Annotated in this window: 41 protein-coding genes and 3 pseudogenes (1 of these 44 running past the window's edge); 11 read left to right on the top strand and 33 right to left on the bottom strand. The window is 39.7% G+C overall.

Annotated features, from left to right (window positions below):
• Positions 1 to 992: the 5' portion of a pectate lyase family protein gene (locus I6F10_RS10300; protein WP_331461828.1), read on the bottom strand. The gene continues 373 nt to the left of window position 1, outside the view; the window shows 992 of its 1,365 coding nt (coding positions 1-992); the start codon lies at positions 990 to 992; its stop codon lies beyond the left edge, outside the window.
• A 253-nt stretch (positions 993 to 1,245) separates the two neighbouring features.
• Here I6F10_RS10300 and I6F10_RS10295 point away from each other — a divergent pair, with 253 nt between their 5' ends.
• On the top strand, positions 1,246 to 4,209 hold the full coding sequence (locus tag I6F10_RS10295; RefSeq protein WP_165742669.1) for a TonB-dependent receptor: 2,964 nt from the start codon (positions 1,246 to 1,248) through the stop codon (positions 4,207 to 4,209).
• A gap of 78 nt (positions 4,210 to 4,287) precedes the next feature.
• Positions 4,288 to 10,458 carry a pectinesterase family protein gene (locus tag I6F10_RS10290; protein ID WP_165742668.1) on the top strand — a complete coding sequence of 2,057 codons (6,171 nt, stop codon included), beginning with the start codon at positions 4,288 to 4,290 and terminating at the stop codon, positions 10,456 to 10,458.
• Positions 10,459 to 11,067: 609 nt separating this feature from the next.
• Here I6F10_RS10290 and I6F10_RS10285 read toward each other — a convergent pair.
• The 6 genes from I6F10_RS10285 to I6F10_RS10260 all read right to left on the bottom strand — a co-directional run bounded on the left by I6F10_RS10285 (position 11,068) and on the right by I6F10_RS10260 (position 16,726).
• Complete coding sequence (locus I6F10_RS10285) at positions 11,068 to 12,087, bottom strand: LacI family DNA-binding transcriptional regulator (RefSeq protein WP_165742667.1); 1,020 nt, start codon at positions 12,085 to 12,087, stop codon at positions 11,068 to 11,070.
• A 190-nt stretch (positions 12,088 to 12,277) separates the two neighbouring features.
• Complete coding sequence (locus tag I6F10_RS10280) at positions 12,278 to 13,579, bottom strand: TRAP transporter large permease (protein ID WP_165742666.1); 1,302 nt, start codon at positions 13,577 to 13,579, stop codon at positions 12,278 to 12,280.
• A complete protein-coding gene (locus I6F10_RS10275) occupies positions 13,579 to 14,067 on the bottom strand; it encodes a TRAP transporter small permease (RefSeq protein ID WP_165742665.1) in 489 nt (162 codons plus the stop codon). The genes I6F10_RS10280 and I6F10_RS10275 overlap by 1 nt, the downstream gene beginning before the upstream one ends.
• A 9-nt stretch (positions 14,068 to 14,076) precedes the next feature.
• A complete protein-coding gene (locus I6F10_RS10270) occupies positions 14,077 to 15,054 on the bottom strand; it encodes a TRAP transporter substrate-binding protein (RefSeq protein ID WP_231619922.1) in 978 nt (325 codons plus the stop codon).
• Between the two features lie 41 nt (positions 15,055 to 15,095).
• Positions 15,096 to 15,938, bottom strand: a complete 843-nt coding sequence (gene kduI / locus I6F10_RS10265; protein WP_165742664.1) for a 5-dehydro-4-deoxy-D-glucuronate isomerase — start codon at positions 15,936 to 15,938, stop codon at positions 15,096 to 15,098.
• A gap of 23 nt (positions 15,939 to 15,961) precedes the next feature.
• On the bottom strand, positions 15,962 to 16,726 hold the full coding sequence (locus tag I6F10_RS10260) for an SDR family oxidoreductase (RefSeq protein WP_165742663.1): 765 nt from the start codon (positions 16,724 to 16,726) through the stop codon (positions 15,962 to 15,964).
• A 186-nt stretch (positions 16,727 to 16,912) separates the two neighbouring features.
• Between I6F10_RS10260 and I6F10_RS10255 the strand changes: the two genes are divergently transcribed.
• The 3 genes from I6F10_RS10255 to I6F10_RS10245 are packed head-to-tail and all read left to right on the top strand — an operon-like array spanning position 16,913 to position 20,807.
• A complete protein-coding gene (locus I6F10_RS10255) occupies positions 16,913 to 18,370 on the top strand; it encodes a tagaturonate reductase (RefSeq protein WP_165742662.1) in 1,458 nt (485 codons plus the stop codon).
• Position 18,371: 1 nt separating this feature from the next.
• The gene (locus I6F10_RS10250) at positions 18,372 to 19,859 is read left to right on the top strand and encodes a UxaA family hydrolase (protein WP_145239125.1); all 1,488 of its coding nucleotides are present in this window, start codon (positions 18,372 to 18,374) and stop codon (positions 19,857 to 19,859) included.
• Positions 19,860 to 20,807, top strand: a complete 948-nt coding sequence (locus I6F10_RS10245; protein ID WP_165742661.1) for a sugar kinase — start codon at positions 19,860 to 19,862, stop codon at positions 20,805 to 20,807. It abuts the gene before it with no gap.
• 206 nt (positions 20,808 to 21,013) lie between these two features.
• Here the strand turns inward: I6F10_RS10245 and I6F10_RS10240 are convergent, their stop codons facing one another.
• Entirely contained in the window at positions 21,014 to 21,766 is a 753-nt protein-coding gene (locus I6F10_RS10240) for a siderophore-interacting protein (RefSeq protein ID WP_004334813.1), read from the bottom strand.
• 109 nt (positions 21,767 to 21,875) lie between these two features.
• Here I6F10_RS10240 and I6F10_RS10235 point away from each other — a divergent pair, with 109 nt between their 5' ends.
• The 3 genes from I6F10_RS10235 to I6F10_RS10225 all read left to right on the top strand — a co-directional run bounded on the left by I6F10_RS10235 (position 21,876) and on the right by I6F10_RS10225 (position 24,037).
• Entirely contained in the window at positions 21,876 to 22,295 is a 420-nt protein-coding gene (locus tag I6F10_RS10235; protein WP_004334811.1) for a MarR family winged helix-turn-helix transcriptional regulator, read from the top strand.
• An 81-nt stretch (positions 22,296 to 22,376) separates the two neighbouring features.
• The gene (locus I6F10_RS10230) at positions 22,377 to 22,790 is read left to right on the top strand and encodes a S24 family peptidase (protein WP_004334808.1); all 414 of its coding nucleotides are present in this window, start codon (positions 22,377 to 22,379) and stop codon (positions 22,788 to 22,790) included.
• Complete coding sequence (locus tag I6F10_RS10225) at positions 22,778 to 24,037, top strand: Y-family DNA polymerase (RefSeq protein WP_165742660.1); 1,260 nt, start codon at positions 22,778 to 22,780, stop codon at positions 24,035 to 24,037. Before I6F10_RS10230 ends, I6F10_RS10225 begins: the two co-directional genes overlap by 13 nt.
• Positions 24,038 to 24,064: 27 nt before the next feature.
• On the opposite strand, the gene I6F10_RS10220 is transcribed toward I6F10_RS10225, so the two are convergent.
• From I6F10_RS10220 to I6F10_RS10200, 5 genes are all read right to left on the bottom strand, one after another.
• Complete coding sequence (locus I6F10_RS10220; RefSeq protein ID WP_004334802.1) at positions 24,065 to 24,526, bottom strand: hypothetical protein; 462 nt, start codon at positions 24,524 to 24,526, stop codon at positions 24,065 to 24,067.
• Positions 24,527 to 24,964: 438 nt separating this feature from the next.
• Entirely contained in the window at positions 24,965 to 25,483 is a 519-nt protein-coding gene (locus tag I6F10_RS10215) for a DUF4240 domain-containing protein (RefSeq protein WP_004334799.1), read from the bottom strand.
• Entirely contained in the window at positions 25,483 to 25,674 is a 192-nt protein-coding gene (locus I6F10_RS10210) for a YwbE family protein (protein WP_004334795.1), read from the bottom strand. Before I6F10_RS10210 ends, I6F10_RS10215 begins: the two co-directional genes overlap by 1 nt.
• Before the next feature lie 68 nt (positions 25,675 to 25,742).
• The gene (locus tag I6F10_RS10205; RefSeq protein WP_004334792.1) at positions 25,743 to 26,024 is read right to left on the bottom strand and encodes a hypothetical protein; all 282 of its coding nucleotides are present in this window, start codon (positions 26,022 to 26,024) and stop codon (positions 25,743 to 25,745) included.
• Positions 26,025 to 26,039: 15 nt separating this feature from the next.
• Complete coding sequence (locus I6F10_RS10200; RefSeq protein WP_004334789.1) at positions 26,040 to 26,252, bottom strand: hypothetical protein; 213 nt, start codon at positions 26,250 to 26,252, stop codon at positions 26,040 to 26,042.
• 100 nt (positions 26,253 to 26,352) lie between these two features.
• Between I6F10_RS10200 and I6F10_RS10195 the strand changes: the two are divergent.
• Positions 26,353 to 27,163, top strand: a pseudogene (locus I6F10_RS10195) (ion transporter).
• Positions 27,164 to 27,251: 88 nt separating this feature from the next.
• Here the strand turns inward: I6F10_RS10195 and I6F10_RS10190 are convergent.
• From I6F10_RS10190 to I6F10_RS10100, 20 genes and pseudogenes are all read right to left on the bottom strand, one after another.
• A complete protein-coding gene (locus I6F10_RS10190; RefSeq protein ID WP_165742659.1) occupies positions 27,252 to 28,376 on the bottom strand; it encodes a DUF748 domain-containing protein in 1,125 nt (374 codons plus the stop codon).
• 229 nt (positions 28,377 to 28,605) lie between these two features.
• A pseudogene (locus tag I6F10_RS10185) lies at positions 28,606 to 29,697 on the bottom strand (putative bifunctional diguanylate cyclase/phosphodiesterase).
• A gap of 25 nt (positions 29,698 to 29,722) precedes the next feature.
• A complete protein-coding gene (locus tag I6F10_RS20215) occupies positions 29,723 to 30,136 on the bottom strand; it encodes a hypothetical protein (protein WP_231619921.1) in 414 nt (137 codons plus the stop codon).
• Between the two features lie 559 nt (positions 30,137 to 30,695).
• Positions 30,696 to 31,835, bottom strand: coding sequence for an aspartate-semialdehyde dehydrogenase (gene asd, locus I6F10_RS10180; RefSeq protein WP_165742658.1), 1,140 nt, complete (start codon positions 31,833 to 31,835; stop codon positions 30,696 to 30,698).
• Positions 31,836 to 32,038: 203 nt separating this feature from the next.
• Positions 32,039 to 34,735: a TonB-dependent receptor domain-containing protein gene (locus tag I6F10_RS10175; RefSeq protein WP_138490090.1), complete on the bottom strand. Its 2,697-nt coding sequence runs from the start codon at positions 34,733 to 34,735 to the stop codon at positions 32,039 to 32,041.
• A 64-nt stretch (positions 34,736 to 34,799) separates the two neighbouring features.
• Entirely contained in the window at positions 34,800 to 38,888 is a 4,089-nt protein-coding gene (locus I6F10_RS10170) for a hypothetical protein (protein WP_165742657.1), read from the bottom strand.
• 296 nt (positions 38,889 to 39,184) lie between these two features.
• On the bottom strand, positions 39,185 to 40,513 hold the full coding sequence (locus tag I6F10_RS10165; RefSeq protein ID WP_165742656.1) for a tetratricopeptide repeat protein: 1,329 nt from the start codon (positions 40,511 to 40,513) through the stop codon (positions 39,185 to 39,187).
• Positions 40,514 to 40,557: 44 nt separating this feature from the next.
• Positions 40,558 to 41,163, bottom strand: a complete 606-nt coding sequence (locus tag I6F10_RS10160) for an energy transducer TonB (protein ID WP_197098794.1) — start codon at positions 41,161 to 41,163, stop codon at positions 40,558 to 40,560.
• 12 nt (positions 41,164 to 41,175) lie between these two features.
• Complete coding sequence (locus I6F10_RS10155; protein WP_004334764.1) at positions 41,176 to 41,589, bottom strand: ExbD/TolR family protein; 414 nt, start codon at positions 41,587 to 41,589, stop codon at positions 41,176 to 41,178.
• Positions 41,590 to 41,642: 53 nt separating this feature from the next.
• Positions 41,643 to 42,170: a MotA/TolQ/ExbB proton channel family protein gene (locus I6F10_RS10150; protein WP_165742654.1), complete on the bottom strand. Its 528-nt coding sequence runs from the start codon at positions 42,168 to 42,170 to the stop codon at positions 41,643 to 41,645.
• A gap of 3 nt (positions 42,171 to 42,173) precedes the next feature.
• Positions 42,174 to 43,541: a MotA/TolQ/ExbB proton channel family protein gene (locus I6F10_RS10145; protein WP_004334754.1), complete on the bottom strand. Its 1,368-nt coding sequence runs from the start codon at positions 43,539 to 43,541 to the stop codon at positions 42,174 to 42,176.
• A gap of 10 nt (positions 43,542 to 43,551) precedes the next feature.
• Positions 43,552 to 44,304, bottom strand: coding sequence for a DUF3450 domain-containing protein (locus tag I6F10_RS10140; protein ID WP_004334751.1), 753 nt, complete (start codon positions 44,302 to 44,304; stop codon positions 43,552 to 43,554).
• Positions 44,305 to 44,556: 252 nt separating this feature from the next.
• Positions 44,557 to 45,171, bottom strand: a complete 615-nt coding sequence (locus I6F10_RS10135) for a DsbA family protein (protein ID WP_165742653.1) — start codon at positions 45,169 to 45,171, stop codon at positions 44,557 to 44,559.
• Between the two features lie 13 nt (positions 45,172 to 45,184).
• Entirely contained in the window at positions 45,185 to 46,267 is a 1,083-nt protein-coding gene (locus tag I6F10_RS10130; RefSeq protein WP_165742652.1) for a GGDEF domain-containing protein, read from the bottom strand.
• 5 nt (positions 46,268 to 46,272) lie between these two features.
• Positions 46,273 to 48,162 carry a methyl-accepting chemotaxis protein gene (locus tag I6F10_RS10125; RefSeq protein ID WP_165742651.1) on the bottom strand — a complete coding sequence of 630 codons (1,890 nt, stop codon included), beginning with the start codon at positions 48,160 to 48,162 and terminating at the stop codon, positions 46,273 to 46,275.
• A 256-nt stretch (positions 48,163 to 48,418) separates the two neighbouring features.
• Positions 48,419 to 49,675 carry a sugar MFS transporter gene (locus I6F10_RS10120; protein WP_165742650.1) on the bottom strand — a complete coding sequence of 419 codons (1,257 nt, stop codon included), beginning with the start codon at positions 49,673 to 49,675 and terminating at the stop codon, positions 48,419 to 48,421.
• 88 nt (positions 49,676 to 49,763) lie between these two features.
• Complete coding sequence (locus I6F10_RS10115) at positions 49,764 to 50,654, bottom strand: substrate-binding periplasmic protein (RefSeq protein ID WP_165742649.1); 891 nt, start codon at positions 50,652 to 50,654, stop codon at positions 49,764 to 49,766.
• Between the two features lie 78 nt (positions 50,655 to 50,732).
• Positions 50,733 to 51,245 carry an RNA methyltransferase gene (locus tag I6F10_RS10110; protein ID WP_165742648.1) on the bottom strand — a complete coding sequence of 171 codons (513 nt, stop codon included), beginning with the start codon at positions 51,243 to 51,245 and terminating at the stop codon, positions 50,733 to 50,735.
• Entirely contained in the window at positions 51,245 to 51,757 is a 513-nt protein-coding gene (locus tag I6F10_RS10105; RefSeq protein WP_004334734.1) for a YcgN family cysteine cluster protein, read from the bottom strand. Before I6F10_RS10105 ends, I6F10_RS10110 begins: the two co-directional genes overlap by 1 nt.
• A 97-nt stretch (positions 51,758 to 51,854) precedes the next feature.
• Positions 51,855 to 53,696 carry a DUF885 domain-containing protein gene (locus tag I6F10_RS10100; protein WP_165742647.1) on the bottom strand — a complete coding sequence of 614 codons (1,842 nt, stop codon included), beginning with the start codon at positions 53,694 to 53,696 and terminating at the stop codon, positions 51,855 to 51,857.
• Between the two features lie 154 nt (positions 53,697 to 53,850).
• Between I6F10_RS10100 and I6F10_RS10095 the strand changes: the two genes are divergently transcribed.
• A complete protein-coding gene (locus I6F10_RS10095) occupies positions 53,851 to 55,128 on the top strand; it encodes a Xaa-Pro dipeptidase (RefSeq protein ID WP_165742646.1) in 1,278 nt (425 codons plus the stop codon).
• 218 nt (positions 55,129 to 55,346) lie between these two features.
• Positions 55,347 to 57,569 (top strand): annotated as a pseudogene (locus I6F10_RS10090) (TonB-dependent receptor); the annotation flags it as partial.
• Between the last annotated feature and the right edge of the window lie 102 nt (positions 57,570 to 57,671).

Genomic DNA, 57,671 nt, shown 5'->3' with positions numbered 1-57,671 from the left:
GCTTTATCACTTAACCTCTGACTATTTTCATCACTAATAGTGCGTTTTGCTTTAACCGCTTTGCGATAATTTACACCTAAATAATTATGCTCAGTCAGTTGTGGGTTATTCTCAAGTACATTACCCATAATATATGCCTGATTTTCTTTGATCTCTGGGGAATACCAAATATCAGCAAACTGCATGATCTTACTTGCTTTACCCGGCTTATAGTAATTATTAATCAAGTTAAAGCGACCATTTTCTGATCCATAAACATTATTATGTCCCCAGTTAAAAATAATATTATTGATAAGCTCAACAAACTCTTCATTTTGTGAATACGGTGATTTTAGCCTATGACCATTAAGCCTAGGAGTTCTACTGGCATGATTGGCAATTATATTATTAATAAAGCTCGCATTTGCCCCGCCCCAAATGCCACCATAGCCATGATCGCCTTTAGGGTGAATTGAATGGCTTAAACTATGTGAAATAATGGAATTTTGTAATGTAAAGTTACGGTTATTATAGAAACTCGCAGTTTCATCCACTGACCAACTCAATGAACAATGATCAATAATGACATTCTCACTGTTACGCACCGTTAATGAATCATCAGCATAGCCAAATGTACCTAAGCGAAAGCGCATATAGCGGATAATCACATTATCTGCGGATGAGACCGTCACAGGAGCACCAACAATGGCAATCCCACCTGGCGAACTTTGCCCCGCGATGGTGATATTACCATGTGATATTTTAAGTTCCCCTGCCAATTTGATCACACCTGATACCGCAAATACGACAGTGCGAGGATGTTTTTGCACAATTGCATAGCGAAGGCTGCCTGGTTGGGGCTTATCTAAATTATCTTCCAATGTAGTCACTCTATAAAGCGTGCCATTAACTCCCCCTGTTGCGTATTTACCAAATCCTTTTGCCGTTGGAAAAGCCAATGTTGTATTGACTTGTGCAGCGTATAAATTAGTCGAAACAAAAACCGTCAACACAGTAATGATGCTTAGTATTACGATATTGAGATAGTTTAAATTATTATTCTTCAGAACTTGCATAATGTTCCTTGGCTATTTCGTTTTTAATGCTGGTTAAAATAAAAAATTGTCAATATGTAAATTGACAGTTTCATTAATACAGTGTTAACTTCATGTTATTCCATTTTGCCACCGGTGGCAAGCTGGGATTTGAATCAACGGGAATCGCATATCTCGCACACACAATTATAAGCCTGAAAAAGGAACAAAGATGAAGAGCATGAGATTAAGCACGATCGCAGCAGCATTAATGGTAGCTATGCCACTTTATGCGCAAACAACTGATCCTGCACAGCCAAAGGTAGAGAATGACAAACCAACAACAAGCGCCGAGAAAACAGCAGCTAAAAAAACCGTAGAAGCTGAAGATGATATTGAAATCATTGCTGTAACAGGCGTTTATCAAGCAGATTTAAAAGCACGTTCCATGGAGCGCGATGCTAAAGCGTTTAGCTCAGTGATTGCCACGGATGACATGGGAAACTTTGTTGATCAAAATGTCGCAGAGTCATTACGCCGTATTCCTGGTGTCACTTTAGAGCGCAGTGAAGGTGAAGGAAAATACATTGCAGTACGGGGGTTAGGTCCTAAATTCGTATCGGTGAGCATGAATGGTGCAGAACTATCTGGTGCGGGTGATGAACGTAAAATTGGCCTTGATGGTATCACTAGTGATTCATTAGGAGCCATTGAAGTATTTAAAACCCTTACCCCTGATATGAATCTAAATTCGATAGGTGGCGCAGTAAACGTCAAAGCTATCTCAGCATATGACCGTGGCAAAAACACCCTAAAAATGAAGCTGCAAGATTCATACAGTGAACTCAGAGAAGAACACTCGCCAAAGTTTAGCCTTGATGGCACACAGCTATTCTTAGACGAAAAAATAGGCGTTGGTTTTGCACTTTCTTATGAAGATAGGAAAACTCAAGTAGATGAGGTACGCCATCATAGCACTCGAGAATTAAACTTTTTACAAGGTGGCATTGGCCTCAGTGAAGAGCAATTAGGTGTTGCACCAGAAATATTGATCCCCGCGCAACTCGAAAACCGCCGTGAAATTGCTGATCGAACACGTACCACCGCAACTTTAAATGTTGAGTTTAAGCCAACCGCAGACAGTTTTTATTACATACGAGGTAACTACTCTAATTACACTGATGATGACGTTGCACAAAGAGAGTTTTATAACTTTTATAATGGCGACCAAGCCGATGAAATTATTTATGTAAATGCTGATACAAAAGAGTTTGCCCTGTCTGATATCGATATTTATAACCAATTTTTCATTCAGGAAGGTGAAACGACTACAACCAATTACAGTATCGGTGGTGAAAACTATATTACCGACACTTTACGCGTAGATTATGAATATGCGTATTCAAAAACAGATGATAAATCAGTGGGGGATCGCCGAGTTCAGTTTCGTGAGCGTGAGAATATCGTTTACGGTCAAGCAACTAAAAACAATATTGTTGCACAGGTGCTAACTCCTGAAGAAGCTGCTGCCTTAGGTGGTTTTGCGTTAGATCCAGATAATGATGTTTTTGCCGGTGAAGCCGATGGTGATATCAGCGATTTATCAAATATGGAATACGACAACTTATTTATGGAAGACAGTGTCCGCACTGATGAAGTCACCAGTATCAAGTTAAACTTACAAAAAGACTTTGATTTTGAGTACCTTAATTTCATTAAAATTGGTGGCACTTATAACGAACGCGAACACTTCCGTGATAAAGATCGCTGGAGCTATGCAATAAACCCTCTCGATTGTGGAACGGATGAAACCTGCATTACAGTCGCCAACTCAAATGTTACTGATTATAACTTTGCGGTTCCTGAGGGTGGCTTATTTACCTATCCTTTTGTTAGCAACGAAGACCTTGAGTACATAGTTGACTCAACTAAAATTACGCGCGACAGTGCCACCGGTGGCGAGGTGTCAATTGACAGCACCAAAGAAGACTATACCTTATACGAAGATACCTACGCAGCTTATATTATGACTGAGCTGCAGCTATCAGAGCAGGTCAGTGTTATTACCGGTGTACGCTATGCACATACCGAATTTTCATCAACCGGTTATATGTCATTATCAAATGATGATTGGAATTTTGGCGGTGATCACACCTTAGATATTTCGGTACCTTTACCTGAGGCATCCATTACCTACAGTGAATTTTTCCCAAGTATTCATATACGCTACGAACCAAATCCTGAAATGTTGGTTCGTACATCACTGTGGACTAGTTATACCCGCCCTTCGTTTAAGCAAGCGCGTGGTTATGCGCGTTTTGATAGTGATATTAGTTTATGTGATCCAACGACTAATGAATGCTACAACTCACCAGATGGACAAAGCGCAATTGATTTACAAGGCTATATTTTAGGGCCAGACAATGCGTTACAAGTAGGTAACCCAAATTTGGTGGCAATGACTTCGGATAACTTTGACGCTTCGTTTGGCTGGTATCCATCAAAAGAGTTATTTATGGAAGCTGCAGTATTTTACAAAAATATTGATAACTTCATCGTCGATGTCACCGGTATTCAAATGAGCATAGATGAGCTCCCGCTTACTTTACCTGTAAACCAAGTATCTGATTTTGCAATTCCTCAAGATCTTGCTCTAAATCAGGTTGATATCACCCTCAATGGTGATAAAGCCACAGTCTACGGGATTGAGCTTAGTTACAATCAGTTCTTCGAAAATGGCTTATTTTGGCAAAGTAATATGACCTTTGTAAAAAGTGAAGCCGAACTCGACGCCACTATTCGTCAAGACAAAATGCAGCTACCAGGCCAAGCAGATATCACCGGTAACATTGCTGTTGGTTGGGAAGATGAGACTTTCTCGTTACGCCTAATTAGTAATTACCGCTCAGATATCCTTGAAGAGGTTGGCTCTTGTCCAGTATCAGCTTCTGTATCAGACCCACATACCTGTAAGTCATGGGCTGATATATACCAAGACGATATCTTAACCTTTGATATGAAAGTGAAATATGATTTTACGAAAAGCCTCAGCGTGTATTTTGACGCGATTAACTTAACCGATGAAGCAGATCTACGTTATTTCAAAGGTAATGATTTATCCGGTGGTGAAATCCTCTATCAACGTGAAGATTATGGTCGTACGTTCCAGTTAGGTATGAATTATAAATTTTATTAACAGCTACTAATAATGAAAAACGTTAATTTCACACACAATTAACGCGTTAATGACGCGCTTTCATCCTTGGAGGGATGCATGAATAATACAATAAAAATACCATCGTGTTTGCTGATCACCGCGATCTTAGCAGGCTGCGGTGAAGATAGTTCTATCAATGTCAAAGAAGCTCCGTTACCACCAGTGCAAGGGATATTTGTTGACAGCCCTGTTGCTGGTTTAACCTACAACAGCCCATCAATAAGCAATGGTGTAACAAACGCAAATGGACAATTCGATTACTTTAGAGGTGAAGCTATCGATTTCTCAATTGGTGCACTTACCTTCCCTACGGTCTCTGCCGCCAATGTATTAACTCCACTTGCTTTATTTTCGACAGATACCGTGTTTCATCCTGCTGTTATTAATAGTTTGCGTTTATTACAGTCACTAGATGTTGATGGTGATCCTAGCAATGGCATCACCATCAGCGAGCAAGCAGCACAAGCAGCCGTTATGACTTTAGCCGAAGGACAAACGATTACGGACTATTTTAGTAGCGATGAGTTTGAGGCAAACGTTAATGCGTGGCTCGCTGATGCAGGCTCAGCTAATAATACCTTAATTCCAGCTGATCAAGCGATTGTGCACTTTGTTGATTTTATTTTTAAGCAATACAACAGCACCCAACCTTTAGCATTTAATACTGCCGATTTTAGCGGAACATTGTATAACCCATTAGTACAAGGCAGTGAGGCAAGTATTGCACAGTTGATATTAACACCCGTTGATGAAGCAAACCTTAGTGGCACATTCAGCCAAGTAGTGGATGGTAGCGAAACAGTAACAGGCAATTATTCGTTTTTATTTGGTAATCGCGTACTTGCACTGACCTCAGGTGAAGGCGAATCAGCTACCACAGAGTATATAATTTCTCGTTCCCATAATACGGTTAATAATACCTATAGTGTTTGTGCCACCAGCGATCCAAGTGCATTGGCAACACTGGTGCTTACTTGTGATAGTAATGATGATGCTAAAAACAATATTTTAGTGTTCTCCGAACAACAAGCTCAAGAAGAGTTAATCAAACTCAACGATTTAGCTCAGCAAGCTGGTTTAGCCTTAATTGAAAAGTTTGATACTGACACTGAAACATTTTTCTCATCGAGCTATAAAAGCTTATCGGATGAGCAAGGCAGCGGCCCGTTATATTTTAAAAGTGGCGGTAGTGCAAAAATTGACGATGTAGCAGGCCAACTAATTCTTGAAGGCGACCGTATTACCATCGGTAATACCCTGCCCGGCAAAGAATCAACAGCGACTGATAGCTCAGGTGTGGGGATTTATAATTTAAGCGAAGGGTTTACCATTAGCTTTGATGTTGTTTCTCATAATAGTGCTGGTGGATTATCGCTTTATGTTGATAATAATACTGCCAGTCAAAGTAATTCAGTGCATGGTGGCGCTTCAAAGTTTTATGGTAAAGACATAAACGAAACCAACACCCCTGCAGGTCAACAGTTTTCATATATCTACATTCCAGGCGAAGATGTAAATACTGGCCCTGATCTGACTCATGTCGATGCCCGCGGTATTTTAAATCCTGAGATTAAAAATTCATATTTCCAAATACGCACTGATTCAGCGGCAATGATTGTCATTGATAACTTAACCATTGAAACAGTGGCAACCGACGTACCAGATGTTGAACCGCCGGTTGAACCACCGATTGATCCTCCTGTGGAAGGTGAGATCCCAACAGTAGAATTACCAATTACCACTGACTTTACCGCACTTACTGCGGATATTTTCTCTGTTGATCATCAAAAAATTATTGATGCAAACGGCGATGAAATCCCCATGTTTAGCAAAACAGGCGGCTCAGTCACTGTGATTGATACTGGATTAGAACTCAATGGAGGTCGTTTCACATTAGGTAACACCACCCCAGGTATTGAAACAGCAGCAACGGATACCACCACCAGTGGAGCGCTGGATTTGTCTCGTCCTTATCAAGTGGTGATGGATATTGTCAGTATAAGTGACCCTGAAGGTGATAATAAATTCCAAATTTATGTGGATAACAACTCATCAAGCAGTTCTAAATCAATCCATGGTAATGACTCACGTTTTTATAATGAATTGATCAACTCGCTTACTGCTGGTCAAACTTTAACAGTACCCGGAAAGCTTGCGACTAAAAATTCATTTTTACAGTTACGTACCGAAACAGGCGGCACTGTGGTTATCAATAACCTCAGAGTTGAGTATGTTAAAGATCCATCTGTATTTAGCTGCACGGATGCACCTGAACTGTATTTTTGTGATGATTTTGCCAATGGTGATTTAAATAATTGGCAAATTTTAGCCAAGCCAGATAACACTGAAGCCCCAATGGGTGAGTTTGATGTACTTGATATCATGGGTAATAACATGATGCGATACACCGCAGGCGGAGCTGGGGGCGAGCTAATTTTAGCCACTGAAGAAGCTATGGCAAACGTGCCGTCGACAGGTAACTACTTTGTTGAAGCGAAAATTCGCCCACGTCAGAACTCTACCACGGCCAATAAGCAGATCTTTTTGATGGCACGCTATTTAAATGCCGGTAATTGGTACGCCGGTGGCTTAAATGTGCAAAACTCATCAAGCAGTACGCAAGTGGAAGTTGCCGTTAGTAGCGAAGGGTCGATTGCGCGTCCAGTGCAAACAAAATCACCAATCTTACTCGGTGAAAAAGGCGCTACAGAAGACGGCGTTTGGTACACCACTCGATTTGAGATGATTGATGATCAACTTACCGTATACTTAGATGGTGAGAAAATGGGCTCTGCGACTGATACCAGCTATACAGCGCGTGGCTTAATTGGTGTGTTTACGAATAATCGTTCGTTTGAAATTGATGATGTAAAAGTGGGCGACCCTAGCATCAAGCCAATTCAGTTAACCCTTGATTACAAAGAGCCTAATTGGGATACAAGTACCAGTATGGATCCATTGTTGATCAACGTTACAGCGATTAAAAACGACGGTATCACAGCCGATACCTACACGGTCACTTCAAGCAATGAAGCAGTGGTGAGCGTTACAATCGATGCAAATACGATCACCCTTACACCGATTGCTGCAGGCGATGCAACGATCACATTTGTATCGGATTCAGACCCAAGTATTACCCGTACTATTAAAGTCTCTGTTGCAGAAGGCTTTGTTATGCCAACTGCTGACTATGGTGATTTAACAGCTAAAGTAATGCCAGCGATTGCTAGCGATAACCAATTTGTTGATACCCAATTATCGCTTACTTTTGATAACGCCCCTACCTTTGGTAGTTTAGGTGAAGTTCGTATTTATAAGCAAAACGACAACACGCTTGTTGATACCCTCAAAGTGGGTAAAAATGTCGATGTGATAGGCTACACCGGCCAGGATAAAGTCCGCTCTGTGTACTACTACCCGCTCACAATTGAAGGCAATACCTTAACCATTAAACCGCATAATAATGTGCTTGAATATGGCCATACTTATCGTGTTGTCATTGGTGATGATGTGGTATTAGGCGCACAACTCAACGGTACTGATTTTATTGGCCTCGGTGATAATAGCCAATGGACGTTCACCACTAAAGTGACAACGCCGGCAAGCAATCAACTATTGGTTGATGATGACGGTGTAGCTGACTTTAGAACCGTGCAAGGTGCACTTAACTTTGCAATGGCAAATCTTGCTAAAGATGAGCAAACCACCATTTCAGTCAAAGATGGTGTATATAATGAACTGCTATTCTTACGTAATAAAAATAACGTAACTATACAAGGGCAAAGCCAAGACAATACTATTATTCAGTACGAAAACTTCGAAACACTCAATGGTGGCTCAGGTGGCAGTGCGCCTGTAGGTTCTGGCACACCGGGTGGCGGTCGTGGTGTATTCTTAGTTGAAGGTGCGGATATGTTAGTGATCAACAACCTAACATTGAAAAACACGCATTTGCGTAACAAGGTTGATTCAAACCAAGCTGAAACAATTTACTTTAATAGTAATGGTCGTTTAGTGGCTAATAATGCCAGCTTTATTAGCGAACAAGATACCCTATTACTGAAAGGTTATAGCTGGTTCTACAACAGCTTAGTTGCTGGTAATGTTGACTTTATTTGGGGCTACCCAGTTACCGCATTATTTGAAAGCAGTGAAATACGCACTATAGGTGACTCTAAAGACAATGACCCAACGAAAGACACCTCTGGAGGCTATGTATTACAAGCACGCGTACCTGTGCAAACAGATCCTGGCTTTATCTTTTTAAACAGTAGTTTTACTCATGGCCCAGGACCAATTGGCAATGATGTGTTAGATAATTCAACCTATATTGCACGCAGTGGTGGCAGTGACACATATTTCGATAACATAACGCTTATCAATAATAAGTTTGATACCCACATTGCAACCTCAGGTTGGGCTGTGCAAGGTGTTAACAGTCAACCTGCACCAAATCCAGAAATTGCAACGGCTACCAGTGGCTGGCGCGAGTATGGCAGCATGGATTTAGCAGGTAATGCCCTTGATTTAAGTGCCCGTGTTGGCGGTTACATTATGCAAGACAGCGACGTGGTTAACTTACTTGAGCGTAATGCTATTTTTGCAAGCTTTAATGATGGCCAAGGTTGGACACCTGAACCTCTAGCAATCCCAATCTTGCCAGATGAGCCAATTGCAATTACACCGGTGAATAATAGTCTGGGTTTTGCTGGTTATAATTTTAACCTAACCGGTGGCGAAGGTGGAACAGTCGTGACCGTTGATAATGGCACAGCGCTTAAATCGGCTTTAGCACAAGCAAAATCATCAGGTGTTCCAGTGACTATTTATGTCGACGGTGTCATTACTGATGCAAACAGTGGCGGCGATAATTCTTCTATCGAAATTAAAGATATGGATAATATCTCAATCATTGGTGTGGCAGATCGTGGTGAGCTAAGTGGTATCGGCATTGCTATTCGTCGTGCTAATAACATCATTATCCAAAACTTAAAAATCCATGAAGTACTTACCGGCGGTAAAGATGGTATTTCGATTGAAGGTGATGAAAATAAACCTACCGCGAATATCTGGATTGATCATAACGAACTCTATTCATCGTTAAATGTTGATCAAGATTATTATGATGGTTTAATCGATTCTAAATCGGGTGCTGAAAACATTACCATTTCATATAACTATATTCACGATAGCTGGAAAACGTCACTCCATGGTCACAGTGATGATGACTCGAGCAGCAACAAGAATCGTCATATTACCTTTCACCATAACCGCTTTGAAAACATCATATCGCGTGTTCCGTTGTTTAGATTTGGTCTAGGCCATATATTCAACAACTATTATAACAATATCACCTCTAGCGCGATTAACTCACGAATGGGCGCAGAGCTACATATTGAGAATAACTACTTTGAGCATACTAAAAATCCTGTGGTCTCTTTTTACTCAAAAGTAATTGGTTATTGGAATACCTCTGGTAACTACCTAGGTGAAGGCGTTACTTGGGGTGATGTGGCTGACGGCGATGTGGCAGCAGAGGTTACTGCTACAGGTATGACACCCACCAGCTCATACCAAGCACCTTACGAGTATAAGTTAACTCCAGTAATGGACGTTAAAGCGCATGTTATTGCCCATGCCGGTATTGGTAAAATAGATCAAAGCGATTTAGACATCCCTGACATTGCAGCGCCAAGTGAGCCACCTGTGCAACAGCCGCTTGGTTTACCATTTACTGAAAATTTTGCCGCAGCAAATGCTGACGAATTTTTTAGTAATAGCTACCGCGACCTATCAGGTTTAGCGGGTACGGGGACCCCGCTGTTTCATCGTGTAACAGGCACAATCGATGTATCCGCTGGGCAACTAACCATGACAGGTGCACGTATTAGCATTGCCAATACCACCCCTGCGGTGAATACCACCTCAGCGGATGCAAGCACAACGGGTCTACTTGATTTAAGTAACAACTATCAAGTGAGCTTTAAAGTCGCGGCTGTAGCAGGTAACACCGCAAAAAGCTTCCAAATATATGTAGATAACAATACCTCAGGTAGCGCTAATTCGATCCATGGCGGCTCTTCAAAGTTTTATTCAGTAAAACTTGAAGAGCTCGTCCCTGGTCAAACGTACACCGTCGATGGGTTGGTAGCCACAGCAACCTCATTCATCACTCTCAGAACGGAAAGTGAAGCAACTATCACATTGGATGAGATAACCATTCAGTAGTTGTAATGAGAGCAGCCAAGCGCTGCTTTAAGACAATTTGATAGTTACCAATACCCTTGCCCCGCACAGCAAGGGTATTTTTTATCCATATCATTCCTTTCTCTTTGCGCAACAAAATCTTCAAGTTAATAATTCACAAAGAGATTAACAGGCGCTGCGGTTAAAGAGCGAGGGCATGAAGTTAACGTTATTAAATTGAGTTAGTAATTTTTCAAGTACGACTGCATAGATGCAGGAGGTAGAGCAATGCAGGAGTAATTGCCAAGAACACCCTATCAAAATTTCTGCCTTGTTATCACTGTATTTATCTGTCGCTATAAATGGTCAGTAACTTAATACAATTGATATCAGCCGGGGCTTACAGCACTTAAAATGTTCCAGGTATTAAAAACGAGCGCTATGCATTTTACGCTTTAAGCAGCATATCGGCCGTTTGGTTTAACAGCGATATTTCATGCTATTTTATCAAAGGTGCTCCTCAAATTTAATTAACTCATTAATTAAATCAAAAAAAGTATATTGGATTACGGATAGAAGTAAGCGCCCTACTGTCAGTTAGGCGCTTTATATGTCTGTAACAAAAAGGTTATTATGGGGGGGCAATCGGTACTATTTAGCGCATCTGTTGGTAGATTCACGCTTCACTAAGTAAGGAGTGACTACGTCATCTAATTTAATTTTTTCACTTTGTGTCGATTGGCTTTTATTGATGAGTTTTTGTACCGCTAAACATGCCATATTTTGTACCGGTCTTCGAATAGTCGTTAGCGATGGAATGATCCGTGAAGCCAAAATATTATCATCAAAACCTGCTACTGATAGCTGTTCTGGTACTTTGATATTTAAATTACTGGCAACCCGTAATACCCCAGCCGCCATTTCGTCGTTGTTAGCAACAATGGCCGTTGGTCTTGGTTCAGTGCTTAACAATGTCATAGCGCACTCAATACCACTTTCGTAACTATTTTTGCCTTCAATAATACGATTTCCTGGCAGTTGCACATTACATTGTTGCAGTTCAGCTAAAAATCCAGCTAAGCGTTCGATTGAAGAACGATAAACTTGCGGTCCAGAAATAAAACCAATGTCTTTATGACCAAGTTCAACCAAGTAGCTGGCCATTTCTTTCATTGCTGCGCGTTCGTCTGAGACCACAATATTATCAGCATCATCTAAATCTACCGATGCTAAGCGCACATAAGGACAACCTGCTTCACGAATTGCTGCAGCCAACTCTTTGTTTTCAGATACTGGCGGTAAAATAATCACGCCATCAAGCTTAGAGCGAGAGATAAATGACAGGCAATCGTCGATAAATTCAGCACTTTTAGAGTAACTAGGATGAACAGCCAATTCATAGCCAAGTTCAGAGCAGACGCTTAATGCACCTCGTTGCACCTGATCAATATACAATGCATCGGGGTTATCATAAATTAAACCTAATAAATAAGAACGACTTGATGCCAGCCCCCGTGCTTGTTTGTCAGGAGAAAAACCAACTTCGCTGATAATTTTAAGCACTCGCTCCCGCGTCGCTTCACCCACAGCGGGAGAACGGTTGATCACACGTGAAACTGTGCGCTTTGAAACACCGCACAGCTTAGCTACATCATTAATCGTTACTGACATAAAAGTTCCTATTTAGGATGATTGCAAAGTTTAACACTAACCGTAGATCCATAGAAGTAGTTAGTCAGCTCTTGTTATACATTGACTACTTTGATTTAAAAGAAAAATGGAGCTGTAGAGCTCCATCACAGATTTGTTTGATTAAGTTAACCTAAACGCTGACAAATAAATTATCCTAAGTTCAGGTTAGTTACTCGATTAAACCAAATAAACGCGGTAACGTTTCACTGATTGCCGGTACATATGTGACCAACATCAAGACTAAAAACATCACAGCATACAGCGGCATCATTGGCTTAATTATTTTATGTAACGATGTTTTCGCCACCGCACAACTGACAAACAGCACACTCCCAACTGGCGGAGACACCAAGCCAATTGATAAGTTTAATACAATCATAATACCAAATTGAATCGGCGACATACCAAATTGCTCAGCTACCGGTAAAAAGATCGGTGTAAAAATCAATACCGCAGGTGTCATATCAATAAACGCGCCAACCAAAATTAAAATCAGATTGATCAACAACAAGATTAAAATCGGATTATCACTGAGTGTTAAAAAGAACTCACTGACCAGCTGTGGAATATGTGTGTATGACAATAACCACGACATGCCCGATGACGCGGCAATGATCAGCATTACAATAGCCGTTGTTTCACAAGCTTTTAGTAATATAGCGGGCATTTCAGCTATATTGATTTCTTTGTAGATAAATACCGACAGTACTAAAGCATAAATAACGGCAATAGCGCCTGCTTCAGTTGCGGTAAATACACCGCCAATAATGCCGCCAATAACAATAAAAATAAGCAATAAGCTTGGCAAAGCTGCGAGTATTTTTTTCATCACAATGTTAAATGGCAGTCTTGCTGTTACAGGGTAATTGTTGCGAATAGAGTAAATAGCGCAAACAATCATCAACGCCAGCCCCACTAAAATTCCCGGTAAGTAGCCGGCAATAAATAATGCCGCAATCGACACCCCACCACTGGCGATGGCATAGATAATTAAAATATTACTCGGTGGTATTAACATGCCCGTAGTCGCTGCACTTGCGGTAACCGCTGCAGCAAAACTGGCACTGTAACCATGTTTTTTCATTTCTGGCACCATAAAACTACCAATCGCCGATGTGGCTGCAACGGCAGATCCTGATATTGCACCAAATAACATGCACGACATTACATTTACTAGTGCCAAGCCGCCGGGTAAAAAGCCTATCATCGCCATAGCACATTCAATCAGCCGTTTAGCAATGCCGCCTTGACCCATTATCAATCCAGACAAGATAAAAAATGGGATTGCCAATAATGCGAAACTATCAATGCCACCGGCCATTTGCTGGGCTATGGTCGTGGTGGCAGGCGTAAAATCAATGTGCATTAATAGCGCTGCTAATGTTGATAGCGCAATACACAAAGAAATAGGTACATTAATAAACAATAAAGCAAAAAAGCAAATAATTAAAACGATGGCTGTTAAGTCCATTACGCTTCCTCCGTGAATGTTTGCTGTGCATAATTGATCAGGTTTTCAATGCAATTAATCACAATCAACACCCCGCTTAGCGGTAAAACGACATACACATAACCCATGTTGATCTCAAGCGCCGCTGAGGTTTGCTTTAATTCAAAGCTCAACATCATCAATTGGCTGCCACCATAAACTAAAATACTTAATGCTGTGATCAGCACGCAGATTTCGATTAAAAATGAACACTTATACCTAAGTGACGGGATCATTTTTTGATAAAACAGATCAAGTCCTAAATGTGCTTTAGTGCGATACGCGTAAGATGCGCCCAATACCCCAATCCAAATCAGGATAAAACGCGCTAACTCTTCGGTGTATGAGCTCGGTGCACGTAAAATAAATCGTGAAAATACTTGCCAACAAACAACGGTTACAATTGCTATCATGGCCAAAATCAGTAATCGCTCGATGATGCGATTTAAGTGTGTGTTGAGTTGTCGCATTGTTTGCTCCTACATGCTTTTTATTTTTTTTATGTGAGCTGCAACCGCTGTATCAGCGAACGAAGCATGAAAATCAGCCACTTTATCTTGAAACGCTTGTTTGTTAGGATAAGTCACTTGTACGCCTTCTGCGATCACGGCTTTAAGCGCCTCATCAGATGCGTTTTGCCACAATGAACGTTGGTACTCAACTGAGTCGGCCATTGCTTGGGTTAACCACTGTTGTTGTTCATTGTTAAGTGAGTTCCAAACTTTTAAGCTTGCTAAAATCACATCAGGAACAAACGTATGTTCGTCCAGCGAATAATATTTAGCGATTTCGTAATGACGAGATAAGTAATAGCTTGGCGGATTATTCTCTGCGCCATCAACTACACCTTGTTGCAGTGCGGCATACAATTCGCCCCATGCAATCGGTGCTGCAGCGCCGCCTAACGCTTGTACCGTCGCCACAGCTGTAGGGCTATTTAACACGCGAATTTTTTTTCCTATTAAATCATCCGGGGTATTAATCGCGCCATTGGTGGTATAAAAGCTGCGGCTGCCTGCATCGTAATATCCCAAACCTTTAAGCCTTGCAGTGCTTACTTTATTAAGTAGCTCGGTGCCTAAGTCACTTTTAAGTACACGCCAAAAATGTTCACTATCGCGAAACAAATACGGAATGCCAAACACTTTCATCTCAGGTACAAAGCCTTCCAGCGGGCTTGCCGATACTTTAGTGATTGATAAGCTACCTATTTGCAATAGTTCAATGAGTTCACGTTCAGACCCCAACTGACCACCTGGATAGATAACAATTTCCATTGTGCCATTTGAATAAAATGCCAAACGTTCAGCCATATATTCCATTGCTTGATGCACCACATGGCGCGTGTCTAATGTATGTGCCAAAGTTAATCGCACTGTTTTTTTGTCATCAGTGCAACTAGTTAGTAAAAATAACGACAAAACTAGCATTATCTTTATGAGAAGATTTCTATTCATTATTATTTCTTCTTATCGCTATATGATCATGAAAGAGCTGATTATCTCAGCTCGCCCGGTTGATATTTATCCATATCATCATAATCGAGGTTTTCGCCTGCCATGCCCCAAATAAAACTGTAGTTTTGTGTGCCAGCACCTGAGTGAATTGACCATGGTGGCGATACCACTGCTTGCTCGTTATGTACCCAAATATGGCGAGTTTCAGTCGGCTCGCCCATAAAGTGACACACCGCTTGCTGCTCTGGCACTTCAAAATAAAAATACACTTCGTTGCGACGATCATGCTGATGAGCTGGCATGGTATTCCAGACGCTGCCTGGTTTTAATTCCGTTAGCCCCATTTGTAGTTGGCATGTTTGTACTACGGTATTGATCAGCATCTGATTAATATCGCGCTCATTGGAGGTTTCAAGCGCACCTAAATGCAATACATTGGCATCATTACGTGTCACTAACTTATTTGGATATTTGTGGTGAGCTGGTGCAGAATTAAGATAAAATTTTGCAGGATTGCCACTGTCATGACTAGTAAACAGCACCTCATTGGTATCTTTACCTAAATACAAGGCATCTTTATAGCCAAGCTGAAAATCTTCTCCATCAGCAGTCACCGTGCCGCTGCCGCCAACATTGATCACACCAAGCTCTCTACCCGTTAAAAAGTTTGCTGCTTTTAAGTTGTCTACCGTTTCTAACCTAAGCGGTGCGCTGGTTGGCACCGCACTGCCCACCATAAAACGCTCGTAGTGGGTGTATAACCAATAAATGGTGTTCTCTTGCATGAGTTTGTCGACCAAAAACTCATCTCTTAACTGTTGGGTGTCATAGCCTTTAACTTCATTTGGACCAACGGCATAACGTGACTCTATTTGTGTGTTCATAATATGCTACCTAAAATTAAAAATTATCGTGCTAACCAGCCACCATCAACCGCGAGAATATGGCCATTGACATAGTCACTGGCTGTTGATGATAAAAATATGGCTGAACCAATTAAGTCTTCTGCTTCACCCCAACGCCCCGCAGGGATACGCTTTTCAATTTCACTATTACGGGCGGCATCATCTTGTAATGCTTGGGTGTTGTCGGTTCTAAAATAACCTGGCGCAATAGCATTAACCTGAATATTGTGTTGCGCCCATTCGTTTGCCAGCGCTTTAGTAAGACCCGCTACCGCATGTTTGCTCGCGGTATATGCTGGTACTGTCATACCGCCGCTGTATGACAGCATTGAGGCAATATTAATTATTTTTCCAAACCCTTGTTTGATCATGTTTGGCGCAACCGCTTGGGCCAATAAAAAACTGGCATCAAGGTTTACTTTCATCACGTTCTGCCACTGCTCATACGGGTAGTCAACCGCTGGGCTGCGAAATATAGTGCCGCCAACATTGACCAAAATATCTATTTCGCCATGTTCCGTTAACGCTTTGTTTGCTAATGCATTAACTGAGTCTGCATTACTCAAATCAGCAGCATAATCAAAAGCCACACCGCCACGTTCTTCGATCATCTGACACGTTGCTTGGCAGCCACGCTCTTTGCTACTACTGCAAATAACCTTTGCGCCAGCAGCGGCTAAACCCATTGCAATTTGTTGACCCAGGCCGCGGCTTGCACCGGTGACGAGTGCTGTTTTTAAAGTTAGATCAAACAAGGTAGCTGTCATTTTAAACTCCTGTATTAAAGTATTTATTACGTAATTACTAATTCAATGTAAATTGAATTAACTAAACTTGTTAACACTCATTCTTCGCTACCGGTGGCAATTTGTCAAATACTATTTGCCACCGGTGGCAAATATGACTAAGATATAAATATCAATCAGCCCATATAACATTTATAGGTTCTTATTATGCAAGCACTGAATAGAAAAAACTTTAATAAAGACAAATACCCAACAAAAATAATGCAATACGGTGAGGGGAATTTCTTGCGTGCATTTATCGATTGGCAAATTGATAAACTCAATGAAACAAGTGTTCTCAACGCCGGCGTTGCAGTTATTCGTCCTATTGATTATGACGCAATTCCTTTACTTAATGTTCAAGACGGTTTGTATACCACTATTATTCGTGGCTTAAACGAGCAAGGTGAAACCGTCGCCGATCATCGTATTATTAGTTCAATCAATGAAGAAATTCCTGTCTATAAAGATTTTCCGCGTTATATGGCATTAGCTGAGAATCCGGATCTGAAAATTATTTTTTCAAATACCACTGAAGCTGGTATTGAATATATTGATACTGATAAACTCGACGACGCTCCCGCTAAGGCATTCCCAGCTAAATTAACGCAGTGGTTGTTCCATCGCTTTAATCACTTTAACGGCTCAGCTGACAGCGGTATGGTGATCATCCCTTGTGAGTTAATTGACTACAATGGCGAGAAACTCAAAGAAATCGTGTTTCAATACTGCCAACTTTGGCAACTACCTGAGGCGTTTTCAAGCTGGTTGAATGAAGCTAACCACTTTTGCTCAAGCTTAGTTGACCGTATTGTCACCGGCTTCCCCCGTGATGAGCATCAACAACTACAAGAATCGTTAGGTTATTTAGATAACTTTATGGTGACCGCTGAGTACTTTCACTTGTTTGTTATTCAAGGACCGCAGCATCTAGCACAATTATTATGCTTGCAAGACAGTGATCTAAATATAAAAATTGTTGATGATATTTCACCTTACAAACAACAAAAAGTCGGTATTTTAAATGGTGCTCATACGGCTTTAGTGCCACTAGCTTACATGGCGAACATTGATTCTGTGGGCGATGCGCTGGCCGATCCTTTGTTTGAAAAATACCTAACGCAATTAATCTTTGCTGAAATTATTCCCACTCTTGATTTACCTGAAGATGAATTAAAGCGCTTTGCCAATGATGTACTGAACCGCTTTAGAAATCCGTATATTTGCCATTTATTACTGTCTATTTCACTCAACAGTATGACTAAATTTAAGACCCGTATTTTGCCGCAGTTGCACACCTATGTGAAAACAAATAACGCCGTACCGAATATGATGGCATTGGCTATTGCAGGGCAAATTTTGATGTATAAAGGCCTACGTAATGAGCAGCAAATTGAATTGAGCGATGCACCACAATGGCTAGAACTATTTAATACCCTGTGGCATGACTTTGATAACAACACCCTATCCTTAAACACGCTTGTTGAACAAGTACTAGGGGCACAATGGCATTGGGAAAGTGATTTAAATGAACTTCCTGAATTAACTGCCACCGTTACAGCTCACCTACGTAATATGCTCACTGAAGGTGTAGCTACTACGCTTACTAACCAGTTAGGCCAATAATATGAAACCATTAATTAAACTACACCCAACTGATGATGTTGCCATTGCAATGCGTAATATCACCGCTGGTGAAATATTGCCCGTTGATGGCGAAGAGATCTTAGTCAATGAGAACATTGATAAAGGCCATAAAGTGGCGCTGCGTGATATTAATAAACAAGAGAATGTTATTAAATACGGTGCCCCCATTGGCTTTGCCCTAGAGAATATTCAAAAAGGCGGTTGGGTGCATACCCATTGCGTTAAAACCACCCTCAATGATGAACTGGATTATCAGTATATTCCTGAGTTTATTGAGCAAAGTGAAGCGACCCCTTCGCCTGAAGTAAATATTTATCGTAGACAAAACGGTGAAATTGGCATTCGTAATGAAATCTGGCTGATCCCTACGGTAGGCTGTGTTAATGGCATGATCAACCAAATGATCAAAGAGTTTAAACTGCGTCATCCACAATTAGAAATTGATGGCATTTATGCGTTTCCTCACCAGTTTGGCTGCTCTCAACTGGGCGATGATTTAGACACAACACGGATACTGCTACAAAACATGGCACTGCATCCAAATGCTGGTGGCGCTTTAGTCGTTGGCTTAGGCTGTGAAAATAATCAATTACCGGCATTTCGTGATGGCTTAGGGGATTACGATGAAGGCCGAATTAAGTTTTTGATCACCCAACAAGCGGATGACGAAATTGAAGAAGGCGTTGCGCTACTTGAACAAATTTATGCCCAAGTAAAACAAGATAAACGTCAACCAGGTACTTTATCTGAAGTAAAGTTTGGCCTTGAATGTGGTGGCAGCGATGGTTTGTCTGGTATCACGGCGAATCCGATGCTGGGTTATTTTTCAGATTATTTAATTGCTCAAGGTGGCACAACGGTATTAACCGAAGTACCTGAAATGTTTGGCGCTGAAACTTTATTAATGTCGCGCTGTAAAGACGAGGAAACCTTTAACAAGCTCGTTAACATGGTTAATAACTTTAAAGGTTATTACAAAGCTCATAATCAACCTATTTATGAAAATCCGTCGCCAGGTAATAAAAAAGGCGGGATCACTACCTTAGAAGATAAATCATTAGGGTGTACGCAAAAAGCCGGCACCAGTAAAGTACAAGCGGTTTTACACTATGGTGAACGCCTGCAAATACCTGGATTAAATCTATTAGATGCACCAGGTAACGACCCTATTGCCACCAGCGCACTTGGTGCTGCAGGTTGTCATATGGTGTTATTTACCACTGGCCGCGGTACGCCTTATGGTGGATTTGTGCCAACGTTAAAAATTGCTACTAATTCAGAACTTGCCAATAAGAAAAAACGCTGGATAGATTTTGACGCTGGCGTTTTAATTAACGATGTCTCAATGGAGCAAGTCCACGGGGAGTTTGTTGAACTGCTAGTCAACATCGTAAACGGCCAACCAACTTGCAATGAAATAAACGACATTCGTGAAGTCGCTATTTGGAAAAAAGGAGTGACGTTATAAATGACACCTAAGTCCATCGCAATTATTGGCGAATGTATGGTTGAGCTTAGCGGCCAACCATTTACTGCTATGCAACAAAATTATGGCGGCGACAGCATGAATACCGCCATTTACTTAAAAAAACTCGCAGGCAATGAAGTAAACGTCAATTACGTCAGTGCCATGGGCACTGATCCACTAAGTCGTGCACTGATTGAAAAATGGCAAGCTCACCATATTAATACTGACAATGTGCTGCTCAGTCATAACAAACAACCAGGTTTGTATATGATTCAAAACGATGTGTCAGGGGAGCGTACTTTTCAGTATTGGCGTAGCGACTCAGCCGCTAAATATTTATTGCAACATACTGATTTTAAAAAAGTACTAACCAACCTTGCCGAAGTTGATGCTATTTATTTATCGGGGATCTCGCTGGCAATCTTAGCAGAGCAAGATTGCCATACTTTACTCAGCCATTTAGCGTTACTAAAACAGCAAGGCATAAAAATTATTTATGATAGCAACTATCGCCCTGCATTATGGTCAAGCAAAATGCACTGCCACCTTGCCAATAATAAAGCATACGCACTAGCCGATTTAGCATTAGTGACCTTTGACGATGAAGCACAATTATGGGGAGATAGTAATGTTGCGCAATGTACCGAGCGTTTGCACCAACAAGGCGCTCATGAGGTCGTTGTAAAACTCGGCGCGGATGGCTGCCAATACAGTAAAAAACACCTTGATAATTCAATTTCAGTCGAGCTGTTTAATACTGTCGCTGTAGAAAAAGTGATCGACACTACCGCCGCAGGTGACTCATTTAACGCCGGCTTTTTAGCCCAGTGGTTAACAGAGCAACCTATAAAACAATGTGCACAAGCGGGTAATTTACTGGCCGCCCAAGTGATCCAAAAGCGTGGAGCAATTGTCGAGATTAACATTGCGACAATCAAAAACTACTAATGCAGTTAGCGCTTTATTTAGCCCGCTAGAAGTTAAATGCTTAAATCGATTAGTTAAGACTCTTTAACGTCTCGACACCGAACCTGAGTGCATACCTAAGTTTACTTATTCTAAAGTAAGTGCTGTGAGACGCTTATTTTGTTTAAGTAAACTTCCTCTCATGGGTATGCACTCTAATTTATCATTACTACAACATTCACTTATGGCTAAGGGGCTGGTTTGCCATCGGCATCGATGCCACGCTTCCAATACGCTGAACACACTATTTTTGCACTGGGGACCGCAAACTGCTCTTTCGCAAGGTTTTGAATTGTGCGCACAAGTGAGCCTTCAAGCCCCATAAAAATTAATGGTGTGCCCGTGTACTTATTTAAACAGTGCGCGACCTGCTCTACTAACTCTATTTGTGGCTCAGTCGTAACTAACCACTTAATACGATGTTTAGTATGCACCTCTATTGTATCTAATTTGATGATATCTTGGGAGTCTGTAACGTGTATGACCACATCAACATCAGCTGTTGCAGGTAGTTGTTGTAAATAGCCGTTAATAGCATTAACTGAGGTTAAATCAGCAATCATCAAATACTGCGACTGACTAAAATCACCCAACTTTTTAGGGCCAGGGCCTGCAATTGCGAGTTTATCACCAGGTTTTGCTTGTTTAGCCCAATCAGTTGCGATACCACGATGCTGATTGACGACAAAATCAAGCGTAATTGTATGGTTAATAGTATCAATCGCTCTGATTGTATATGAGCGCTTAGGTGCAGGTTCAGCTGCTTTGAGGTCAATTTCAACCTCATCTTGTCCAGCATGTGGTAATAGTACTTTTACGTACGCACCTTGTTGATCCGCAGGAAAATCATGAAACTCATCTGAACCAACAACCAAACGCTTTAAATGCGGAGCTATCGCTGTTGTGCTTATTACGGTTGCACGACGTACTTTTCTACTCATTTTGATCTCCTCAGAAGGTTTATTACATGTTTAATTGCACAACGCCCCATTGGTTGATAAAATCAACTATAACAAATTAATTGACTTTGTCAACTACATTGAGGGTTTTATGAATACACCTTTATCAAATACGCTGTTTGAATTGATGCAAAATTACCGCGTCACAATTCGTGAAGCAATTAACGCAGGCGAACTTGGTATAAATGCTATGCACGTACGCTGCATACATATTATTGCGAACGTAAATAACTGTACGGCTAACGATATTGTTACTAAAACGCAGCGCGACAAAGCGCAAATAGCACGTTTAATTAAAGATCTTATTGGCTTAAATTTAATAAATAAGCAGGCAAGTGAGCACGATAAGCGCTGCTTTATTTTGTCGCTCACAGAGCAAGGTAAAGTTCTTTTTGATAAGTTATTAGCCTCAGAGCAGAAAATAAATAATCAAATGTGTAAAAACTTAAACCCTCAGCAAATCAAAGACTTTTTAGATATCGCACAGCAAATGATCAAAAATATGGATTGATCGGTTATACATTTCTTGGCATAACTTACACAAAACGCATATACTGTACATTTATACAGTATATGCGTTTTAGGTTGTGTTATGTTTGTCATTCCCATTTATATAGAAGCAGGCGTGTGTGGTTTTGAATCGCCCGCAGCGCAGTACACCGAGCTAGGTGTAACCCTTGATGAGCTTTTAATAAAGCACCCAAATGCTACCTTTATTGGCCTAGCATCGGGTAACTCTATGCAAGAAGTCGGAATTTTTGAAGGGGACTTATTAGTTATCGACCGTGCAGAGCCTGCAGAAAATGGTGACGTTATTGTTGCTAACTTAAATGGTCTTTTTGTATGCAAACTGCTTGATAAAACCAATGCGCGGCTGCTTTCAGCGTCTTCTTTACATAAGCCTGTACAACTCACCTCTGCAGACGAGTTTCAGCTCGAAGGCGTAGTAACGCTATCAATAAGAATGCACAGGCAAAGCCCAGAGTTACTAAAATGTATGCCTTAGTTGATGCTGTGTCGTTTTATGCCAGTGCCGAAAAAGTATTTGACCCTGCTATTCGATCAAAACCCGTGGTTGTACTTACCAATAACGATGGCTGTGTATGCGCTATTTGCCCTATTGCTCGGCGCTTAAATATTCCTAAATTTGGCCCGTACTTTAAAGTTAAGCATTTACTTGAGCAAAACAACGTTGTTATTCGCTCTAGTAATTACGAGCTTTATGCTGATTTAAGCGACAAAATGATGAATATTATTGGCCGCTTTTGCGATACACAGCACATATACAGTATTGATGAATCGTTTTTGCACTTTGATGGCTACACATCATTAATTAAAGACTGGCATGAATACGGTCATACAATAAGGCGCACAGTATGGCGCGAAACAAAGCTTCCTGTAGGTGTTGGTTTTGGCCCGACCCCTACTTTAGCAAAAGCCGCTAACCATGCCGCTAAAAAGCTCAGTGGTTTTAATGGTGTTGCAGTAATAAATAGCGAACAAACTCGCCAAGCTATTTTACAAAGAATGAGCTGCGAAGATGTGTGGGGAATAGGCCGGCGGCTAGCTAAAAAACTTAAAATAATGAATATACACACCGCCTGGGATCTTGCTCAGCAAAACCCTAGAGCAATGCGCCGTGCATTTAGTGTGGTTGTTGAACGCACAGTAAGCGAGCTTAACGGGATAACATGTTTAAACTGGGATGATGTACGACAAAATAAGCGGGAGATTTATTCGACCCGTAGTTTTGGAGAGCGCATATGTGAGCCAACAGCACTTAAAACAGCGCTAATTAACCATGTAACCACAGTGGCTAATAAATTAAGAGCGCAACACTCGCTCACTCACCAGCTTTATATTTTTGCAGCCAGTGGCGCGCACAAAAATAGATATTATAAAAAGTCTTTTGTGTATAAGTTCCCCTCACCCACTAACGACACCTGCGTGATGGCTAATGCTGTATCTGAGGTATTTAATAAGATTTACCAACCCGGTATACGGTTTTATAAGTGTGGTGTGGGTGCGGTAGAGCTAATATCAGAACAGTTTCAGCAAAATGACTTATTTAATAAAAGCCCTGATAATCCAAAACTTATGCAATGCTTAGACACAATTAACAATCGATACGGAAAAGGAATGCTAAGCCTTGCAAGTAGTAAATTAAATGACCGGTGGCACATGAACCGTGATTTTTTGTCGCCGCAGTACACTACGCGTTGGCGCGATATCCCTAAAATATACTGCGAATGATTTGCTACTTACTACTTACTAGATGCTTTATTTACTCTCATCTGCTTTTTTAAATGTGCACTCTACATTGGGTTCGCTCAATGTATATTTGAGTGTGTTATCAGCTAAAAATTTGATACTTTGACTGATTGTTTTTTCGTTTGCAGGGCTTTCACAACGGCTCATTCTTAAGCCGTTTTCAAGGCCATCACTTTTATATTTAAGCGTGCTGGTTATAAAGCAAAAGTTTGGTTTTTTAATGGTTCGGGTACCATTGTGGAGCGATCCAAATACAATTTGCTCACCAAGTTTAAAACCAGCACTTAAATCACTTTCATCTGTCAAACTCAAATTGCTGTTAACGCATAACCCTGAGTTGCTCGACACAACTTCGTAGGCCCCCAATTTTGACTTTAAAAGCGGTATAAATCGTGTTTTATTACTCGGCTCAGAAAAAGCATTTGCACTTGTAAAAGCGACAGTTAATAAAGCGAGTGTTAAATATTTCATTTCGTGGGTGTATCCTCGTGAGTCAGCGTGTTAAATAATAGCAAAATGCCTAATCACTTAGCTTTTATAACTTTTAACAACTATAACAGAGATTTACTATAAAAGGAGAGAAGTCGTATTCAGGAACTAAGACACGAGCAGCTAAGGGAGCTTTGCTCGACTATACTGATTCTTACATGTGTGTAAGCCAGTAAGATAAAGCAAGAGCAATTACCGAGCCCATTAGGTTACAAACCTCGTGCCGCAAATAAATCCCTTAAATTGAACACATTTAAATCCACAAAGATTCATCCTAGATACTGCATTACAAACCATTTTGCTGTTAAGTACTTTAGTTAATACGTGCTTAAACAGCAAAACGATTTATATCAATGCGCTTACTTGAAGGGAAATTGAACTCATAAAATTGTTTGAATAGCGCTCAAATTACTGTTTGTTTTATTGCCAGTACTTTGCAAATAATAAAGGGTAGCTTTGCTTTAAGAACTTAGGTTTGTCTTTAAAACGTTTACCTTTAGGTTCATCACTGCCTGATGGAATAAACGGTAATTCGTCTTCGCTGCGTTCTTCAAATAATAAACCGGCTATTAAATCATACTCATCAATATACGGGTAAGGCTGCTCGTTTAAGTAATAAACAGGTGTACACTGCGCTAACGAATCAGCATTTTCTAAAGCGTTTTCGAATACTGTTTTACCGCGCGAAATTAACCAACATCTAAACTCGCTAAAACCGTAATCGTCGTTACATCCAGCCATCACAAAAGCGGCACCAAACAAATCCCAGGTAAAACATTTACGCATATGTATGCCAAAGTGTTTATCAAAATCAATAAGGTGCTGATCGCTTAAATCATTAAGTTTAGTTTTTAGGTTATCGCTCACACTTTGCGGATCGAGCCCTAAATCAGGCGTTGTTACTAAATCCCAAAAAGCCTGCTCTGTTAACGTTGCCATTATAAAATCTCTTTTACTCGGCCAACTTGACCATCTTCTAAACGTACTTTAATACCGTGTGGGTGATTTGGTGATTTTGTTAAAAGGCGCTCAACAACACCTTCTGTTAATGTGCCGCTGCGTTGATCTTCTTTTAATACAATATTTACTGTGGTACCTGGTGAAATTTGCGAACGCGAAGGAACAGCCATAATTTAAACCCTAAAAATAATTTATCTAATTATAACGTCCATGTGATGTCATACCAACTAAACCGCTGTTAATTGGCTAAAAATGAGATGTGTGCTGGTTTTGCGTTCAACTTAATAGCTGCTAGCTGGCTAAGTATAATCTGCGTTAACTCATCAAGTTGCGGTTTTGCATCTTCACGGGCTACCTCATCAATAAAGTAACATTGTACTTTTAACGTGTTTACTTCGTTATTTAAATCAACTGTATGCGTTAGATAATCAAAACCAATTACCATTTCTTTAATTGCTTCGCATGCATTAGTAAGCGCTAAGCGAATTTGCTTATCGCGCTGTTTTTGAGTTTTAGTCATAAATATAAAGGTTACTTATTTAGTCTGGGCTTGTTGCTGTTTTTTAAACTCTTCGTAGTTAGAGTCTTGTTTATCTAGGCATTCGTAATATTCTTTGTCAGCTTTATAGTTACACTCATCAAGGCGCGCCGATTGTAATTCATGAAAACGTGCATCAGAGCTGCAGCCAGCCAAAACACATGATCCAATAATAAGTAATGCGCTGCTTTTTAGTTTATTGATAAACATTAAATTTCCTTACACTTTCTATATCGAAAAAGCGTTAAATTATTACGATACTATTGTATATTAGCGCCATAAAATCTTAATATCCAAAGGATCTATTACTATGATGTCGCAGTTACAAAAGTTGTTTCAGCGTATAGACAAAAGCAAGATATTTCAATCATTTGTTATAGCTGTAATTATTGTTTCTGCCCTTACAGTAGGTGCACACACTTACTCACTACATCCTACCGTAGAGCTTGCTCTAAATTGGATGGACGTTGGCATTACTGCATTCTTTTTTAATTGAACTAATAATCCGCTTTGTTGCAAGTAAAGGCATTAAAGACTTCTTTTCTAAGGGATGGAATATATTTGACACTATCATAGTATTGGGCAGTTTATACCCTGCTGCTGGCTCTACAATGTTAATTGCTAGGCTGTTGCGCATATTTAGAGTGTTACGATTGGTTTCGATGATCCCAGAGCTACGCTTATTAGTTAACTCATTGCTTAAAGCAATTCCGCAAATGGGTTATATAGCTCTATTAATGTTTGTTATTTTTTATATATACGCCGCTATGGGCAGCATGATGTTTGCTGAAATAAACCCCGTACTTTGGCAAGACGTCTCAATCTCAATGCTTACTTTGTTTAGGGTCGCAACGTTTGAAGATTGGACCGACATCATGTACGAAACAATGGCGGTATACGAATTAAGCTGGATTTATTACCTTACGTTTATATTTTTAACCGCATTTGTATTTTTAAACATGATGGTAGGTGCAATACTTGAGGTAATGAGTGAGGAGCACCGAAATGCCCGAGAAGAGCTTGCGGATAACGATTCTCTACCTGCAACACAAGGTCAGGTAAATGAGCTACAAGTTCAAATTGCAGAGCTTAAAGCGCTATTGAGTAACCGAAAAAACTAATCTGATAAGAGTACTAAAGCACCCACTTAAAGTTTAAAAAGTGGGTGCAGTTTAGGCATTCAACGCAAACATACATTACCAAAGTGCTTTAATTTTCCTCGTTATCAGGTTTGTCACCCGTATCTTCAAACGAAATGATGTTATCTACTTTCATCTTAAACGCATCAAAAAATGCGTTTTTTAGTACAGAAATAACGGCTTGAAAAGTCGACACATCCGTATTATCTAATTGCCCCTCTATAGGAATGCGTGCAGCAACGAGTTTAGACTCATCGTTTTCGAGTATAGAGCCCAGTAGATCTACACTGCCTTCAAATATGGCAGTAAAGATACCGTCATCATCTTTTTCTATATCTTCTCGCCAAGAAAATACACTCAGGTTTTGAACACCCGCTTTTACATAACCATTTAAGTTATTATCTTTAGCCACAAGCTCCATTGCACCATCAATGCCCCCCGCTTCAATATCAAACGGAGTATACACTTTAAACACAGTGTCGAGATTTTTAACTGAGAAGCGCTGTACCTCTGCGTTAAAATCAAAATTAGCGCGTTTGCTAAAAGGGTCTAGTTTGCCATCAAGTTTTAATGCGGCCTCTCCCATTAACGCCCCCTCTACGTTTAAAGTAGTCACAAGTGTTTTTGATAGGTTTTGCGCATTCGTTATATTTTCAATTCTGGCATTAATATTTGATATAAAAGTGGGTTTTTCACCGTTATTGGTTGAGTTAACTAAGGTTAACTTGCCTTGCTCAATTATTAAGGTATCAATAGAAAACAGTACTAAATCATTCGCCAGTCCCACCCAAGTGGTTTCATCTTTTACTTGTTGATTTTGCTCAGAAGCATTGGGGTCTTTATCGTAAATAACTATCTCAGGACGCGTAAAAGCCATGTTTGTGACTAAATTCCCTTTTAAAAGGGCTGACCACGCAAGTGAAAAATCGAGAGTTTGAATACTCAGTAAAGGCTTAGGAGCTGAAGTTGCATCAACAGCGTAAATTTCAACGTCGTCAATCGCGTAGGCACCGCGATATAAAAACAAATCTACATCACCAACATGCCCCGTAACACCTTCCGTATGTTTTAGCTGATAATTTACGTACTGCTGAAGCGCATAAGGTGCAGCTATTCTGGCAATAATAAGGACTAATAAAATAACCGCAAATGAGTTAAACCATTTGCTATGAAATACATTAGAAACCGAGCTCATTGTAATTTCCTTTACCTAATACTTTCGAATGAGCATTTTAAACATGTAAGAATTACGCAAAATTGTAACAACACTACGTAAATCGTATTTAAAATACATCGTTAATAGCCTAAGTGAAGTTAAAGTGGCTAATTTAAGTATTAACAGCAAAGGTTATACCAATTTAAAATTGCTACAAAAAATTGGGTTTATGCAGCAATACTTAACTAAATAAAAACAGCGAGTACCTTTAATATATCAAGGATAGTGCTTGATCAAATCTAACTGGTTTACTGAATATAAAACCTTGGTATTTATCAATTTCTAAGCTTTGTAATAACGTTAACTGAGCGGAGTTTTCTACGCCCTCCGCTATTACTTGGCAACCAATCATATGCGACATGTTAGTTACCGCAGATACAATACTTTTGTCTTTTGAGCACTCACAAATATTATCAATATAAGATTTATCTATTTTAATGTAATCAACTGATAGCTCTTTTAAAACCGATATAGAAGAAAACCCAGTACCAAAGTCATCAATAGAAATACGCACACCGGTATTTTTTATGGCCGTAATCACTTTTGACAAATACGGTAAATTTTTAATCATGACTGTTTCTGTTATTTCTAAATGCACATTGTATGGTTTAACTGCGTATCTATTTAAAAGCGCAACTAAAAAATCTAAAAAGTTATGATTTTCTAGTTGCAGCACCGACACATTAATCGACAATCCAATATTACTATTTACGGTATTTAGCTTACTTAAGCTCGCAATAGCTTACTCTAGTACAAATTCGCCGAGTATATTAATTTTTCCATATCGCTCTGCAATATCTATAAATTCTGAAGGGGGAATAAATTCATCATTAAACTGCCAACGAAGTAGTACTTCAAACGTAGTTATTTCATTTGTGCTTATATCAACAATAGGTTGATAGCACAGATGAAAGTCACCTTTTTCTACGCACTCTTTAATTGAGCTGCGAAGTACTTCTTCTCTTTTAAGCGATTCATGCATTCGCTCGTCAAATACTGATATTTCATTACGGCTTTTCTTACCTTCATACATAGCTACATCAGCGTATTTAATCGCCTCTGCAAGATTAAAATTTTCGCGCGTAAAATACAGCCCAACCTTAAAAGAGGGGTTTACTTGATAGCTATCCATGCTTACTGTTTTCGTTAAGGTTTTAACTAATCTAAAAACACAGTCAAAAAGTTCATCTTCGGTGTTAGTGCGAGAATAAAAAATAAACTCATCACCTCCCCATCGACAAGCAATAAAGTCGCCTTGGGTTTGTGCTTCAACTAATCGTTTACCTGTTTGGGCCAGCACAAAATCACCAAAATCGTGACCGTATTTATCGTTGATGATTGGCTAAATCAAGTTCAACATTAGAAACAAAGCTCCCCCTGTTAAACAATTTAGTTAAGTTGTCTTTTTGCTCTAAAGAAATTATTTGTTCGGTACGAAGTTGTACTTCGTTTTCTAAGTTTTCAATAAATTGATCTAACTTAAGTTCATTATTAATTGATGACTTTACATCTTTTGCACTGCGTGAAGCCGTTATAAAACACAAAATAAACCATAAAACGAGCCCTAAAACACCTAGTACATTCTCATCTTCAATAGGCTGTAAAAGTAATAAAATACTAAAAGGAACCAATAAGCAGGTTATATACGACAAGGAGGAACGAATATCAGAAACTAAAACGTTTACACCGCCACCAGCAAGGGAGCTAAAAACAACCAGTGATACAAATTTTTCCTGCATTTGCATGTTTTCATAAAACAAAATAGGAAAAGCAGCCCATGTTAAAGCCGTTAATAATAAACCTATAAAATACAGATGATATTTAAAAGCATGGGTGTTGTTAACAAATACATGGCTTGCTATTCGAAGTAATGAAATAAATGATAACGTAAAAAGCCAGTAAAGCTTTTCTTGCGAGGCGCTGTGGTTAATACTGCTAAAAATAAGAAAACAAGAAACAACCGTGTTTATAGCAATTGCAGAACTAAAATAGGAGCTAACAAATGCTAATCGCTTATTGGCAAAGTTATTTGTGTGAGATAAAAAAGTATTGTTTTAGCCTCTTAAGCGGTTTTATAAGCCATTAAACTAAAAAGGGCTGGCAAATTGCCAACCCCTTTTGTTAAAACTGATTATATATTATACCAATTCGCTTAATTAAGTGATCTATTTTGAGGGAAGAAAATCGTGTCGATAACATGGAAAAAATTTCTTTATTTAGTTGTTCTATATCAGAAATATTTAACGTAGTTAACGTCAGATTTAACCCCTCAAATTGATTAAGTATTGCGAATTAGTATTACTCACCATCAACAATTATGCGTAGCATACGACGAAGTGGCTCTGCCGCGCCCCATAAAAGCTGATCGCCTACTGTAAATGCGCTAATGTATTTTGGTCCCATCGCTAATTTACGAATACGCCCAACAGGAATGCTTAAAGTGCCCGTTACTTTAACCGGTGTTAAATCTGTGGCACTAATTTCACGCTCGTTTGGAATTACCTTAACCCACTCATTATGAGACGCTAAAATTTCTTCAATTTTTTCTACGCTAATATCTTCACGTAATTTAATGGTCATCGCTTGCGAATGACAACGCATAGCACCAATACGAACACATAAACCATCAATTGGCACTGGTTGCTTAGAAGAGCCTAAAATTTTGTTGGCTTCTACTTGCGCTTTCCACTCTTCTTTAGACTGACCGCTTGGCATAGGTACGTCAATCCACGGGATTAAACTGCCCGCTAATGGCACACCAAATTGGTCTTGTGGTAAGTCATTTGACGCCATTGTTTCACTGACTATTTTATCAATTTCTAAAATAGCAGAGCTTGGGTTATCTAATTGCTCGGCAACACTTGCATGAATAGCGCCCATTTGTGCAATAAGCTCTTTCATATTTCGTGCACCAGCACCAGAGGCTGCTTGGTAAGTCATTGGGCTTACCCATTCAATTAGGTCTTGCTCAAATAAACCGCCTAATGCAAGTAGCATTAGCGATACTGTACAGTTACCGCCAACAAACGTTTTAATGCCTTGCTCTAAGCCTTGTTCAATAACATCTTTGTTTACGGGATCTAGCACTATTATGCTGTCCTCACTCATACGCAGTGCTGAAGCTGCATCAATCCAGTAACCATCCCAACCCGACTCGCGTAATTTTGGATATACCGCATTGGTGTAGTCACCGCCTTGGCAAGTAACAATAATATCCATTTTAGCAAGTTCGCTAATGTCACTTGCATCTAGCAATGGTTTTGCGTCGCCTGCTATATCAGGGCCTAGTTGACCCGCTTGTGAGGTGGTGAAAAAGGTGGTGTCGATATGGGCAAAATCACTTTGCTGCTGCATACGTTCTAATAACACAGAGCCAACCATGCCACGCCAACCGACTAATCCTACTTTTTTCATTGTTTGTTCCACTGTTTGATTCATAAAAGATGCCTTAATACATTAAAAATTAAATTCATTGCGTGAGATTTAATTTTCATTAACGTCAAAATAACACCACCAGCGCGCTAAAACTAGTGAATAAAGTAGAACTTAAATATTTTTCATAGTCATAAAAAAGCCCTGTATTAAATACAGGGCTAATAGGTAATTAGGTTTTATTATATCCCCCTTCCTTGGGTAGAAAATTAAAACTCGTAGCTAAAGCTTAAACTAAACTCAGTGCCTTCTTCTTGACGCCAAAGTGTTAAGTTTTCTTGTTCAATTTCTTTTTCTTGGCCAAGTATATTTTTAACTTTAAAATTAACTTTAGTATTAAAGTTAGGGAAGTAAGAATAAACTAAATCAAGAGAATGAAATGACTTTTCTTCTGCGTCTTCGTTACCACGCGTACCTGGTACGATTATGCGCGGCCCAAACACGTTATAAACAACTGAGGTAGAATGAAAACCATCAGCAGAGTCATAACCCATTTGTAAGTTTGCTACCCATTCAGAATGACCAACTAAACGACGTTTATTATTAGTAACAATGTTAGAAACAGAGTCAGCTTCCAACGCCTCTTTTAGTTGTTGTTCAAATAATGAATCAACCCCATCAGCATCGTTTATGCCAAGCTCAACACTTGAATCCGATAGAGTAACGTTACCTGATAAAAATATGGCAGATAAATCATTATGAATAAAACTAAAGTCAGTTAAAAAGTCTACCTCAATACCTGTTAGTTCACCCGACTGCGCATTTGCTGTTAGTAATTGCGGAGCAGCTCCACCAACACCCGCTAACTCAACCATTTCAATTGGGTTTTCAATATCTTTATAAAACAAAGCAACTGATAGATTGTTTCCTGAAGGCATGTACCACTCAAACCTAAAGTCAGCATTTTTTAGCTTAGAGCTTTGAAGTGTAGGCGAGCCTCGCACTAAAAACTCTGTTAGTGGGTCAACATAATAAGTTGAGCTTACATCACGCATATCTGGGCGAATCGTCGTTTCACTTAAGTTTAAGCGAAACTGCATTTCTTCATCCATAATATAAGTAATTGCTAAAGAAGGAAAAAAGTTATCTTCTTTTATTGCAACTTCGCTCACTTCTTCAATTGTTCCATCAAAGAAATTAGTATGAGCCTGAAAAGGCACTGATATTTGAGAAAAGTCTTCCCAACGAATACCACCGGTTATACGCCATGTGTTTTCGTAGAAAAAGTCGGCCATAAAATAATAAGCGTCTAACTTATGTGCAGCGCTGTACTTATCACCATCTGCGGTACCATCATCAAAAATACCAGAGCCTGTAATACTTGTATAAAACTCACTATTAGCTAAATTTTCGTCAGAAAAAATTTGGTCTATGTTTGAGCCAAATGTATATTCATCTGTTATACCACGGTGCGTAATACCAAATTGAATATTACTTGCATCACGTTTTTTTTCAGAAAAATCGCCACCCACCTTAAGCTCTAACTCATAGCCATCACCATAAAACGGGATGCCCATATTCCAACCATATGTATCTACGTCATCATGCAAAGTTTGATAATCACGCGTTACGTTTGTTGCAGCAACATCTTGTAACTGCTCTGATTCAAATACACCATCATTTAAGTTAGTTTGAAAAACAACATCCAATGCGCCAGGAGCATCTCTGTTGGCGCGGCTTGTACCGGCATACCAATCAAAAAATAAATTTTCTAATTCAGGAAAGTTATGCGTCCCTTTGAGCTGCGTAGAGAACATTTCACGCTCTTCATACATAACGTCAACACGGCGTAACTCAGTAACACCTTCTTCTGACTCGTTAGCATCGAAAAAGTCACGATTACGCACTCTGTCACTCATATCATGAAGCGCTATATTCGTTAGTTCAAATTTATGGTTATTATTAAATTCATAACCTAAATTTAATGTGCCACTCCAACGAACGGTTTGTTCAGTAGATATGCCATCATAAGTTTGTGCAAAACATTTGTCTTCGCAGCCCAAACTACCTAAATTTGTACCGCTTTGCTCTTTAACTACTTCCCATTCATTGTCATAGGAAACAGCGGCTAGAACGCCAAAAGTACCTACTTCAGACTCAAACCTATCACCTAGTGCTACTGAAAAATTCATGCCTGGATCAACGTCTTTCTCAGTAGGTCCAACTTGCCAATCTAGAGATTGTAGGAGCGCTTGACGCTGCTCAAGCGTAGTACTGCTGTCACCTTCAAGTCCTGCATCACTTTTAAGCGCTGTAGAAATTAATGAAGGTAAAGCACGTGTACCATCATCGCGCCCCATCCAATCATCATCACCACCACTGTAAAAATAACCGGTGTCACTGTTAGAGGTGTTATATGAAGTACCTAACTGTATTTTAAACAAAAAATCAGAAGGAATAGATTTGGTGCGTATATTTACATTACCACCACCAAAGTGCGCTGGCATATCAGGAGAAAACGATTTCTGCACACTTAAACTTTCAATAATATCCGATGGAAATAAATCCAGTGGAACAACTGATCGAGTGGGATCTGGGCTTGGAACATACATGCTATTAAGTTGGGTACTTGAATAACGCTCACCCAAACCACGAACATAAATATATTTACCATCGACTAAGGTTAAACCAGTCACACGACGAAGCGCTGAAGCTGCATCGCCATCACCTGTGCGTGATATTTGATCAGCACCCATAATATCAGCAACAAATGCCTGATTTTGACGCTCTTGCAGTACCGCACCCGCACTGCCTTTTAGTCGCTGGCCAACAGCAACTACTTCTTCTATTTCTTGCTCTTCGGCTTCGGCTGCTATAGCTGTGTTTACTGATAGCCCCATAATTGCAGCCATAACTGCGCAATTTAGTTTACATAGAACAAGAGAAGAGGGTTTAAAAGATTTCATTTTTATACTCCGAAACAAAACAAGACATTAGCCGAGCTTTCGCTCGGCTATAATGTGGTTTGGATTAAAGACCTACCTTAACCCAACCTGCTGTCCAGTCTGTTTGTGCATCCATTGCACCAATATAATCTACTGAATCAAAGTAACTATCTAGGCTTGAAGAATCAAAACCATTACCTAACAGTAATGACTCAGCCGAAGGCATATAACCGTTATCTGCTAAACCAAGGTCTGTGGCTGCTTGCACAGAGTTACCTGTTTGGCCTAAGAACCAAGACTCAACATTACCAGTACCAATTGCTTGCGTACCAAAGTTATTTGCCGTTTCACATGCAACAACTGAGTGAGTAACAGTTAATGTACCATCCTCTGCGCGAGGAGCTGAATCTGAACCTACACGTAAACAATTTGAATAATCTGCCCCACCTGTCACAACCACGTTTTTAAGCATACCCGCAGTGCCTGCACGTAGACGTATACCGTTAACCCCAACATTACCAATAATAGTAACATTAGAAATTGTAGGCATTGTGAGTGGAGTTGCACTTGAATCAAACTCAGAGTTATCCGCCTCAATTGCATTATCACCTGTTGAGTCAGCTTGCTTGATAAGTACGTATTGCGCTTTACCCGTCCAACCAAATGACCAATCTAGTGAGTCATCACCAATATTAGTTAAAACCAGGTGACTGATGTTTGCAGTACCACCGAAAAATTCAACACCATCGTCCAGATTTTCATGAACGTGAATGTAATCAAGCTCTGTTTGACTACCAACACCCGCAAGCGTAATGCCGTTTAACTCATCTCCGTTACCTAGCGTTTTACCTGCTTGTTTAACTGCCACGTATTTTAAAGTACCTGAGTTATCTTCTGGGTCATTACCACCAAATTGGCCAGCATCACCTTCAGCAGACACACCACAGTTCGCAAGCTCATCAGCGTTAGCTTCGCCTTCTTGATCGCCACACGAGTTAGCCGGTGCATTACCTAAAAGCACTAAACCGCCCCATTGACCAATAGTCGTTTCGCCACCAGTAACATCTTCAATAGACGTCATAGTAATTGGCTGAGTTGCACTGCCCACAGCCTCTATTTTAGAACCACGACGAACAACTAAAAAGTCATCACCCGACTCGCCAATAAGCGTAGTACCAAATTGAACATATAAAGTCGTTTCATCAACGCGGTCATTACCTACGGCTGTACGGCCTTTGAGAATCCAATGGGCATCGTTAGTTAATGTTACGTCTGAAGTGAATACAACATCAGAAGTTAACTGATAAACTGGCTTGTCTGTGATTTCAGGAAAGCTCGCTGATACATCAGTAGCAAAACCCTGCTCTAAGGCATTTTGAATATCATCCGGAAAACTTGGTGTTATAGCAACTGTCCAACCATCCATCCAGTTATTATCGCCATCAAACGCACCAATATAATCTGTTTTAGTAAAGAACGAATCAAGGTCTGACGAATCAACACCCGAACCTAATAATGGTGAGCTAGATTTAGGTGTAAAGCCATCGGTTGCTAAACTAAGGCCAGCAGCTGTCAGCGTTTGGTTGCCTGTTTGGCCTTCAAACCAAGATTGAACATTACCACCACCAATTGCTTCACTGCCAAAGTTATTATCTTCACTACATGCCACTACTGAGTTTTCAATAGAAAGCTCACCAGATTCTGCATTTGCTACAGAGTCAGAACCCACACGTAAACAGTTTGAGTAACCTTCAGGTCCTGTAATTACTACATTACGTAGAACGCCCGCTGTACCTGCACGTAAACGAACACCGTTAGTACCATCAGCACCTACAATTGTTACGTTAGAAATTAGTGGCTTTGTTAAAGGTGTAGCATTTGAATCAAATTCTGAGTTATCCGCTTCAATAGCGTTATCACCACCAACAGCACTTTGTTGAATATAAATATTTTGCGCACGACCTGTCCAACCAAACGACCAATCAAATGCATCATCACCAATGTCAGTAAGTACTATGTTACGAACATTTACAGTACCACCAAAAAACTCAACGCCATCATCAAGGTTTTGATGAACTTGGATATATTCTACTTTTGTTGCAGAGCCTACACCCGCAAACGAAATACCATTAAGCTCATCACCGTTACCGAGAGTTTTACCTGCGTGCTTAACGACAATATAACGAAGTACACCTGAGTTATCATCGCTAATATCGCCACCAAACTGACCAGCGTCACCTTCAGCTGATACACCACAGTTAGCAAGTTCTTCAGCAGTCGTTTCGCCAGTTTGATCGCCACACGAGTTAGCAGGAGCATTACCTAAAAGTACTAAACCGCCCCATTGACCAATTGTTGTTTCAGCGCCTGTTACATCTTCAATAGATGTCATTGTAATAGGTGCAGTTGCATTACCATTTGCGTTAATTTGCGAACCACGACGAACAACTAAAAAGTCATCACCTGATTCACCAATTAATGTCGTGCCTGCTTGAACATAAAGTGTTGTAGCGTCTGCACGGTCATTACCTACTGCGGTACGGCCATTTAAAATCCAATGTGCGTCATTTGTAAGTGTTACATCCGCTGTAAACGTTGTATCTTCAGCTAAGCGATATACTGGCTTATCTGTAATTTCTGGAAATTCGCTAGATACATCTGAGGCTAAACCTTGTGATAGCGCATTATCAATATCAGTAGGGAAGCCACCATTGATACCAACAGTCCAACCTTCCATCCAATTAGTTGAGCCATCAAATGCACCAATTTGAGTATTTGCAATAAGTGGCGAGCCAGCAAGTGGTGTATAACCGTTGTCATCTAGCATTAAATCAGCTGGGGTAAGCGTTTGGTTAGCGTCTTGGCCTTCAAACCAAGATTGTACATCGCCACCGTTAATAACTTCGCTGCCAAAGTTATTCGCTGCAGTTTGACAAGCAACAATAGAGTTTGTAATCGTAAGTGTGCCATCCTCAGCACGAGGTACTGAATCTGAACCTACACGTAAACAGTTTTCATAAGTAGCTGGGCCCGTTACAAATACATTTTTAAGAACCCCAGCAGTACCCGCACGTAAACGAATGCCGTTATTGCCCTCAGCACCCACAATTGTAACGTTTGAAATAGTAGGTAAAGTTAATGGTGTTGCACTTGAATCAAACTCAGAGTTATCAGCTTCGATAGCGTTATCGCCTACGTTAGCCGCTTGTTGAATGTAAACATTAGTAGCCGAACCCGTCCAACCAAAAGACCAATCTAGCGAATCGTCACCAATATTTGTAAGTACAACATTGCTTACATTAACTGTGCCACCAAAGAACTCAATACCATCATCAAGATTTTCATGTACTTGAATATAATCAACCGTAGTTGCAGAGCCAACACCGGCAAACGTAATACCATTTAACTCATCACCATTACCTAACGTTTTACCGGCTTGCTTAACAAGTACATACTTTAAAGTACCTGAATTATCATCACTGATATCGCCACCAAACTGACCTGCATCACCTTCAGCCGACACACCACAATTAGCAAGTTCATCAGCTGTTGCTTCACCTTCTTGGTCGCCGCAAGAGTTTGCTGGCGCGTTACCTAATAATACTAAACCGCCCCACTGACCAATCGTTGTTTCTTGAGCTGTAACATCTTGAATTGAGGTCATTGTAATGGGCTGACTTACAGTCCCTACCGATTCAATTTGTGAACCGCGACGAACAACTAGGAAGTCATCTCCTGTTTCGCCAATAATCGTTGTACCTTGCTGAATATAAAGCTTGGCATTATCTGCGCGATCATTACCAACCGCAGTACGGCCATTTAAGATCCAGTGTGCGTCGTTTGTTAACGAAACATCAGTAGTGAACACAGTATCTGCAGCTAAGCGATAAACGGGCTTATCTGTAATAGATGTAAACTCACTAGAAACATCAGTTGCTAAACCTTGAGTTAGTGCATTATCAATATCAGTAGGAAAGCCAGTGGTAGCATTTTGTGAATCATCACGTGATGACGTTTCACCACTTGTATCGTCACCGCCTTCAATAACGTTAGTTACTGTATCACCTTCATTAATAGTTGTGTCGCCTTCAGATACTACTAAGTCTCCACCACAACCAGCTAAAGATACTGCAGTTGCAATCAAACTTACTTTGAATAAGTCAGATAATTTCATTGTTCACTCCGTTAAAGTATTTAATTATTTTTTAGGTGCTCAAATAAACTCAAGTCACCATAAAACACTTAAATAATGCTTTAAGGTCACTTGAGTTTAGCTGCGGTTACAATACGGGAGACTTATGACAAAGTAGTTACAGTTTAATAACCATAAGATGACAATAGTAACTTATTTAAAATCAAACAATTGGATGCTTTTAGAGACGATAAAAACCGCCCTGAGGCGGTTTTAGTATTGCGATTATGAACTGGTTTTACACGCGTTACTTGTTAATTAGTAAAGCGCTTTAAAATTTACAGTAAAGCTGTTCTAAGTGTTTCTGCATGCACTTTTTCGCGCTTTACATATTTGATCCACTGCTGTGCTAAACGCTGAGATTTTTTATGTTTTTCTGCCTGCTCAAACGCTAAAATTGATGCATCAAAGTTTTGCATGTTGTACTGCGCCATACCGAGTGCAACAAATGCATTTGATTCAAAATCAAGGCCACCTTTATCAAGTGCTTTACGCGCTGCATCGGCGGCTTCTTCGTATTGCTCTGTGTTAACAAATACTTCGGCTAAACGTTGATCGTATTTACCGTGCTCAGATAAATCAGCAGCTTTTCCAAAGTAGGTAATAGATTTTTCATCTTCTTTAGCTTGGATCATCGCCTCTGCTACAAAAGCGTAGTTTTTTGCTGTTTTTTCAGCAATATCTTTATCAATGGCATCGCTCATCACTTTTGCAGCTTTAAACGCTAAACCATTGTATAAATACACTTGCGCTAATTGGCGTAAATCAGATTTAGAGGTTAAAAATCCTTGCTGGTAAGCGGCTTCAATTACCGCCAACTGTTGTTTTTCCCTACCTGTTTCACCATACATACCCGATAACTGCACCCAATACTCAGGCTTATTATAAAGCTTTACCATGCGCTCAAGCACTTCAACAACTTTGTCAGTTTGATTAAGCGAGTAATACATTGCACGCTGTAGTACTAACCAGTTTTCTTTAGGGATTTTGCCTTCGCTGTCGCTTAAAGCAATCACTTGAGATATGTACTCAAGCCCTTTTTTATAATCTTTTAACTGATAGTATGTTTGAGCTCTTAACAAGTAATAGCCTTCTGTTTTAGGCTGAGTGTTAATACTGTCCCAATCATCTAAAAAAGAGATAACTTTAGTGTAATCACTATTAGCCATAGCCAGTTGAGCCAAGCTAAATGTAGTGCTTAAACGAAGTGACTCAGGAATGGCTTCCTCTGCTACCACTTTTTCAAACGAGGCAATCGCTTTTGGTAAGTCGTTTTCGTTGTAATAAATAAACCCGTAAAAGTTATGCATCATTGCCACTTCGTACGAGTTCATGCTTGCAGCTCGCTCTTGAATGCTATCCAGCGCTTCAAGTCCACCTTTAACATCGCCATCGTCTGCAAGTTTTTGGGCACGAGCAAGCTGGCTATAAACCTTTTCACGCAGTGCTGGTACACGTTTCGTTTTTTGTTCTTGCTCCGCATATGCAGTAGCTACATTTAGCCCTGGAATTAGGCTTAGAGCACTTGGTGCAACAATACTTGTACTGATCGCAGCGGTACAAAATAGTGTTAACTTTAAAAGTTTAGCTGTAGGTAGTAATTTCATAATCGCCTCGCATTTCTGTCCGTTTACTCGTGGTTAATTACAAATTAACCGCTAATTTGGAAAGATATTTTGTTCTGAACACCCGCAACTTCAACGGCTTCACCGTTTACTACGCGCGGTTTATATTTAAATTTAAGGGCTGCATCCATCGCAGCTCTATCAAAAAGTGACTCAGGCTCTGCTTTTACTACTTGTGGGTCGCGTACAGTGCCTTGTTTAGTTACTGTAAATTCAACAATAACGTAGCCTTCTATGCCACGTGATAACGCACGGCGCGGATAAACAGGGGCCACCTTTACAATCGGTAAGTATTCACCATCACTTGTTTCAAGTGCTAACCCGCCGGCTAAATTTACATCCGCATCTACATTGGCACCAAAGTCAAAGTTGTTAGCATTTGCTGTAGCATCACTATTTTTCATTTGCGGTGATTCCATTGGTGGTGGCGGCTCTTTTGGTGTTGGTGGTTTTTGTGGCTTGCGCTCTTTTTTTTGTACGGTTTCTTCTTTTTTCAAGCGAACAAAATCAAGTACGTTACCCTTAACCGGATCCGTTATAGCGCCTTCACCGCCAGTGATCAGTGCCTGCATGCCTAAAAACAACATAAAGGTCACTACACCGGCTATCACTAATGCAACTAAATATCGCAACATAACTAGCCCTTAAGACGCATCTTGTGCGGCAATTGATACATCAAATGCGCCCGCAGCGCGCGAGGCATCCATCACCTTTATTAACATTTCGGTAGTGGCTTTTTTATCTGCTTGAATCACAACGCTACCTTGTGGATTTTCAGCTTTTAAACGCTCGATATTGGCTTGTACTGCGCGTACATCAATTTGACGTTTATTAATCCAAATCTCGCCTGTATCAGAAATCGCCACAAGGATATTTGCACGCTCTTTTTTAACCGCTGTTGCAGCTTCTGGGCGGTTAACATCAATACCGGCTTCTTTAACAAAAGAGGCAGTTACAATAAAGAAAATAAGCATGATAAATACAACGTCTAGCATTGGGGTCATATTTATTTCTTCAGCTTCATCTTCTTGAAATAGGTTTCCTAACGGGGCTCTCATTTTTATTCTCCTAGGATGAGCGGCTTTATAAGAGCCGCTTATCAAAATTTTGCTTAATGGTCTAAAACCATGCTGTCTTGTAGTAGTTCTACTTCGCGCTTAGCTTTTCGTTGTAAGTACGTTGAGGCAAATACCCCAGATAACGCACCTACCATGCCTGCCATTGTCGGGATAGTTGCTTTTGATACCCCTGATGCCATTGAGCGCGCACTACCTGTGCCGGTAATTGCCATTACATCAAACACTTCTATCATGCCTGTTACAGTGCCTAACAAACCAAGTAGCGGGCACAAAGCAACCATCACGTTAATTAAAGAAAGATTGGTGTTTAAGCGCATACCAGCTCGCGATATCATCGCTTCGCGTATTTGCTCTGCATTCCAGCTATCTCGTTCTGCACGGTTGATCCAAGTGGCTTTAATCGCATGCTTGTAGCTTCTAAAACCATTAAAAAAGTAAATAAATCGCTCGAGTATCAATAACCACATCGCGAAGATTAACACCCCGATGACCAAGAGAACTTGGCCACCGGTGTCGAGAAAATCACGGATAGCATTGATTGAGTCAATCAATAGCACCATGGTTTATGCTCCCTTCTCGCTTCGCTCTGCAATAATACCGGCGCTCTGCTCTTGAATAGTTAACAAGATATTTTTAGCGCGAGTATTAAGTAAGGTGTATAAAAATACCGTTGGTATGGCGACCACTAAGCCCAATACCGTTGTTACTAGTGCTTGAGAAATACCACCCGCCATTAATTTAGGATCCCCAGTACCAAATAAGGTGATTGCTTGGAATGTATTGATCATGCCGGTTACCGTACCTAGTAAACCTAGTAGCGGCGCAACAACAGAGATGATTTTGATAAGTGTTAAATTACGCGTCACTTTTGGCATTTCACGTAAAATAGCTTCACTTAATTTAAGCTCAAGTGTGTCGTGTGAAACACTTGGAAATTGATCTTTTACTTTCATTACGCGTCCAAGCGGATTGTCATCACGTGCAACTGTATCTTTAAGCTGGCGACGAATTTTACCGCCCATGATTAATAACGAGAAAAAACGCTCTAGTGATATAAGAAGTGCAATAACACCCACGCCTAAAATCACATAACCCACTGTGCCACCTTGATGAACACGTTCTTGTGTATCAGGTGCTTGTACTAATAAACCAAGAATAGAGCCGCCTGTTGGGTCAAGTGCAAATTGCACCACGCCACTTTTAGTGCTTTGTAGCTCTTCTGCTGTTGCAGTAAAGCGCGATACAGGTTGACGTGTTAATTCACTCAAAGAATTAGTCGAGGAATTAAACTCTAAATACTTACCGTTTGATATAAGGTTGAATGCGCCCACTCGCACAACTTCTTGCTGTGCTTTAGTACCGCCTTCAACAATAACACTTGCGTTAAAACGACTTACTTTACCTTGCTCGGTCATTTCGCGTTGTAATTCAAACCATACTTTTTCAATATCTTCTATTGAAGCAAGTTTTGAAGTTGAGCCCATCTTTTGAGCAAGGTCATCCATAAACGTACTGCGCCCAGCAATCTGAGCAGATACTATTGATGTCGCAAATTTATTACTAGAATCCCCTGCAACTTGCTGAAGAACGCCAAACAACTCTTTAAGCGAACCCATTCGTTTAGAAAGCGTGTCTGTTAAGTTAGCAAGTTTTACTTCGTTTTCTTCAAATTGCGTTTCTAGACGCTCAGATTCCACCAGCATTTGATTGCGCTTTGCTTGGGTATTTTTAAGTGTTTGTACTTGCTCGTTTTGGCGAGCAGCAAACTCTTGTTCACGTTGTTTATTTTGCTCGCTTTGAGCTGATTTACCATTTTCGAGCGTTTTAAGTAATGAATCTAAGTTCATTGGCTCTGCCGCTATACTTGCACCAGTGATGCTTAAGCTTGCAGCAAAAAGAGCTATTTTTGTCATTTGAGTAAACAATTTCATTTTCAACCTCTTATTCTGCTGCATGTACTGGCAGAGTTAACATATCTGGGGCAAGTTGTTTACGCGCAATGCGTAAACCTTTATTAATTTGGCTTATTGTAGAGTCTGGTAATGCTTCAAATGATTTTGTATCTGCATTCCAACTACCTGCTTTTTTGCCATCGCGTGTTAAGTAAATAAGCTCTAAACGGCCAATGCGTAAAAAATCAACTTCACGCTCTTTGTCATCCACATTTAAAAGTGCGGTATAAGCTTCAATAGTGCGCCCGTAGTCTACTTCTACTTGATACGCTTCAAGTACACGACGAAATTTTTCACTTGAGTTAATATCAGCACGATTCATCATTTCTTTTAAAGACGTAACACGCTTAGTGCGCTCATCAGCTAAAAATGGAATATCTAAAGATACAAACTGCTCAAGACCTTCAATCATTCTAAGCATTAGCGGCGTAATTTGACGTTCAATAATAGAAACCTGATCCATTGACAGGTTTAAAGATTCCATCTCTTCTATTTGATTATTTAATTGTTTAGTTAGCTGGGCGTTGTATACAGCTAAACCATCAATCTCTTTATTGAGGGTTTTAAATTGCTGTAAACGTCCTTGCATTGAATCTGCAATCTTGTCTATTTTTGTTTGTGATTGCGCAGCTGATTTATTAATTTCACTGCTTTTATCAATAACCTTATCTAAATCATTTGCGTGTACTGCTGCACTTGCGGCCACAATACCAGCTAAGATTAATGGTTTAACGCCTTTCATCGCATACACCTTTACTCGTTAGTTAGCGGATTTGCTAGTTTGTTTTTTTAGGTCATAAACTTTGTTATATAAATAATTTATGACTTAATAATTTCAATGAGCAGGAGTTTATAGATGAAACATGACAAGGATGTTGCGCAAAAAAGTCGCTTTTATGACAATGGTAACAATTAAGACTTACGAGGAGGTTCTAACGCGAATAAGGGTACTTGCTGGCCAAATACCCCCTATTAAGAAGATGCAATAAGGTGGTTAATCCAAAATTGAATTAATTTGATTAAGGGAATAGTGCCAATCGGTATAATTAATTTCTATAGGGTGAGCTTTATTATCTTTAATAAGCACTAGTGAGGGAAAACCTTGAATTGGTAAAGTGCGAACAAACGATAACTCCGCTTTAAATTCATCATTAAGCTCGCTTGACGCTAGCTGCGCCGAAAACTCATCTTTATCTAAGCCAATTTTTTCAGCCAAACTAATTAATGTACTTTCATCAGACGGGTTTTGTGCGTTTAGGTAATAAGCGTGTTGAATTGCAGCCACCATTTGAGCTTCTTTATCCGCTTTACGCGCTATAAGTGCAGCTCTACATGCGGGATACGTTGAACGCCTTGGCTGGCAATTACGCCAAAAGTTATAATTAAATTGCGTACCTAACTGCGCTGAAATTTTATGCCAAGTCCCCTCTAGCATCTCTTTCATATTTTGTGGCATTGGGTCTTGGCTATCAGGTGCTAGGCCACCGACTTTATATTCAATTGCTACTTTACCAGCAAGCTCTGACTTTAGCTTAAGCCAGGTTGGAGAGTAACCCCAACACCAACTACACATTGGGTCATGAACATATATTAATTTACTTTGAGACATATTAATCCTTCAACTAGTTTGAGACGACTCTATTGCGACCAGCAGCCTTTGCACTATAAAGAGCTTCATCAGCTTGCTTTAATGAATCATCATAATCAGTTACTTTATTTACTTGGGAAATACCAATGCTACAGGTGATTGAAATACACTGCTTGTCATCAGTGAATATAACATGCCCTGCCACGGCTTCTCGAAATTTGTTCGCAATTACAGTGGCTGTAGAGGCAGTGAGCTGCGGTAAAATAACGACAAATTCTTCACCGCCATAACGGGCCTTTAACGCAGTTGCCAAAAATTGAGACTCAAGAAGTTTGGTAAATTCTATTAATACCGTATCACCAAAATCGTGACCATGCGTATCGTTTAAAGATTTAAAATTATCTAAATCAATTAACAAAATTGAAAAAGGTAAGTACTGCTCTGGGCGTGTTTGAGCAAGCTTTAAAAAATGAGAGGTAATAAAACGTCTGTTTGCTATACCAGTAAGGGGGTCAGTATAAGCATCTTGTTTTTGCTCCAGCGTAATATCGGCAATAGCCATATGGCTTTTATGCCTAAAATACTCACCAATAAATGAGAATAAAAACACCATAGAAAAGGACGCTATAAAACGTGTTTTTTCTACGTTGCCATAGCTAACTTGACCAAAGTCAGGGCCGTATAAAATAACAATACAAGAAAACAGTAAGGTACAGCCTAACCAAGCACCTAGTCTAACCCCTAAAGATGCAAACGTTACGACAGGATAAAACATTAGCCAATATAGCGCGGTATTATCTTTACCGCCGGTATAAACAAGTGCAACAAACATCATGCACACAATGCTCATACTTATTAATGCCACAACTTGCAGATTACCCGTTTTTATAAAATAGATAGAACAGCTTATATTTGTAATGTTAACGATAATTAATGAAGCGGTCAGTAGTGGCGAATAAAGCTTATAATTAAAAAACACTAATACTGCGATCAACACAATTGAAATCCCAATCATGGTAAATAAAGAAAACGCTTTGCGTTGCATGTCTGAGCTATAAACACTGTCGATATTTATCAGACTGAGCCAATTTGGTTTATTCACATTTTTTTTAGTCATTAATTTTATACTTTAAACTTTTGAACCATATTTTCTAAAGCACTAAACTGTTGTTTTAGTTTGGTACATTCGTCAAGCGTGTCATTTAAGTTGGCCTTGCCTTGTATACAAAGCGAATTAATTGTTTGAATATCTGTATCTAATAACTTAACAACTTGGTTTTGCTCATCTGTTGCAGTGGCCACAGAGTGATTTGCATCGTTAATTTGTTGAATCGCTTGTATAACATGGCTCATTAAATTGCCAACAGCATCGGCTTGTTGCACGCTTTTTTCACTGCCTTCAAGGCTTGTTTTCATAAGCTCTACAGCAAGGTTTGAGCCTTTTTGCAACTGACTAACCGTGTCTTCAATCTCTTGCGTTGACTGTTGAGTGCGGTGCGCTAATTGGCGAACTTCATCTGCTACAACGGCAAAACCGCGTCCCGCCTCTCCTGCTCTAGCGGCCTCAATTGCGGCATTAAGTGCCAATAAATTAGTCTGCTCGCTTACACCTTTAATAACTTCAAGCACTTGGCCAATACTGGCTGTATGCGAATTTAAACTGTTTATAGTTTGCTGAGCTTTTTCCATATTACCCGAGAGCTGGTGGATAGTTGCAACACTGTGGCTTAATGCTTCTTGGTTTTGTGTTGAATGTTCATCTGCATTTTTAGCAAGCTGCGATGCACTCTCTGCATTACTTGAAATATCCATTAATGTAGCTGAAAACTGGTTGATAGCCGCTGCAACACTATCGGTTCGTTTACTTTGATCATCATACATAGACAGCGAAGAATGTGTTTGTGATACCAAGCTCTCAATAGCTGTATCTAATTGCTTTGTAGACTCTTTTACTTGCTCTATTGAATGCTGAATTTTTTCGATGAAAATATTAAATGAATAGCTTAAATCGCCAAATTCATCGTCGTTTTCAACGGTTAAACGCCTTGTTAAATCGCCCTCACCTTGTGCTATATCTTTAATAGCATCGTTTAAACGATTCATTGGCTGCATTAAATAGCGTAATAAAAGCTGCATCATAATTATAATAGTGATAATTCCTATCACCATAAAAACAGCTGCGGTTTGGCCAAAATTAGAGACACTGGCATACGCTTTATCTTTGTCTATAACAACACCTAGGTACCAATCTACGTTTTCAATACCACTAATTTTTGTAAACGAAATAAGCTTAGACTCTCCGTTTATCTCGTACTGGGTAAACTCACTTTGTAAAGGCGTATTAGTGCCAAAGATGTCTGATGTATTTTTTAAGTTTAACTGAGCATTTGGATGGCTTAACACTTGGCCTTTGCTGTCGAGTAAAAAACCATAACCGAGTCCTAAAAAGTCAATATCGTTGATAATTTTTGTCACGGTCTGCATATCAATATCGGCACCTGCAACGCCGCTAAATTGGCCATTTTGGAGTATGGGTACTACCGCTGAAATTGTAAGCTCGTTAGTGGTCACATCGATATAAGGAGTTGTAAAAGCGGTATTTGATTTGTTTTCGACTAATTTATACCAAGGACGAGAAGTCGCATCAAAATCTGGAGGTAATACAACTGATTGATCGTTTAATATAAACGTGCCGCTAGATTTACCTATATACGTATTTTTAAAGCTTCCAGCAAGCTCTGCTGTATTTAATAGTGAAAGGGTGAGTGCTTTAGAATCATTCGCTTTATGGGTTTTAGCAATTGATATTACAATCGCCAACTTTGCATTTAACCAACTCGCTATATTTTGTGAAACAGATTCGGAATTTTGTTGCAATACCAGGCTTAACTGATGCTCGGTTTGCTTGTGCATCGCAATGTAGTTATTAAAAGTAAATAATCCTAGCACCAAAACCAAAATTAAGGAGGCTGCAATAGTCACTTTGGAAGTAAATTTCAACGAGTTAAGCATATACATCCTTTTTATTATTTATCATTATTAGCCTTACTGTTTTAGCAAAAATTTAGCTAAATGTCCTAGTAAAAGAGACTTACAGTTAGGTTATTGATGAAAAATAAGAATAAAGGATTGTAAAAAAATAGGCTTTGGTGGGTAACTTGCTAATATTAAAATAATTAATGACTAGATTTATTTTTTATGGAACGTTCCTATTAACTGTAGCTTTATAAGTGACTGAATACGTATTCAGTCACTCTTGTATAGTCTGTTATTTCCACTTATTTGCTAAGCGAACAACATTTAAACCGTACCATGCAATAAATACATAACATAACATTGGAACAAAAAAGCTTTGCTGTATATTTACTGTATCAGCTATAAACCCTTGCAGTAATGGTACAAGTGCACCACCAACAATTGCTAAACATAACCAGCCAGAACCTTTGCTCGTCAATGATCCTAGTCGCTCGATTGCAACTGAAAATATAGTCGGGAACATAATTGAGTTAAATAAACCAATTGCCAATACTGAGTATAAAGCGACGTCACCTTGAGTAAAAATAGTGATCAATAATAGCGCAATAATACTAAATGCATTAAACGCTATAGCTTTAGAAGGTGCAATCTTTTGTAATAATACAGAGCCAATAAAACGCCCTACCATTGCCCCGCCCCAGTAGTAACTAATAAGTGCAGCCGCAGTATGCTCTTCAAGCCCTGCTATGTGCGCCTCACCAAAGTAGTTAACTAAAAAGCTGCCAATGGCAACCTCTCCACCTACATAACAAAATATAGCGAGTACACCCATAGTTAAGTGCGGTGCTTGCGTTAACGAACGAGATTCAATTGCTGTATTATTTTCCTCTTTGTGGGCTTCAATTTCTGGAAGCTTTATAAAGGCAAATACAATAGCGATAAGTAATAAAGCGCCAGCAAGCATTAAATAAGGCACTTTTACAGATTCAGCAGTTGCTGCAGATGCGGCTAAACTACCTGCAGTACCGAAAAATAATAAACCACCAACATAAGGCCCAACGGTAGTACCAAGCGCATTAAGTGCTTGTGCTAAATTTAGACGAGAAGAAGCTGTTTTTTCGCTGCCAAGAGCAGCAACATAAGGATTGGCAGAAACCTGAAGTACTGTTACGCCTGCAGCAAGTACAAATAAAGCGCCTAAAAATAGCCAATATTCATGTACTACAACAGCAGGGTAAAACAACATACACCCCATAGAAGCCACAATTAAACCAGTTAAAATCCCTTTTTTGTAACCAAATTGCTTAACTAAAAGCCCCGCAGGAATAGAAACAATAAAGTAAGCCCCAAAAAAGCAAAACTGTACTAGCATCGCTTCAAAAAAGCTCAAATCAAATACGCCTTTTAAGCGTGGTATTAGTACATCGTTTAAAACAGTAATAAAACCCCATAAAAAAAATAGGGTCGTCATTGCAGTCAGTGGAAACAGATAATTTTTATTTGGCTGTTCGTTGACCGCGAATGATTGGTTTGTATTTATTTCACTCACGTCGTTTTCACTCCATTAACAAGTTGAAAACGATTTTACATGTTTAAATATAAATTAGTTAGCGCACTTATGGAACGTTCCAGTAACGTTATTCACATTGCGTGTTGGTCGCCCTAATAATTCGGTCTATTTCGCCACTGTTATTAAACTGATAAAGCCCTTCGTTTATATCCTCTAATACTAAAAGCCAATTATGCGCACGCTTACTAATGGCAAAATATAACGAGTTATATTGCAAAGGAATGCTTTCTTGCTCAATGGAAGAAAGCAAAGACTGTTTTTCAGGTTTAGTTAAAGAGGAGTAAGCCACAGATGATTTCAAAGCTTGAGGATCGCCTATAACCAAATCAACACGCTTAGCAGTCAGTAGCTTAACAAGCTGTAAATCATCAACAGAGGTGATAACTTCAAACTCGCCATTGTCCATCATGGCATCAAACTCTGGCGTATTTTGATACCCTCGAACAACACCAATCTTAAGCCCTTTGAGCGAGTTCAAGTTTCCTGTGAAATGGTCTGTATCGCCTTTCCTTTTTAAAAAAGCAATTTCGCCACCTTTAAACGAATTAGATAAGCCGAGTAACTCTCGACGTGTTTTACCATCAACATAATCGGAGGGGGCTGTATCTTCTATAAAGTATTCAGGCATTAGTATGTCAGCCCTGCCTAGTTCTACATTTCGTACCGCTCTTGCCCAAGGCAAAAATTCAATATATACGCTGTAGCCCTTACTATTTAACAAGGCAATTGAAAATTGATAACCCCAGCCTTTATTACATACATTATTACCAATATAGGGAGGCCAATCGAGTGTGGCTAGATGAAGTGTTTGTTTGGAGTTTTTAGCTTCATAGAGCACCCCTGATTTATGGGAATGCCCAGTTAAGGTGTGTTGAGTACCATTTTGAAAATACTCAACCGATGTTTCAGCAAAACTATTACTAGTTGTTAGCAATAATATAAAATAAAACCAGCGCATTTTAGTATCTATTTGTGATTAATAGTGTTTTTAAGTTTAGCTACTACTATCACTTTTGCACAAATAAACCTTAACTAATCAGCTTTTTTGCCACCTCATTTTATTGTTTGTATCACGAGAGCTAATAATAGTATCGTCACTACTCTCAACGCCGCCTAATTTAGCTAAGCGGTCATACAAAACTACATTACAGGTTGCCGCTAAATTCATACAGCCAATAGTTGGAATATATACCACTTCATCGCACCACTTTAAGACGTCTTTTGATACAGAACCATCTTCGGGGCCAAATACATAAAATGCATTTTCAGGATGTTTAAACTCAGGTAAAGGTGTTGCACCTTCAATAAGCTCAATAACCACAACCGTTGCGCCTTGTGGCTTTATTGCTTCTAAATTATCTGTTTCGGTTAAAGGAATACGCTCCACTACATTTTTTGTATCTGTATGGAATTTTTTGGCATTTAAGTAGCGATTGCCTGTAAAAAAAACTTGTTTAGCGTCAAAACAGCCAGCTGCTCGCAATACACCACCAACATTAGTCGGGCTTTTAGGATTGATTAAACCAATTACGGCTTGTTGTTTACTCATTAATCTACGTCCTTTGTTGGCCATTCTGCAATGTACAAATCAAAGTCGTCGAGCTTTACATCGCAATCTTTTACTGTTTTGTCTTTTACAGAAATACCTAGCTCATGCATCTTTGTTTTATCACCATTATTTAATAACGGATGCCAAGAAGCCAAACCACGACCTTCATGTAAACGACGGTAACTGCAGCTTTGTGGCATAAAAAAGATGTCTTTAAGGTTTTCTTTTGTGAGTTTTACACAAGAAGGAACAAGCGTTTGGCGGTTTTCATATTCGCTACAACCACAGGTGTTGTTATCGAGATACTGACATACAATATTAGTAAATATTAATTGCTCACCTTCGCGTAACTGATCGGTGGCGGTAAATTCGTCTTCATCTTCGCTATCAATAAACGTATTTAAACAACATTTTCCGCATCCATCACAAATGGCTTCCCATTCGTTTTGACTCATGTCACTTAAGCTTTTTTTAAGCCAAAATTGTGTATTTGCTAATTGTTGATCAAACATAGTTTACTCGTGCCCCCTAAAGAGCGCGCATTCTACCGTATTGCTGTAAATGGCGCAAAGCCAATACCCTTTCAAAGTACTGGCTTTGCGCTACAAATTAGCTTTGAGATTTAACCCAACGCTTAATTTTTTCCTCTAGAATTGGCATTGGCAATGCGCCATCAATTAATATTTGCGTGTGAAACGCTTTAATATCAAATTTATCACCCAGTTGTTTTTTAGAAAAATCACGTAATTCTTGAATTTTAAATTGCCCTAACTTGTAAGAAAGCGCTTGTCCTGGCCATGCAATATATCGCTCTACTTCAGCAATTACATCACTTTTAGCCATAGATGAATTTGCAAGCATGTAATCAATACCTTGTTGACGCGTCCAGCCTTTAGCATGAAAACCTGTATCGAGCACTAATCGCATAGCGCGTAATTGCTCATCCGATAAACGTCCATACCACATATAAGGGTTGGTAAATAAGCCTAGCTCTTTACCTAAGCTTTCTGCGTAAAGCGCCCAACCTTCTGCAAACACGGTATAGCCACCAAATTTACGAAAATCAGGTAAGCCCTCTATTTCTTGCTGAAGTGCTATTTGAAAATGATGACCCGGGGCTGCTTCGTGAATCGATAAAGTTTCAAGTAAAAATTTAGGCTGCGCTTTTAAGTTATAAGCATTGATATAAAAGATACCAGGGCGAGAGCCATCAGGTGCCGGAGATGCATAAGATGCACCAGCTGCCGACTGCGCTCTGTAGGCTTCAACCGCTTTTACAACGTAAGGTGCTTTGGGTGCTATGTTAAAAAGTAGAGGTAAACGCGCATCTATTTTTTTCTTAACGTTTTCATATGCCGCAATTAACTCCTCGGGCGTGTCGTAGTAAAATTCATCTGAATCACGTAAATGATCAAAAAATTCAGATAGCTCACCTTTAAAGCCTACGGTTTCTTTTACTTTTTTCATTTCGCTTAAAATGCGCGACACTTCACTTAAACCAATGTCATGAATTTCGTCTGCAGATAAGCTAAGCGTCGTGTTTTTCTTAATTTGGTATTCGTACCATGCTTTACCGTTTGGTAAGTCACTGTAACCTACGCTTTCTCGACTATTAGGAATATATTGATTAGCTAAAAAGTCACTCATACTTTTATAAGCCGGTACTAAGTGCTGCATAATCAATTGACGATACTGCGCTGTAATTTTTTGCTTTTGTTGTTCGCTAAACGATTCTGGTAATTTTTTAATTGGTCCCCAAAATAGTGAATCCTCTGGATTTTTAACTACATGAGCTGCAAATTGTGGCTGTAATTTTTCAGCAAGTGGTTTTGGTAACGTAATACCTAGTTTGATGCCTTGCGCCATTGAACGCTCTACACTTGCAAGCCACTTTACAAAACCTTCGCTACGCGAGATAAAAGCCGTGTAATCTTCAACGGTATTAAACGGCTGAGCACTTTGACCTGAACCAAAACCTGCAAAGGTGTTATGCGCACCCGCCATTTGATTTATTGGTAGTAAATAATCAGGGAACTGCATGCCTTCTAATTTAAGTGCAAGGTCACGCTCTAATATTTCAAAACTTAAAAGCGATTGCCCTGTTAACTGTGCTTTATCTATAAAGTTTAATCGCTGTTGATATTTTTTATAAAAAGCGGCTTTTTTTGCTCTATTTTCTTTTGAAATCATAGGCGTGAATTGATCGTTAAACTCATTACGACCATTGTAAGTTGCGCTGATGGGGCTATATGTGAGCGATTCATCGTAATACTGTACAACAAGTACATCGAGTTGTTGCTCTGCTGAAAGCTCTGAAACAATACCTGCCGATGCGTTAACTGTGTTTAACTGTGTACTGGTATTAGTGTGTGTACTAAGCTCAGTATTCATACAGCCACTTAAAGCAAACATAACGCCACTGGCAACCAATGCTAATTTAATTGATTTCATGTTAATCCTTTTTAATATCGTTTTTTAATTATGCGCATTAAAGCGTGCTTAATAAAGAAATTACGATAGATTGCATTCATCGTATTAAATTTGCACTTTTATCTGAACTTGTTACATTTCTATTAATTAAAATATGATTTAAAAGAAAAATAAAATGAAAAAACAACTACTCAGCACCTCTATTGCCTTACTTTGCTTAACCGCTTTTAATACCCATGCAGTTACATACCTATCAGCTAAAGTCATGGTTGATGTTAAAGATGGCAAGCTCATTAAATCCCCTTTAATTACTATTGATGATGGCGTAATTACAAACATTGAACAAAATAAAAAACCAACGCTGTCTAAAGATGATAAACATATTCAACTCCCTGATTTAACCCTTATGCCAGGTTTAATGGATATGCATGTGCATTTAACGAGCGACCCTACGGTTCCGCGCAGTGAACGTTTAGGCCAGTCAGTTCCTAGAATGGCGATTAAAGCGGCTCATTTTGCTAAAAAAACCTTAGAAGCTGGATTTACAACAGTACGTAATGTTGGCGCAGAAGGTTACAGCGTCATAGCCGTGCGTGACGGCATAAATGCGGGTGACATAGTTGGCCCTCGTATTTGGGCTGCAGGCCCATCACTCGGCATTACTGGCGGGCACTGTGATAACAACCGATTACCTCCTGAGCTTAAATATACTTCAAGTGGCGTCGCAGACGGTCCATGGGCTGCGCGTATAAAAGTACGCGAAAATATTAAATACGGGGCAAATGCTATTAAGTTTTGCGCCACAGGTGGAGTATTTTCAAAAGGGACTAAAGTAGGTGCACAGCAGTATTCTTTTGAAGAAATGAAAGCCATTGTTGATGAAGCCCATATGCGAGATTTACCAGTAGCTGCCCATGCGCACGGTACAAGCGGTATAAAAACAGCGATTAAAGCAGGTGTTGATAGCGTAGAGCACGCGAGCTTTTTAGATGACGAGGCAATAGCGCTTGCTAAAGAGCATGGAACTTGGCTTTCTATGGATATTTATAACACCGAATACACGCTCACTTATGGCGAGCAAAACGGCGTAGACGAAGAAAACCTAAATAAAGAGCGCCAAGTTTCTAAAAGGCAACGTGATAGCTTTAGCCGTGCTGTAAAAGCGGGTGTTAAAATGGTGTTCGGTACCGATGCAGCAATTTACCCGCACGGAGATAATGCAAAACAGTTTAGCCGCATGGTTGAATTTGGCATGACAGAACTACAAGCCATTCAAGCATCAACTATTAATAGCGCTAAGTTATTAAAAATGGATACTCAGTTAGGACAAATTAAAACCGGATTTGCAGCTGATATAATTGCGGTTAAAGCAAATCCTCTTAAAAGTATTAAAACCTTAGAGGCAGTACCTTTTGTAATGAAAGCAGGGGTTGTTTATAAAAACCAGTTGTAAATACACACTATTAAGGCTGAGTTTACTCAGCCTTAATAAAACTCTCACCTATCTTGAATATGCCATAAAAGGGTCACCGCCCCCCTATTAGACTCGATTTTGTCTATTAATTATCCGAACAATTTTATTTAATCAAATAAAATGAACTTTCTATTCACTTTAAAAACAATAACCATTATCATTCGCGCAAATTCAATAACGCGAATAGTTATCACTCTATGAAAACGTTTAAGTACTCTCTTATTACTCTTGCTTGTTTAAATGCAAATATGGCATTTGCCCAAAATACACAAGTTGATGCTGATATTGAACGCATCAGCGTATACGAAAAGCAAAACCGCGTGGTGATGAGCTCTGGTCTTGCTACTAAATCAGACATGTCTTTAATGGAAACTCCTGCACCGGTTGTAATTATTGACCGAGAACTTATTGAATCTCAAGGTGTGGATAGCTTACAAGATTTAGTTAGAAACGTAAGTGGCTTAACACAAGCAGGTAATAATTACGGTATTGGTGATAACTTAGTAATTCGTGGTTTAGATGCAAACTACACCTACGATGGTATGTACGGTGGTGCAGGCCTGGGTAATACATTTAACCCAACTCGTTCACTTACAAATGTTGAATCTGTTGAGGTTTTAAAAGGCCCAGCAACAGGTTTATATGGCATTGGTAGTGCAGGTGGCGTAATTAACCTAATTGAAAAAAAACCCGATTTCGAAGAAAAACACAAAGTATCGGCTGAGCTTGGCCAGTGGGATAGCTATTCATTATCGTTTGATAGTACTAACGCTATAACAGATGATTTAGCTTATCGTGTAATGGCTAAAACAGCGTCAAGTGACGGCTTTCGCGATTTAAAAGAAGATCGCGACGAAATTTATACCTCGCTTAAATACGTGCTAAACGACAGACAAAACATCATGCTTTCTGCAGCCTATATAAAAGATGAAATAGCGGTTGATTCTATTGGTCACCCTATTCGTATTTACGATGCAGAAACTGCAAATGGCTTAAGCGCGGGTGAAGTAACTGGTGCCGATTTAGTAAACGATCCGACAGGAAGCGGCGTACAGTTAAGTGATGCACAACGCGACCAACTTGCTAATTCATTATCAGCATCAGATGGCTTAACACCTTATAGCTTTGGCACAAATGGTATTATTTCACCAATGGCTGATGCTAACGAAGGTGAAGAGTTGCGTTTTAAATTAACGCATAACTATTACATTACTGACGATTTGTTTTTAAACCAGCAGCTACAGTACCGCAACTACACATCTAGTTTTGCACGCCAAACAGGTGCATATAACTACGTCTATTCAACGCGCAGTGGCATTATTAATAATGACCCTCGTGCACCTTTAGTTGAAGACGGCGTACTTTACCCGTTTGCAGCACGCCGCCAAGAATACCGCCAAGTAGAAGCGGACGAAAAATCGTGGCAGTACTTTTTAGATTTACGTTATGACTTTATGTTAGGCGACGTAGATAACGAATTGCTTGTTAACGCCAACTATGAAGATAGAGATATTCGCTTTAAACAATTCTCAATATGGGATCAAGATTACGTACTCACAAACAATGATGGTGATGTAACGTACCAAGGTTCTTTACCGTATATTTACGATATAAGAGAACCAAATTGGCCAACCGGTAACTTTGAAGATTACGATCCACTTAAAACAAGTGACTACAATAAAAAAGTACAAGCATGGGGCTTAGGCATTCAACATGTTGGTTACATAACTGAAGAACTTACAACGCGTATTGGTGTGGCATATAACCGAATTGAGCAAACTTATGAGCACTTTGGTGTTGATGAGCGTTACAGTTCTAGCCGTGCAGAGCCAACACCTGAAGCGAGTACATCAGATTCTGGCTTAACGTATAACCTTGGTGCAACGTATCAGCCATCTGAAGATTTATCTGTATTTGTAAATCATTCAAAAGGGCGTACAGCGTATAGTGTATTAGGCTCTGTGGCGGGTAATGAAGCTGACCGAGAAGATTCAGAGTCTATAAGTAACGACCTAGGTTTTAGATTTAAAGCATTTGATGACCAACTACTCGCATCTGTTGTTATATTTGAAAGCTCTCGTACTAATTTAGAATACGCAAACCCGCTTTATGACGCTTTAACATCAGGCTCAGATGTACCTGAAAGCTATTATGATGGTAAAGAGCAAACAAAAGGTGTTGAGCTTGATTTAAATGCTTACTTGAACGATAAATGGAAAGTAAACGTAAACGGTATTTATCAAGATGCACGTGACAAAAGTAATCCTAACAGCAGCAGTTACGACACACGCCAAAAAGGTGTGCCTTACGTAACAGCAAGTACGTGGGTAACCTACTACGCAGATATGTTTAATTTACCTGAAGCTGTAAATATAAGTGGTGGTATTACATTTGTAGATAACGAGGGCGTTCAGAATTCTGTGTCAGCCTAAATTGCTAAATATCTAGCACACCATCTAATCTACCTTCGAAGTGGATGGCCAATTGCGACAATGTCAGATTCCAGTTATGGATTGGCATTG

Origin of the sequence: Pseudoalteromonas sp. SWYJZ98 (assembly GCF_015864495.1) — a bacterium.
Taxonomy (GTDB): Bacteria; Pseudomonadota; Gammaproteobacteria; order Enterobacterales; family Alteromonadaceae; genus Pseudoalteromonas; species Pseudoalteromonas distincta.
This window is presented reverse-complemented; position numbering and strand designations above follow the sequence as displayed.

Bases quoted from the DNA above. Each gene is read 5' to 3' on its own strand.
- I6F10_RS10295 (WP_165742669.1), top strand. From the start codon at position 1,246: ATGAAGAGCATGAGATTAAGCACGATCGCAGCAGCATTAATGGTAGCT.
- I6F10_RS10290 (WP_165742668.1), top strand. From the start codon at position 4,288: ATGAATAATACAATAAAAATACCATCGTGTTTGCTGATCACCGCGATC.
- I6F10_RS10285 (WP_165742667.1), bottom strand. From the start codon at position 12,087: ATGTCAGTAACGATTAATGATGTAGCTAAGCTGTGCGGTGTTTCAAAG.
- I6F10_RS10280 (WP_165742666.1), bottom strand. From the start codon at position 13,579: ATGGACTTAACAGCCATCGTTTTAATTATTTGCTTTTTTGCTTTATTG.
- I6F10_RS10275 (WP_165742665.1), bottom strand. From the start codon at position 14,067: ATGCGACAACTCAACACACACTTAAATCGCATCATCGAGCGATTACTG.
- I6F10_RS10270 (WP_231619922.1), bottom strand. From the start codon at position 15,054: ATGAATAGAAATCTTCTCATAAAGATAATGCTAGTTTTGTCGTTATTT.
- kduI (WP_165742664.1), bottom strand. From the start codon at position 15,938: ATGAACACACAAATAGAGTCACGTTATGCCGTTGGTCCAAATGAAGTT.
- I6F10_RS10260 (WP_165742663.1), bottom strand. From the start codon at position 16,726: ATGACAGCTACCTTGTTTGATCTAACTTTAAAAACAGCACTCGTCACC.
- I6F10_RS10255 (WP_165742662.1), top strand. From the start codon at position 16,913: ATGCAAGCACTGAATAGAAAAAACTTTAATAAAGACAAATACCCAACA.
- I6F10_RS10250 (WP_145239125.1), top strand. From the start codon at position 18,372: ATGAAACCATTAATTAAACTACACCCAACTGATGATGTTGCCATTGCA.
- I6F10_RS10245 (WP_165742661.1), top strand. From the start codon at position 19,860: ATGACACCTAAGTCCATCGCAATTATTGGCGAATGTATGGTTGAGCTT.
- I6F10_RS10240 (WP_004334813.1), bottom strand. From the start codon at position 21,766: ATGAGTAGAAAAGTACGTCGTGCAACCGTAATAAGCACAACAGCGATA.
- I6F10_RS10235 (WP_004334811.1), top strand. From the start codon at position 21,876: ATGAATACACCTTTATCAAATACGCTGTTTGAATTGATGCAAAATTAC.
- I6F10_RS10230 (WP_004334808.1), top strand. From the start codon at position 22,377: ATGTTTGTCATTCCCATTTATATAGAAGCAGGCGTGTGTGGTTTTGAA.
- I6F10_RS10225 (WP_165742660.1), top strand. From the start codon at position 22,778: ATGTATGCCTTAGTTGATGCTGTGTCGTTTTATGCCAGTGCCGAAAAA.
- I6F10_RS10220 (WP_004334802.1), bottom strand. From the start codon at position 24,526: ATGAAATATTTAACACTCGCTTTATTAACTGTCGCTTTTACAAGTGCA.
- I6F10_RS10215 (WP_004334799.1), bottom strand. From the start codon at position 25,483: ATGGCAACGTTAACAGAGCAGGCTTTTTGGGATTTAGTAACAACGCCT.
- I6F10_RS10210 (WP_004334795.1), bottom strand. From the start codon at position 25,674: ATGGCTGTTCCTTCGCGTTCGCAAATTTCACCAGGTACCACAGTAAAT.
- I6F10_RS10205 (WP_004334792.1), bottom strand. From the start codon at position 26,024: ATGACTAAAACTCAAAAACAGCGCGATAAGCAAATTCGCTTAGCGCTT.
- I6F10_RS10200 (WP_004334789.1), bottom strand. From the start codon at position 26,252: ATGTTTATCAATAAACTAAAAAGCAGCGCATTACTTATTATTGGATCA.
- I6F10_RS10190 (WP_165742659.1), bottom strand. From the start codon at position 28,376: ATGAGCTCGGTTTCTAATGTATTTCATAGCAAATGGTTTAACTCATTT.
- I6F10_RS20215 (WP_231619921.1), bottom strand. From the start codon at position 30,136: ATGCAGGAAAAATTTGTATCACTGGTTGTTTTTAGCTCCCTTGCTGGT.
- asd (WP_165742658.1), bottom strand. From the start codon at position 31,835: ATGAATCAAACAGTGGAACAAACAATGAAAAAAGTAGGATTAGTCGGT.
- I6F10_RS10175 (WP_138490090.1), bottom strand. From the start codon at position 34,735: ATGAAATCTTTTAAACCCTCTTCTCTTGTTCTATGTAAACTAAATTGC.
- I6F10_RS10170 (WP_165742657.1), bottom strand. From the start codon at position 38,888: ATGAAATTATCTGACTTATTCAAAGTAAGTTTGATTGCAACTGCAGTA.
- I6F10_RS10165 (WP_165742656.1), bottom strand. From the start codon at position 40,513: ATGAAATTACTACCTACAGCTAAACTTTTAAAGTTAACACTATTTTGT.
- I6F10_RS10155 (WP_004334764.1), bottom strand. From the start codon at position 41,589: ATGAGAGCCCCGTTAGGAAACCTATTTCAAGAAGATGAAGCTGAAGAA.
- I6F10_RS10150 (WP_165742654.1), bottom strand. From the start codon at position 42,170: ATGGTGCTATTGATTGACTCAATCAATGCTATCCGTGATTTTCTCGAC.
- I6F10_RS10145 (WP_004334754.1), bottom strand. From the start codon at position 43,541: ATGAAATTGTTTACTCAAATGACAAAAATAGCTCTTTTTGCTGCAAGC.
- I6F10_RS10140 (WP_004334751.1), bottom strand. From the start codon at position 44,304: ATGAAAGGCGTTAAACCATTAATCTTAGCTGGTATTGTGGCCGCAAGT.
- I6F10_RS10135 (WP_165742653.1), bottom strand. From the start codon at position 45,171: ATGTCTCAAAGTAAATTAATATATGTTCATGACCCAATGTGTAGTTGG.
- I6F10_RS10130 (WP_165742652.1), bottom strand. From the start codon at position 46,267: ATGACTAAAAAAAATGTGAATAAACCAAATTGGCTCAGTCTGATAAAT.
- I6F10_RS10125 (WP_165742651.1), bottom strand. From the start codon at position 48,162: ATGCTTAACTCGTTGAAATTTACTTCCAAAGTGACTATTGCAGCCTCC.
- I6F10_RS10115 (WP_165742649.1), bottom strand. From the start codon at position 50,654: ATGCGCTGGTTTTATTTTATATTATTGCTAACAACTAGTAATAGTTTT.
- I6F10_RS10110 (WP_165742648.1), bottom strand. From the start codon at position 51,245: ATGAGTAAACAACAAGCCGTAATTGGTTTAATCAATCCTAAAAGCCCG.
- I6F10_RS10105 (WP_004334734.1), bottom strand. From the start codon at position 51,757: ATGTTTGATCAACAATTAGCAAATACACAATTTTGGCTTAAAAAAAGC.
- I6F10_RS10100 (WP_165742647.1), bottom strand. From the start codon at position 53,696: ATGAAATCAATTAAATTAGCATTGGTTGCCAGTGGCGTTATGTTTGCT.
- I6F10_RS10095 (WP_165742646.1), top strand. From the start codon at position 53,851: ATGAAAAAACAACTACTCAGCACCTCTATTGCCTTACTTTGCTTAACC.